Genomic DNA, 56649 nt, shown 5'->3' with positions numbered 1-56649 from the left:
TTGCACAGTAGCTGCACCGGCGGACGACGCCAATGTGAGAGGCGCCGAATACAACGCCGGGCTGGTTGTGCAGAATATGGGAACAATTACGGGTACAAAGACGACCGGAACCGTTCTTTCGGTGCTTACACCAACGAATGATCCGGATAATCTGGAGTTTTCTCATAGCAGTTTGACGGTCTGTTCAAATGAAGGCACGTATATTCCTGCGTGAGAAAGGTGAAAGGGGTGCAATACATGAAAAAGAGGTTGTTTTCTCTTCTCTTAGCGGTATGCATGCTGTTTTGTGTTTCGTCGGTGGCTTTTGCATATGATTATTCGATCGACGGAAGTTACCAGGTCGAGTACCGGATCAACGATAATGGCTATAAAACTTTGGAATATTTATGGGTCCCTTGCGGTCAGACGGTTACAGTGGAATACAAGTGGACAACTTCCCCGGCTTATCCATATGAATACGCCTGGGTGCTCCATGTGAATGGAGTGAAAATTCCTTCGCGTGGACTCAATCAATATGGCTGGCTGTATGCTTCCCCAAGCCTGGAAGAGGCGACGGGTATAGAAGGATTGACAGGGTTTGACATTGTGCCCGCACAATATGCGGTCATCCGGAATGGAAAGCCGAACCCGCTGAGCGTGGATTACACGGCCCCGGCTACGGGAAACGGCTCCACTACCAAGTATTTTTCGCTCAGGCAGCTATCTTCGACGTTTTCTGTGTATTTTGAAGACGAGGATGGGAACCGTATAGAGAGCCTATCCTGTTCGTATCGCCCCATCTCCTATGGGGAGTTTACCCTTGATGCGGATGACGTGCAGGCATACTTGGCAGAAAACGGTTATGAGCTTGTCCCGCCGGAGCAGTCCTATACCGTAAATTATGGGGTGGATGCTTCCGGGAATGACGTATTTGAACCTTCCGAGGTGGTATTTATCGTGCGGCCCATCCAGGAAGAGCCGGAGCCAGCCGAGTTGCAGGTGAATTTTGTGGACCAAGAAGGAACTCTTGTAGAAGAGCTGTCCTACACCTATACCACTGAAGAAGAAAAAACCATGACTTTCAATGCGGAAAGTATGTATGAATATTTGGCGGAAAAAGGTTATCTCCTCTGGCCGATGGATCAGGCAGCCACGGTGAGCTATACCAGTGCAGATGGATTCTCTCCTTCTGAGGTGACATTCAAAGTGATGCAGGTATCGAGCAAGACCTTTTCTTGATAAATCGATCCCCTGGCTTTAGCCGGTAAGGGCTATAATTTGTGAACGAATAGAATTAAGGATACCCTTCTCTAAAATGGTTTGTTAGAGAAGGGTATTTTTTATGTCGCTCTTTTTCGTTCGGCAGTTGTTTCCGCCTTTGTAATATGTTATAATAAAAATGCATAAATTTTATCGTTTAACATTCAAAAACATTGTATAGGATGAAACAGGAGGAACGTTCTATGAAGGTACGCGATGTAGTAAAAATTTTAAAGGCGGATATCCTGGTAGAGGGCGACCTCGATTTGGAGGTCCGCACGGCGTGCGGCAGCGATATGATGAGCGACGTGCTGGCCTTTGTCAAGGATCAATCCGTACTGCTCACGGGCCTGACGAACCCACAGGTTGTGCGCACTGCGGAGATGATGGACATGCATTGCATCATCTTTGTCCGCGGGAAGGAGATTGACGCCACTGTCCTAGAGTTGGCAAAAGAGAAGGGGATCACCGTGCTGAAAACCCCTTACCGTATGTTTACCGCATGCGGGCTGCTCTATACCAATGGCCTGTCAGGGGGAAGTGAAGTCGGATGAGTGCCCTAACATTTGATTATGTGGTGCCAGGCGACGATTTCACCCAGGCTGGCGCGGCTTCCAGCGATGTAAAACGGAAGCTAAAACAGATTGGCTGCAATGCGGATGTCATCCGCCGTGTAGCGATCGCGATGTATGAAGGGGAAATCAATATGGTCATCCACGCGGGCGGCGGCACGGCGCATGTGGAAATTGACCCGGATAAAATTTATGTGGTTCTCGAAGATCATGGCCCAGGCATCCAGGACTTGAGCAAAGCGATGAAGGAAGGGTGGTCCACAGCGCCGGACAATGTACGTTCCTTGGGTTTTGGCGCAGGGATGGGCCTTCCAAATATCAAAAAATATTCCGATATCCTAGACATAGATACCAAAGTGGGAGAGGGGACAGCCCTTTACATAACTGTATTTACCGATAGGAACCGGGTGGGCGGTGATTAAACGATGGAGAAATTCTTCCATTCGGTCATTTTGGATAAAGAGAAATGCATGGGATGCACCAATTGCATCAAACGCTGCCCGACGGAGGCGATCCGGGTGCGCGATGGAAAGGCGCAGATTATCTCAGAGCGTTGCATCGATTGCGGCGAGTGTATCCGCGTTTGCCCACATCATGCAAAACGGGCGCGGTTTGACCATCTCTCCGAGTTGGACAACTACTCCTATAAGATCGCTCTTCCGGCGCCGGCTTTGTTCGGGCAGTTTAACAATCTGGACGACATCGACATCGTCCTCACCGGGCTCAAGAAGATGGGGTTCGATGAGGTGTATGAGGTTGCGCGCAGTGCGGAGCTGGTTTCCGATGCCACGCGCAAGTTGATGCAGCAGGGGCATCTGGAGCGGCCCATCATCAGCTCGGCGTGTCCGGCGGTGGTCCGTTTGATCCGCGTGCGGTTCCCGGAACTCTGTTCGCATGTGCTGCCGCTGAATTCCCCCATGGAGACGGCGGCCCGCTTTGTGAAAAAGGAGGCGAGGAAGAAGACCGGCTTGCCCTTGGAAAAGATCGGCGCGTTTTTTATCACGCCCTGTCCAGCCAAGGTGACGGACACAAAATGCCCGATCAGCACCAAGACGTCCTATGTGGACGGTGCAATTGCGATCAGCGAGATTTTCCCCGCCTTGGTGGAGAAAATGGAGAAAGCGGAGACAGTTGAGCCGTTGATGCAGTGCGGTGTGATCGGCGTCGGCTGGGCGTCCAGCGGCGGCGAGGCGGCGGCGCTGCTCAATGACAAATATCTGGCGGCGGACGGTGTGGACAATGTCATCCGCGTGTTGGAAGAGTTGGAGGACGAGCGCATCAAGGAGCTGGACTTCATCGAATTAAACGCCTGCGCGGGCGGGTGCGTTGGAGGGGTGCTCTGCGTGGAAAATGCCTATGTCGCCAAGGCACGGCTACAGCGGCTGCGCCGGTATCTCCCCGTTTCGCAGAACCATTTGGAAGAGGGGATTCCCCCTTGTATGCAATGGCAGGATAATTTGGAATTTGCGCCCGTGCTCAAGCTTTCCGACGATATGGGCGAAGCCCTGCGCATGATGGCCGATATCGACAAAATCTGTGAGAAACTGCCGGGGCTGGATTGCGGCTCCTGCGGCGCGCCAACCTGCCGCGCATTTGCGGAGGATGTGGTCCGCGGATCTGCGAAGGAAAATGAGTGTATCTTTATTCTGCGCGAGGAAATTAAACAGGTCGCCCAAGCGCTCTCCTCTATGGGAGGTTTTGTGCCAGGGCATCATAAGGAGGCCGATTCCGATGAACGTTGAGCAAGTTTGCAAGCAATTGGAGCTGCATGTACTGGTGGGGGAGGACCTCTCCCGCGAGGTGACTGGAGGCTATACGGGCGATCTGCTCAGTTGGGTCATGGCGCGCTTGCCGGCGGATGCAGTATGGTTTACCGTGATGGGCAATGTCAATGCAATCGCCGTGGCGTCCCTGGCAGACGCTGCCTGCATTGTCCTGACGGACAATGCGTCGTTGGACGAGGAGGCGCGCGTCAAGGCGCAGCAGCAGGATATTCTGGTTCTCGGCAGCGAAAAGAATAGCTACGAGCTCGGCGCGCAGCTGGCGGAATTGCTGAAAAAATGAAGTTCTTCTACGACTTTCACCTGCATTCCTGCCTTTCGCCCTGCGGGGACGATGATATGACGCCCTACAATTTGGTCAATATGGCAAAACTGTTGGGATACGATATCATTGCGCTGACGGATCATAACTCCTGCCGGAACGCCGCCTCTGCGGTCAGAGCGGGGGAGCAGGCGGGCCTTGTGGTGATCCCTGGCATGGAGCTGTGCACGCAGGAGGAAGCGCATGTCGTGTGTCTGTTCCCGGACGTCCCGTCCGCAGAGGCGTTTGAAGAATTTGTGCGGGAAAAAAGCCTGGGAATCCCCAATCGGCCCGAGATCTTTGGTCATCAACTGGTGATGGACGATCAAGACCGCATCCTTGGGGAAGAGGAGCGTTTGCTCATCAACGCCACGCAAATCGGGGTGGATCACGTCCTGCGCGAGGCGAGGCGGTTTGGCGGGACAGCTTTCCCGGCGCACGTGGATAAGCCGGCATATAGCGTAATCGCTTCCTTAGGGGCGATTCCCCCGGAGGCGGGGTTTCGTACGGCAGAGATCAGCTTTTCCGGGGACCCGGAGAAGCTTCTGCAAACGAATCCGGAACTGTCGGGCCTGTTCATCCTGCGAAATTCCGACGCTCATTACCTGGAACACATGCGGGACCCCGGCCCGGTGCTGGAGCTGCCGGAAGCATCTGCTGAGGCGGTGATCCAGCTTTTAAATGGACAAAATTCATAATTTTACATAATTATATGAATAATTATTGAACATGATTGTTTCGAGTATATTTCATGGAGAAATTACAAAAAAATTGTAGATTTTCTACAAACAGTATGCTATAATAAATCATAATGCATTTGAGGCGAAATGTTCGAAATATTACGAAACATTTTGCTGCATTTGGAAATCACAGGGAGGAACAAGAATGCAAAAAAAAATAAGCAATTTGCCTTTTCAAGGGACTCCGGAGCAGGAAAAGAAGCTGCACGAAGTAATTGAAAAGCACAAAGATGACAAAGGCGCGATCATGCCGGTTTTGCAGGAGGCCCAGGAGATTTATGGCTATCTGCCGGTGGAAGTGCAAACCATGGTGGCGGAAGGCCTCAACAAGCCGTTGGAGGAAGTCTTTGGCGTGGCGACCTTCTATTCGCAGTTCTCGCTCACCCCAAAGGGGAGATATAATATCTCTATCTGCCTGGGGACGGCCTGTTATGTAAAGGGCGCAGCTGCAGTCCTGGATAAGGTGAGTTCTGCCCTTGGCATCCAGCCCGAAGAATGTACCCCGGATGGGAAGTTTTCTTTGACCGCTTGCCGCTGCATCGGCGCTTGCGGTTTGGCGCCGGTTATGACCATCAATGATGATGTGTATGGCCGTTTGGTGCCGGAAGAGGTCGACGGGATCTTGGCAAAGTACAACGACTAAGATGCGGGAACTCTCTTTAAATGTGATGGACATCGCGCAGAATTCCATTTCGGCGGGCGCATCCTGTATCACGGTGGACGTCTGTGAGGACGCCGCATTGGACCGTTTGACGATCCGGATTGTGGACAACGGCCGCGGAATGACCGCGGAACAGGTTGCCCGTGTAATAGACCCCTTTTTCACCACGCGCACCACGCGCAAGGTGGGCTTAGGAATCCCGCTCTTTAAAATGGAGGCGGAGATGACGGGCGGCGGGCTGCGGATCGACTCCGAGCCAGGAAAAGGGACGACGGTAACGGCGGAGTTTGTGCCTTCCCATGTGGATTTTATCCCTTTGGGGGACATCAACGAGACGATCCTATTATTGATTACATGCAATACAGACCGGGATTTTGTCTTTCATCACAGGATTGATGACCGTGAATTTACTTTGGATACCCGTGAGTTGCGCGGGATTTTGGGCGAGGAAGTGGAGCTGAACGTGCCAGATGTTGTGGCATGGATGCGGGACTTTCTCAAGGAACAAACAGAAAGCATCAAAGGGGAGAAAATATAGTATGAAGTCATTAGCGGAACTTCAGGCAATCCGAGATAAAGCCCGCGGCAAGGTTACGCTGCGGGAAGGACAGGACGACGCGATCCGCGTATTGGTCGGCATGGCCACCTGCGGCATCGCTGCGGGCGCACGCCCGGTCCTCACCACCATCGTGGACGAGGTGGCGAAAAGAGGCCTCCAGAACGTCATGGTTACCCAGACGGGATGCATCGGCATCTGCCAGTTTGAGCCGGTTGTCGAGGTTGTGGAACCCGGCAAGGACAAGATCACCTATGTGAAGATGACGCCGGAAAAGGCGGTCCGCATGGTGAACGACCACCTGGTCAACGGCAACGTCGTCACGGAGTTTACCATCGGCGCGAATTCAAAATAAGGAGGCTGTAAAATGTATCGTTCGAATGTACTGGTTTGCGGCGGTACGGGTTGTACCTCCTCGAACAGTGAGCTGATTATCCAGCGTCTGAAAGAGGAAATTGCCGCGAAAGGCCTCGAGCAGGAGGTCAATGTCATCCGTACGGGCTGCTTCGGCCTCTGTGCCTTGGGCCCGATTATGATTGTATATCCAGAGGGCGCGTTCTATAGCATGGTCAAGCCGGACGATGTGCCGGAGATCGTGGAGGAGCATCTGCTCAAGGGCAGAATTGTCAAGCGCCTTCTTTATCAAGAGACCGTGGTGGAGAATTCCAACTCCGTCAAGTCTTTGAACCATACGCCTTTCTATGAAAAACAGCACCGCGTTGCGCTGCGCAACTGCGGCGTTATCAATCCCGAGGACATCGACGAGTACATAGCGGTCGACGGCTATCAGGCGTTGGGCAAGGTTCTCACGGAAATGACCCCACAGGACGTCATCGATGTAATCACCAAGTCCGGCCTGCGCGGCCGCGGCGGCGCAGGTTTCCCGACCGGCCGGAAGTGGCTCTTTGCCGCACAGAACCAGGCGGATCAGAAATATGTGTGCTGCAACGCGGATGAAGGTGACCCAGGCGCGTTCATGGACCGTTCCATCTTGGAAGGCGACCCGCATGCAGTTCTGGAAGCCATGGCCATCGCCGGCTATGCGATCGGCGCGTCCCAGGGATATATTTATGTCCGTGCCGAATACCCAATTGCGGTAAAGCGCTTACAGATTGCCATCGACCAGGCCAGAGAGTACGGCCTGCTCGGTAAACATATCTTTGATACCGATTTCAATTTTGATATTGAACTCCGCCTTGGCGCCGGTGCGTTCGTCTGCGGCGAAGAGACGGCTTTGATGACCTCCATCGAGGGCAAGCGCGGCGAGCCGCGTCCGCGTCCTCCGTTCCCAGCACTCAAGGGCCTGTTTGGAAAGCCGACCATCCTGAACAACGTTGAAACGTATGCCAATGTCGCCCAAATCATCCTGAAGGGCGCGGACTGGTTCGCCTCTATGGGTACGGAAAAGAGCAAGGGCACCAAGGTGTTCGCTCTGGGCGGCAAGATCAAGCACACCGGCCTAGTGGAAGTCCCCATGGGCACCACCCTGCGTGAAATCGTCGAGGAGATCGGCGGCGGCGTGCCGGACGGCCATACCTTTAAGGCAGCCCAGACCGGCGGCCCTTCCGGCGGCTGTATCCCGGCCTCCCAGATGGATGTACCGATCGATTACGACAACCTGATCGCCATCGGCTCCATGATGGGTTCCGGCGGCCTGATTGTCATGGACGACACCACCTGTATGGTGGACATCGCGAAGTTCTTCCTGGAATTCACCGTGGATGAATCCTGTGGAAAGTGTACCCCGTGCCGCGTTGGTACGCGCCGCCTGTTGGAAATCCTCAATAAGATCACCAGCGGCAACGGCACCCTGGAGGACATCGACCGTTTGGAAGAGCTCTGCAATTATCTGAAAGAAAATTCGCTCTGCGCTTTGGGCCAGACGGCGCCGAACCCGGTGCTCTCCACCCTGCATTATTTCCGCGATGAGTACATCGCGCACGTCACGGAGAAACGCTGCCCGGCGGGCGCATGTAAGGCGTTGACGAATTACTATATCCTCGAAGACAAGTGCAAAGGCTGTACGCTTTGCGCACGCAACTGCCCGGTCGGGGCGATCAGCGGTACCGTGAAGAAGCCGCATGTGATCGATACGAGCAAATGCATCAAGTGCGGCGCTTGCATGGAGAAGTGCAAGTTCAACGCGATTGTGAAGAGATAAGAAAGGAGTGTGCCATCAATGGATATGGTCAATATAAAAATCAACGGCATGCCCCTCTCGGTGCCGAAGGATTCTACGATTTTGGAGGCTGCACGGTATGCGGGCATCAACATCCCCACACTGTGCTTCCTGAAGGATATCAACGAAATTGGCGCTTGCCGTATGTGCGTTGTAGAAGTGAAGGGCGCCCGTTCTTTGGTTGCGGCCTGCGTTTATCCGGTCAACGAGGGGATGGAAGTTTTCACCAATACACCGAAGGTGCAGGAATCCCGCAAGCTCACGCTGGAGCTGCTGCTCTCCGTGCACGACCGCAAGTGCCTCACCTGCAAGCGCAGCGGAAGCTGCGAGCTGCAGTCCCTCTGCTATGAGCTGGGCGTGGACGACGCCGAGCACTTTGACGGTGCAAAACCGGAAGCCCAGAAGGATGAATCCACGGAGTATTTGGTCCGCGACAATGGAAAGTGCATCCTCTGCCGCCGCTGCGTGGCCGCCTGCGCCAACCAGCATGTGGCTGTGATCGGACCGAACGGCCGCGGGTTCGATACCCACATTGGCTGTATGTTTGAACGTCCGCTGAACGAAGTGGCCTGCGTTTCCTGTGGCCAGTGCATTGTGAGCTGCCCGACGGGAGCCCTCACAGAGCGCGACCAGTGCGACGAGGTCCTTGCAGCGATCAACGATCCGGAGAAATATGTCGTGGTACAGACCGCTCCGGCCATCCGTGCAACTTTGGGCGAATGCTTCGGCATGCCGGTCGGCACCAATGTCAAGGGCAAGATGGTTGCCGCCCTGCGCCGCCTGGGCTTTGATAAGGTGTTTGACACCGACTTCGGCGCCGACCTCACCATCATGGAAGAGGCCACAGAATTCCTTGACCGTGTGAAGAACGGCGGCGTGCTGCCGATGATCACCTCCTGCTCGCCCGGCTGGATCAAGTTCTGCGAGCATTATTTCCCGGACCTGCTGCCGAATGTGTCCACCTGTAAGTCCCCGCAGCAGATGACCGGCGCGATGATTAAGACTTGGTTTGCAGAGAAGAACGGCCTTGACCCGAAGAACATCGTCGTGGTCAGCGTCATGCCCTGCATTGCAAAGAAATTTGAGATCAAGCGCGACGACCAGGATGCCGCAGGCGAGGGTATCCCGGATACGGATATCTCCATCACCACGCGCGAGCTGTCCCGCCTGATCAACCGTGCGCATCTGGACTTTGTCAACCTGCCCGATGAGGAGTTCGACGACGCGATGGGTATTTCTACCGGCGCGGCCGCGATCTTTGGCGCGACGGGCGGCGTTATGGAGGCGGCGCTCAGAACCGCAGCGGACGTTCTGGAGGGCAAGAGCCTGGACAACATCGATTACACCGAGGTGCGCGGTACCGAGGGCATCAAGGAAGCCGTCTATCATGTCGGCGGCATGGATGTCAAGGTGGCGGCGGTCAGCGGCCTGAGCAACGCCAACGAGGTGCTTGAGAAGGTCCGCAAGGGTGAAGCCGATTATCACTTTATTGAGATCATGTGCTGCCCGGGCGGTTGTGTCAATGGCGGCGGCCAGCCGATCCAGTCCGCAACGGTCCGCAGCTTCACAGACCTCAAGGGCCTGCGTGCAAAGGCGCTCTACGAAGAGGACAAGAACCTCCCGCTGCGCAAGAGCCACGAGAGCCCGCTGATCAAACTGGTGTACGACGAGTATTTGGGCGAGCCCGGCAGCCACAAGGCACACGAGCTTCTGCACACCAGCTACGTTGCCAGAAAGAGATTCTAATCGTTTTATAAATAAGATTGGTCGATACAAGGCCCGGACAGTGCTTCTGTCCGGGCCTTTTTATGAGGATTCCAAAGAGGGCCAGAAGGATTCTGTCTTCTTTAGAATCCATCTGGCCGATCCGCCACACAAAAATAGATGAAAAATCGCCGGAGCGTCGGTCGTTTTTCGAGCGAAAGGCTTCCTTTACTTTTTTTGGCGGAATCGGTATAATAGAACCAACAAAAATTCCATCCAGGAGGTGCGCTTTGGAAAAGCTTTTACTGCGGCACGCAAGGATTCTCGACCCGTCCTCTGACTTGGACCAGATCGGGGATCTTTTGCTGGTAGACGGTTCTTTACAGCAGGTTGGCGGGACGGTCGAAGCATCGGACGCGCAGGTGATCGACGCAAGCGGGATGGTTGCAGCCCCCGGACTGGTGGATATGCATGTCCATCTGCGCGACCCGGGTTTTACCGAAAAGGAGGACATCCTCACCGGCTGTCGTGCAGCGGCGGCGGGCGGTGTGACCAGCTTGCTCTGTATGCCCAATACGAAGCCGGCCATCGATACCCCGGAGACGGTGCGCTACATTTTGGACAAGGCTTCCCAAGCGGATGCGCATGTCTATGTGGCGGCTGCCATTACAAAAGGATTGCAAAGCGAGGAATTGGACGACCTTGCGGCCCTGCGGGAGGCAGGCGCGGTTGCATTGAGCGACGATGGGCGCCCGGTTGTCCATTCCCGCTTGATGGCCCGTGCAATGCAGGCGGCGCCGGAGCTGGGAATGCGGGTGGTATCCCATTGTGAGGACCTTGACCTCTCCAAGGGCGGCCTGATGAACGAAGGGGCGGTTTCGCGCGAACTGGGCGTGCCAGGTGTGCCCAACGCGGCCGAGGACTGCGGAACGGCGCGGGACATTGCTCTGGCGGAAGCGTATCAGGTCCCGATCCATATCTGTCATGTGAGTTCTCGCACGTCGGTGGCCATGATTCGGGATGCAAAGCGCCGGGGCGTGCAGGTGACGGCGGAGACAGCACCGCATTATTTTAGCCTGACCGACGCCCTGCTGCGGGCGCGGGACGCGGATTTCCGGATGAGCCCGCCCTTGCGCACGGAGGCGGACCGCTTGGCGGTGATCGAAGGGCTTCGGGATGGGACCATCGATGCGATTGCAACCGACCACGCCCCACACACGCCGCAGGAAAAGGCGGATTTTTCCAAAGCGCCGAATGGGAGCATCGGGATGGAGACCTCCCTCGCTGCCGGGATCACCTACCTGGTCAAGCCCGGCCTGCTGACGCTTCGGGAACTGCTTCGGTTGATGAGCACAGCGCCGGCCAAGATCTTGAAGATTCCGGCGGGAACATTGGAGACCAGTAGGCCGGCGGATCTGGTGCTGTTTGACCCGGAGGAGCAGTGGACGGTGGACCCGGAGAAGCTGCACGGGAAGAGCCGCAATGCGGTCTTTAAGGGGCGGCTTTTGACAGGGCGCGTGAAGTTGACCATCTGCGGCGGCAAAATTGTCTATCGCGATGGCGAATGAGGAAGAAAAACGATCAGAGAAAATAGAAGGGTGGAAAAGAACATGGCATTTGACCGACTGATAGAGCGGATTGCAACCTTGCAGAACCCGACTGTGGCGGGATTGGACCCAAAACTCGACTATATCCCCTCCTATATCAAGGAGGAAGCCTTTGCGAAATATGGAAAGAATTTGGAAGGCGCAGCGGCAGCGATCCTGGAATTCAATAAGGGATTGATCGATGCGCTGTGTGAGATTGTCCCCGCAGTGAAGCCCCAGTGCGCCTATTATGAGATGTACGGCTGGCAGGGGGTCAAAACGCTGCACGATACCATTGCCTATGCGAGCGAAAAAGGGATGTTCGTGATTACGGACGGCAAGCGCAACGACATCGGCACAACGATGGAAGCTTATGCGGCAGCGCACCTCGGCACGGTCCTGGTGGAAGACGAGCTCTGCGTCCCGTTTGGCGGGGATGCACTGACGGTGAACGGCTATCTGGGTTCGGACGGCATCAAGCCGCTCCTCTCCATCTGCAAGGCGGAGGATAAGGGCATCTTTGTGTTGGTCAAGACCTCAAACCCCTCCTCTGGCGAGCTGCAAAATCGTGTTTTGGACGACCAGAAGACGCTCTATGCCACGATGGGGGCGCTCTGCGAGCAGTGGGGCGAAGAACTCCCCGGCAAGTATGGCTATTCGGGCGTTGGCGCGGTCGTCGGTGCGACGTACCCGGAGCAGCTGCGTGAGCTGCGCTCGGCCCTGCCGCACACCTTCTTCCTGGTGCCCGGCTATGGGGCGCAGGGCGGCGGCGCCAAGGATGTGGCCCCGGCCTTTGACGCCAACGGCCGCGGTGCAATCGTGAACGCCTCCCGCTCCATCCTCTGTGCATGGCAGAAGCAGCATGCGCCGGAACACGATTATGCAAAGGCGGCCGCGGCAGAAGCGGTGCGCATGCGCGACGAAATCGTAGGGGAGATTGGAACGATCAAATGATGAAATACGATGTAAAGGATTGCAAGCTTCTGCAAAAGCGTGAGCTTGCAAAGGATATTTTTGACTTCGTTGTGGAAGCGCCGGACTTTGCAGCGGCTGCGCAGGCGGGCCAGTTTGCGCATATCTATGTGCCGGGCAAGACGCTGCGCCGCCCGATTTCGATCTGCGGCGTAGATCGTGCGGCTGGGACATTGCGCTTCGTGTTCCAGATCCGCGGCGAAGGGACCCGCATTTTGGCAGGACTGGAAGAGGGGGCAACCCTCGACATCCTGGCGCCGCTCGGGCACGGCTTTGTCTTGGGGGATTGTTCCCGCAAGGCGGTATTTGTGGGCGGCGGAATCGGCGTCCCGCCGCTTTTGGAGGCGTCGAAAGCATTTGGAAAGAATGCGACCGCTGTGCTCGGCTTCCGCAACCGGGACGCTGTGATTTTGGAAGAGGATTTCCGTGCCAACGGCTGTGAAGTGCGCATAGCCACCGACGACGGCAGCATGGGGCACCACGGCCTGGTGACGGATTGCCTGAAGGACCTCGATTTTGATGTCCTTTTTGCCTGCGGGCCGACGCCCATGTTGAAGGCGGTCTCTGCGGTTGCAAAAGAGCGCGGTGTAGAATGCCAGATCTCCTTGGAGGAACGCATGGCCTGCGGCATCGGCGCGTGCCTGGGATGCGCCTGCAAGCTGCTCGCAGATGGACGGGAATATTTTGGGCATGTCTGCAAAGACGGCCCGGTGTTCCCCTATCAGAATGTTGTTTTGGATTGAGGAGGCGGGAACATGGCTGATTTACAGGTAAAGATCGCAGGGGTTGCGTTTGAAAACCCACTGATTGCCGCCTCCGGCACCTTCGGCTTTGGCCGGGAATACCAGGAATTTTATCCGCTCTCCACATTGGGGGGGATTTCCTGCAAGGGCATTACCCTTCAGGAGCGTCCAGGTAACCCGCCGCCCCGCATTGCGGAAACGCCCTCCGGGATGTTGAACTCGGTGGGCCTGCAAAATCCGGGTGTCGATCACTTTATTGAAGAGGACCTTCCCTGGCTGAAACAGCAGGGGACGGTCGTCATTGCGAATATCGCGGGGAACACGCAGCAGGATTACTGCCGTATGGCGGAAAAGCTCTCGGAGAGCGACGTCGATATGGTGGAATTGAATATTTCCTGTCCCAATGTCAAGCACGGCGGCGTTGCCTTCGGGACCTCCTGCGCAAGTGTGGAAGAGATCACGGTGGCTGTGCGCAAGTATTGCCGCAAACCGCTGATTGTCAAGCTGTCCCCCAATGTTGCCGATATCGGGGAAATCGCGGCCGCGGCGGAAGCAGGCGGCGCAGACGCGATCTCCCTCATCAATACGTTGACAGGTATGCGGATTGACATCCGCACTCGCCGGCCGATTCTCCGCAATAACACGGGCGGGCTTTCCGGACCGGCGGTATTCCCAGTCGCTGTGCGCATGGTGTGGCAGGCGGCGCAGCGCGTCAAGGTTCCGGTCATCGGGTTGGGCGGTATCAGCACTTGGCAGGACGCCGTGGAGATGTTGCTGGCCGGTGCGTCGGCCCTGCAGATCGGCACTGCTTTGTTTACAGACCCGTATGCGCCCATCAAGATCTTGGACGGCCTGAACCGCTATTTGGATGAGAACCACATTGCTTCTGTGACTGAGCTGACGGGCGCCGTGTGTGCCTATTGAGTTAATCCCATTTGGAAGGTTGTGTTCGCATGGAAACACTTCATTCATCAAGTTATAACGCCATTCCCCAAAAGCCGGAAGGGGCCACCCGCATTTTGTTGGTGCGCCACTGCGAAGCGGAGGGCAATACGAACGGGCGGTTCCAGGGCAGCTCCGACTGCGGGATCTCCGGCAATGGGGAAAAGCAGTTGGAACTCTTAGCCCTGCGCCTCCGGAATATACGGATTGACGCCATGTATTCCAGCCCGCTCAAGCGCGCTTGGTTGACCGCGGAGGCGGTCAACCGCTATCATCATCTTCCGATTCATGCGGAGAAGCGCTTGCAGGAAATCGACGGCGGCGATTATGAGGGGCTCCTGTGGGCGGATCTGCCCAAGGTCGCGCCGGAGCAGGACGCCAATTGGTATACCGCGCCGCAGAATTTTTGCGCGCCCCATGGGGAGAGCATGCGCCAGGTCTATGACCGCGTATGGGAAGCGGTGCGTGCCATTGTGCGCGAAAATCCGGGAAAGACGGTCTGTGTGGCGTCCCACGGCTGTGCCATCCGGAACATCCTCTGCCATGCGATGAACAAACCGTTGGAGCAGTTGAACGATGTGGATTGGTGCGACAACACAGCCGTCAGCGTGATCGACTTCGATCAACAGGGGAACCCCCACCTCGCCGTATGGAATGATGCCTCCCACTTGACGCCCGAGGTCTCCGTATTTGCCAAACAGACCTGGTGGCGGCGGGAGAATCGGGAGCGTAGACGATGAGAATTTTAGCAGTTGATCTGGGAAAAGCGCGCACGGGCTTGGCCGTGTGCGATGAGGGGGAGCTTTTGGCTTCCCCAGCCGGTGTGATTCAGGAATACAACCGGGAACGCCTTGCGGCTGCCGTTGCCGCAAAAGCCGGGGAATATCGTGTGGGCGAAATTGTTGTAGGGCTTCCGCGCAATATGGACGGCAGCGAGGGCGAAAGCGCCCAAAGCGCGCGCGTATTTGCCGAACAGCTGCGCGCTTTGATCGATGTGCCGGTGCATATGCAGGACGAGCGCGGGACAACCATCACAGCGCACGGATATCTGAACGACACGGATACGCGGGGAAAGAAGCGGAAGGCTGTGGTCGATGCGGTGGCGGCAACGATCATTTTAGAGGATTATCTGATGTACCGCCGGAATCGGAAGCATTTGTCCAACAACTGAATCGCGTAACAACCATGGGGACAGATACGGTTTCCATGGTTGTTTCTTTATTACTGAAATTTACGTTTGTTTTTTATACAATCTATAGAATTTTTGCAGAAAGCAAGAGGATAAACTTGACAAGTATTATCAACTTTGCTACGCTAAGTACGAATAGAGTCAAAAGAGGTGAGTGTGCTGCTGATTACACGGGAAGCGGATTATGCGCTGCGCATCATGCGTGCATTGGCAGGTGGAGAGCAGCGGACAGCGGCGGACATTTGCCAGCAGGAACAAATTCCGGATCAATTTGTGTATAAGATCGCAAAAAAACTGGAAAAGGCCGGTTTTATCAAGATTGTCCGTGGTGCAGAGGGCGGTTGCCGTCTGGCGGTGGATCTGCGTACGGTAAGCGTCTATGATCTGATGGAGGCTTTGGACACGGACCGGTTGGTCAATGCATGCATGCAGCCGGGATATCGCTGTAATTGGCAGGAGGCACATATAGAACCCTGCGGGTTTCACCGCCGTTTTGAAGAAATCCAAGAGAGAATGGATGCCCTTTTGCGCAGTTATAGCATCGATTGGCTTTTGTATGGGCGATGTTTATAGCGTGAGCGTTACATCCCATAGAGTGAGGATCACTTGCTAGATTTTGTAGCTACAGTATTCGGTTTTAGCCATCTTTTGCATATACGTTTAAGACCTTCAAGTCTTATTATCCTTTTATACCGGAGAAATCCTGAAGAAAGAAAGCGGATGTATAAACCAAACAGAGAGGGCCGTTGCGAATAGGCAACGGCCCTCTCTGTTTGAAATTCGGCTAATTCCGTCCCTTTCCGATATAAAAGATAGCAATTGCGCCAGGGCCGGTGTGCGAGCCAATGATAGGCCCGATGTTATTTGTCACAATACGTTTGATATGATACCGGCTTTTGATCTCCTTTTTGAGGTAGGCGGCATCGTCCGGGCAGTCACCGTGGACAATGAAGACCACTTGATCCCCTGTATCCCGGAAGGTTTTCTCCATATGCTCTAAGAGGATGTGAAGTGATTGCTTACGTCCGCGGACTTTTTCCATAGGGACCAGCTTTCCGTCTTCCGTAATACGCAAGATAGGCTTGATTCCTAACATAGTCCCTACCAACGCGGCTGTACCGGAGAGCCGGCCGCCCCGCTTGAGGAAGTGGAGGTCGTCCACGGTGAACCATCCAGAGACGAGCAAGCGCTCGTTTTGTACCCACTGGTACAGCTCTTGGATGGTCATCCCTTCCCGTTGCTTTTGCACAGCCGCATACACCAACAGGCCCGTGCCGAGCGTAGCGGTCAAAGAGTCCGCCACAAGGAGGGTTTGCTCCGGATATTTTTTGCACAATTCTTCCGCGACCATCACAGAATTGTGATAGGTGCCGGAGAGCGCAGAGGAAAAACCAATATAGAGGACGTCCACACCGTTTCGTAGATAGGATTCGAAGACGTCGGTGAATTCTGCTTGGTTGATTTGGTTGGTAGTGGACATATCCCCGTTGCGCAGGCGGTCAAAGAAATCTTTGGCGGTGTATTCACGCTCGTCCGGATAGTGGGTATAGCTTTCTTCTCCAAAATTAAAAGACATGGGAATCACATGAACGCCCAATTCCTCCACCAGTTTTACAGGAAGGTCCGCACATGCATCCGTTATAATTTGGTATTGGCTCATTGAATCGCTTCCTTTCCATAGATGTACCTAGTCTTTGCTCTTCCCTAGGAAGAATAGGGCAACCGTCCCCGGCCCTGCATGGGATCCGATCACAGGCCCGATATAGTTGATATAGACCTTTGGTACAGAAAAGCGCGCTTTCACTTGCTTGGCCACATATTCGGCGTCCTCTGGGGCATTTCCATGGCTGATAAAAATCGCCTGGTTTTCCGGATGCTCCACGGCTTTCTCCATATGGTTGACAAGCGCATCCAGCGCATTTTTGCGCCCACGGACCTTTTCCACAGGGATCAAGTGGCCATCATTGTCAACATGTAAGACCGGTTTGATCCCTAGCATAGTTCCAAACAGGGCTGCTGCGCCGGAAACACGCCCGCCGCGCTTGAGGAAATTCAGATCGTCCACCGTGAACCAATGCGCCAAACGGTTGCGGTTTGCCTCTACCCAGGAGGCCAGTTCGTCGATCCCCATGCCCCCCCGTTGCTTTTGTACCGCATGGTAGACCAGCAGCCCCTCGCCCATAGAAGCAGCGAGGGAATCTAACACAAGAATACGGCGGCCGGGATATTTTTCAGAGAGTTCCTGCGCAGCAAGGCGCGAATTGTTATAGGTCCCCGATAGACCGGAAGAGAAACCAATATAGAGTACATCGGTTCCGGCCTGAAGGTAGCGTTCGAACGTCTCTGTAAAGGTAGTGGCGTTAATTTGGTTGGTGGTAGCAGTTTCTCCGGAGGCCAAACGCTCGTAGAAGGTCCGATTGGATAATGCACGCTCATCCGGGAATTGAAGATAAGACGCACCGCTGAGTGTAATTTCCATGGGGATGATTTCAATGCCTAATTCTTCTGCAAGCGCAGGGGAGAGATCTGTGGTGGAATCCGTGATAATTTGGTAACCGTTCATCCTTATAACTCCTTTGCTTACAACCTCTTTAAAACATAAACAAAGATATCCGGAAAATTGGCAATAGGGCCTTTGGCCGCTATAAAGAAAGGCCCCTGTTTGGAAAACAGGAGCCGCGTCATTTAAAAAATCCCGCCTGGCCGTAATGTGCGAAATAACCTGCCTACGAAAGACAGGTGGGTGCCCGCCCAACGGGTTTCCACTCCCTTCTTCCAGCAAAAGCCGGGAGGTCTGCGGTCTGCCGCCGGAGCAAAGCTCCCGATTTAAAAGTGTAGGGTTATTTATACACAAGTCCACGCACCAGGCAGGGAAAGCTTATTCTTCCGGATCTTCCTCTTCGTAAAGCTCTTCAAAATGCTTTTCGAAGATTTCCGCAAGGCGGTCGAGAAGCTCTTCGTCTTCTACTTCCGCAAGCTGCTGCTCGCCGTCCTCTTCGATCGCCTCAAAAATGTAATAGGTGCCCTCTGAATCCACCTCATCCTGCGGGTCATCAAAGGTAGGAAGCAGAGCATAGAAACATCCTTCGTCATTATCAATCACATCGAGGATTTCAAACTCATGTTCTTCACCCTCGTCATCAATCAAAGTAATCAAATCCGCGCCAAACTCGTCGTTCAATCGGTTCATCTCCTTCGCAGTGTGTTTTTCTGTTACTCATTTTACCTTTATAAGAGCAGTAAGTCAACAGAAACTTTTGGTTATCGAGAAATCCATTTAAAAACTGGCGGTTGAAAGGTAGAGAGGCATTGTATCTTGGCAGAACAGGAAGATTACATAGCCCTATGGACCTTATGTGCAACGGATTAGAAAAAATATCATATAAATTTTAAAAATGTTAGAAAAAAGTATTGACAAACACGAAAAACGCGTTATAATAGAATCAGAAACAGGGGAGAGAAAAAGAAAAACGCAGATGCCTTCACAAAAGGAAACCCATAAGGTAATATCCCAAAAAGGATATTATGAAGATTGGCTTCAGAAGGCATGGAAAGTCTCCAATGTATGATTTCAAGAAAGGGTGTGAGTCCAATGAACAGTGAGCCAATTCAACTGAATAGCGGCTGGTCAGTCGGGCCCATGCCGCTTATTCAATAAAATTTAAAAAACAGCATGTAGCTGTAACTCCTGAGACAATCAGTTGTCTGTCCTAATTTTCTTTTATTTAGCAACCAATTGAGATGCCAGGGGACAACGCGGAAACAAATCGGTTGGAAAATACAGAGGAGTTGAAACGTTGCAAAAACTGGTAAATCCAAGTAAGTAACCATTGGATGGATACAGAGCGACGAGCAGGATGGAGCAAAAGGATCAGTGGTTTAACGGGCACTGCATTGTGATTCCTACAAAGCCTGTGACGCTGGAAATCTGGATGAAAGAACAGAACGAAAGACAGGATGAGGTCTACAAGCAATTTTTCAACAAACTTTAAATTTGCGGAGTGGATAGCCTGTAATGCCGGATTCTGAAAAGACCGGAGCGAAAGCAGGAGAAAACAAAGCAATTAAAGAATTGAAGAAAAATTGCATTTGAGAAAGCCAACAATGCCTGTAAGCTGGATTCCTTTCAAACAGATACAGACCGAAAGCAGGAATGCGGATAGCAATTTCAGTTTGATCGAGAAATTGTTGAAACCATGGAGCTGAGATGCCTGCAATGCTAATTCCTGAAAATGAAGTGCTTACAAGGTTGGTCGCAGAACCAAGAAGAGCGGTAATTTTGAAAGCGATAAGATCCCGTTAGATCGTAAGTTGAAGAAAAAATTAGCGTGTTTTTTCTTGGGGAAGCAATCATTCTGGATGTTCAGAAAAGTGAAAAGCCCGGCCGGGTACTTTTTGCAACACTTGATGAACAAGAATGAATGATTCCAAAGCATCTCGTTTTTATAAAATAAAACGAAAAGGAATGAGTCCAAAGGGCAATTTGGTTTGAGCTACCATTCATTTGAGAAAGGAAACGGTTCGTATTACGCTTCAAAGATCAAAGATGGTGTGCGAAAGCACGGAGCAAATCTTATCGGGAATCGCGTGACCTATAATTTGAAGCCTGTTTTACTCTTCGTAAAAGAGTTGGTTCGAGAGAACAGAGAATAGTAGGTGAGTCCAAAGTATAGTTAAAACACGCATGAAATTCTTTTGAAAGATGAATTGCTTCCAAGGTGATTCCCAAGTGCTAAATACAAAAATCCGAGTCTATCGAGATGGTAGGTAAAGATTTTTAGATAGTAAGAGGATCGAAATTGTTCAATAACTCAATATAGAAGCTCCGGTGATTAAGGTTACCGGAGCTTTTGTTTTTATACCTTCCCATTTTTTCAATTCTCCGGTATAATGGGATATACTTATTTTATGGGCTTGAGAATCCCAATCAAGCGATTCAAGAAAAGGAGGAATTCTTTTGGGTCAGTATGATGTGATCGTCATAGGCGGTGGCCCGGCTGGGTATACAGCGGCGCTTTATTGCGCGAGGGCTGCACTTTCCACTTTGGTTCTGGAGGCGATGGCTCCTGGCGGCCAGATGGGCACGACCGACCAGATCGACAACTATCCAGGGTTTGCCGATGGCATCAACGGCTTTGAACTCGCCATGAATATGCAGAAACAAGCGGAACGCTTTGGGGCCGAGAGCGTCTTTGCCCAGGTTTCTTCTATGGATTTGAAAGGGCCGGAGAAAAAAATTTATACCGAAGAGGGGGATACGTATACGTGCCGTGCGGTGATCCTCGCTTTGGGCGCTTCCCCGAGGGAGTTGGGGCTGCCGGAGGAACGTACTCTCCGTGGACGAGGAGTCTCGTACTGCGCCACCTGTGACGGTATGTTTTACAAAGAAAAAACAGTCGTTGTGGTTGGCGGCGGGGATACCGCTGCTGCGGATACGGTTTTTCTATCTAAGATATGTAAGAAAATTTATTTGGTGCATCGCCGGGATACATTGCGCGCATCGAAGGCATATCTAAAGCCGCTTGAGGCCTGCGAGAATGTAGAATTTGTTTGGGATTCTGTAGTGGAAGCAATTTTGGCGGACGGAAACGTGACCGGGGTTCGTGTGAAAAATAAAAAGACCGGCGAAACACGCGAAATTGCTTGCGATGGTATTTTTGTTGCAGTTGGAAATATCCCCAATACAGCGCTTGTAGCAGACGCGGTGAAGCTTACGCCAAATGGATATATTGATGCAGGAGAGACAACGGAGACGAATTTGCCCGGTGTATTTGCGGCGGGTGACGTCCGTCAAAAAGTTTTGCGGCAGGTGGTTACGGCGGTGGCCGACGGAGCAGTAGCTTCCCATATGGCGGAAGAATATTTGAGCGGAATCTAATCGGAAAACGAGGGGTGTTTGCACCATATAAAGAGAGGTGTGTGTAGATGTCCATTGTTGGCGCCTTTATTGTTCCCCATCCGCCGATTATTCTCCCGGGGGTCGGAAAAGGAGAGGAAAAGGACATTCAAAAAACTATTGATGCCTACCGGAAAGTTGCCCAGTGCATTGCGGACTTCAAGCCGGAGACTATTGTGCTGACTTCTCCGCATTCGGTCATGTATGCCGATTATTTTCACATTTCTCCCGGAGAAAGCGCGTGGGGAGATATGCGCCAATTCGGTGCGCCAGATGTCGAAATCGGTGTGGAGTACGATACAGAATTTGTGCAGGAGCTCTCCAGCCAAGCGAAGGAACAGAACCTGCCTGCGGGGACAATGGGAGAACGCAAAAGGGCGTTGGATCATGGGACGCTGATTCCCCTCTATTTTTTGAATATGTGTTATACCGATTACCGATTGGTGCGCATCGGGCTTTCCGGTTTATCGCCGCTGGATCATTACCGGCTTGGCAAATGTATCGCGCAGGCAGCGGAATCCCTCGACCGGCGTGTGGTGTTTATCGCCAGCGGGGACCTATCCCACCGGTTGAAAGAAGATGGCCCCTATGGATATACACCCGAAGGGCCGGAATTTGATGCACAGGTCACAAATGCGATGATGCGGGGAGATTTTTTGCGTTTCCTAGAATTCGATGAAGCTTTCTGTGAAACGGCGGCGGAGTGTGGGTTGCGTTCGTTTCAGGTGATGGCGGGAGCGCTGGATGGAAAAGCGGTCAAATCGGAACTGCTCTCCTATGAAGGCACCTTTGGCGTTGGATATGGCGTCGCTTCTTTTTGGGTTGCAGGGGAGGACGAAAGCCGCCGCTTTGGGGAGCAATACGAAAAAAGGCAGCGAGCCTTCCTAGACCAGGCAAAGCAGAAGGAAGATGCCTATGTCCGCCTTGCGAGGAAGGCGCTGGAAACATATGTCCGAACGGGAGAACGAATCAAGCGGCCGCTGGAAGCGCCTGCGGAGATGTGTTCACAGGCGGCGGGGGTGTTTGTTTCCCTGAAAAAGGACGGACAACTGCGCGGCTGCATCGGAACCATTGAACCGGAAACGGTGTGTGTTGCGGACGAGATCATCGAAAATGCGATTTCCGCAGGCACACACGATCCACGGTTCCATTCGGTGGCCGAAGAGGAACTGGGCCAACTGCTGTACAGTGTGGATGTGCTTGGAAAGCCAGAACGAGTGGCATCCGTTGCGGAACTGGATGCAAAACGATATGGAGTGATCGTTTCCAAAGGTTGGAAGCGAGGCCTGCTGTTGCCAAATCTGGACGGAGTCAATACGCCGAAACAGCAGATTTCCATTGCCCTCAAGAAAGCGGGAATTCGTCCTTCGGAGGAGTATACGATCGAGCGCTTCGAGGTGACCCGGCACAAATGAAAAAGACATGTGAACTTTGTCCGCACCGCTGTGAGCTCGAAGAAGGGCAAACCGGTTTTTGCAGGGCGCGCCAAAATCGGGATGGGCAGATTATATCCATCAACTATGGAAAGGTCACTGCACTTGCACTGGATCCCATTGAGAAAAAACCGTTGCGGCATTTTTATGCTGGCAAAAATATTCTATCCGTGGGAAGCTTTGGCTGCAACCTGCGGTGCCCGTACTGCCAGAATCATACCATTTCTATGGCGAACGAAGTGCAGGCTGTTTCCTGTTATATCTCTCCGGAAGAACTGGTAGCGTGTGCGTTAGAGCGAATTCCCGATGGCAACATTGGAATCGCTTATACGTACAACGAACCTCTGATTGGCTATGAGTATGTCCGTGATTGTGCAATGCTTGCGAAGGAAAAGCAGCTAAAAAATGTCGTTGTCACCAATGGCTGCATTGCGGAGGAAGCCTTTCAAAAATTGCTCCCTTGGATTGATGCTTGGAACATTGATTTAAAGGGTTTCAAAAATGCTTCTTACGGACAGCTTTGTGGAGACTTGGAAGTTGTAAAGCGGAACATTGTATCAGCGGCGGCCCAGGGGCATGTGGAAATTACGACCTTGATTGTCCCGCAAAGAACCGATACGGAAGAGGAAATCAGAGAGCTTTCCTCGTGGCTTAGCAGTGTGGATTGCAAAATCCCGCTGCATATTACGCGCTTTTTTCCGCAGTATCGTATGCAGGACTGTTTGGCTACACCGGTCTCCACGGTATATCGTCTGGCAGATGTGGCTAGAAAGTATCTGGAGTATGTCTATGAAGGAAACTGTTAAAATGCGCAATTTAAGCATTAAAATGAGAAGCCTCCGGTCTTAGAATCGAAAGATCGGAGGCTTTTTGGATGATCCAAAACCGTTTATACTTACAAATGTAGGAGGAATGTATGGGATTAAGAGTGCTGAAGCCTTGTTTTGAAGATTTTCCCTTTTATCGCATGTAAACGCCGATGGTCTTCCTGTTTAATAGATTGTTTTATGTGGGGGAAGAATGGAGAAGATTCAAAAGAAAACCCCGAAGGGTTTCAGCCCATCGGGGAAATAGACGTCCTGCATCCTTCGACGGTGCTGCCCGTATCGAACACACACCCTTCCACAATATGCCCACATTTATTTCTTATCGAACGAGGGGTTAAAGGCATAGAAGTTTTTCGAATTCAAATTGTCGGTTGCAATGCGCAATCCCTCTCCGAAGCGCTGATAATGGACAATTTCGCGGGCGCGCAGGAACTTAATCGGATCACGGACATCCGGGTCATCCGCATACCGAAGGATGTTATCGTACGTCAAGCGTGCTTTCTGTTCGGCGCTCAAATCTTCGTGGAGATCTGCTAGGACATCCCCTGTCACGGCAAATGTATTGGCGGAGAATGCTTCGCCGCTTGCCGCCTGGGGATAGACGCCCGTCGTGTGGTCGACAAAATACGTATCGAATCCGGCTTTTTTGATCTGTTCGGTGGTCAGGCCGCGCGTTAGCTGATAGACAATGGTGCTGACCATCTCTAAGTGTGCCAGTTCTTCGGTACCTATTGGAGAGTCACAGTGGCACACAAAAAAGAAAACTTGGCCCCACATGAAGGTTACAGGCGAGAGGGGCACGGATATGGGAGATTATAAAATAAGAACCGCTGCCGTGTTTATATCTTCATCTGATACGGAACGGTTCTGTCCCAAAAAGAAACCGGCGGACAGGCAAGGCAATCCATCTTCCCTCATAAACATTTATGAGGGGAGGTCAGATAATGAAGGATAGAGCGATTTTTTTGGAATGTACGGAGAAGATGGAAGATGACAAAAAAACCACACCAGAATTCGATCTGCTGTATCGGAAGGCGGTTTTGCTTTCCCTGAGAGAACGGAACTTTTTGAATGACATGCAAGTGCAACTTTGCCTAGAGAAGCTCGCACATTCCATTGGGTCAGATGAAAACACCCTGTTCCTGGTTGGTCCGGAAGCAGAATGGCAATATGTGGATTCCTATGTGGAGTATCGGACGGTGGCAGAAAAGAACGCCAAGAAGGAAAACCAACGATGAAGGTCGCTGTATATTGCCGTGTTTCAACAGACAAGGACGATCAGATAAACTCCTTTGAGAGCCAGCAGAAATTTTTCCGCGAATATATCGACCGGCAACCGAATTGGGAACTGTATGAAGTTTACGCAGACGAGGGGATCACAGGGACGAGTACGAAAAAGCGGACCGCCTTTAACCGGATGATCCACGACGCCCTTTTGGGCCGTTTTGACTTGGTGATTACCAAGGAGATTTCCCGCTTTGCCCGCAATACACTGGACAGCATCTACTATACCCGGCAGTTGAAGCAGCGGGGGGTGGGGGTTTTCTTTTTAAACGACCAGATCAACACCTTGAAAGAGGAATCGGAATTGCTCCTGGCAATTAAATCCACAATGGCACAAGAGGAGAGCCGTTCCACCAGTTCCCGCGTCAAATGGGGACAGACCCGGCGCATGGAACAGGGCGTGGTGTTTGGCCGCTCGCTGTTGGGATATGATGTGAGGGATGGAAAAATGACCGTCAATCCCCAAGGCGCGGAAATCGTCCGGCTGATTTTCCATAAATACGTCCATGAAGGAAAGGGAACCACCGTCATCGCCCGTGAATTGCGAGAATCGGGTTACAAAACCCTCACGGGCAGTCCCAACTGGCGGAACACCGTCATTCTAAAAATTTTACGAAATGAGAAATACTGCGGAGACCTGAAGCAGAAAAAAACCTTTACTCCAGACTATTTAACCCATCAAAAAAAGTACAACCACGGCGAAGAAACATTTGTATTGATCCAGGATCACCATGAGCCGATCATTGGCCGGGAACTGTGGGAAGAGGCCCAGCGGGAGATTGCCCGCCGAAATCTGAATGGAAACACCGGCGCCGGCCATGGGAACCGCTATCCGCTATCCGGTAAGATTCAGTGCAGTGTATGCGGAAAAAGCTTTGTTTCACGCACTCGGGAGCGGAAAGACGGGAGCAGATATAAGGCGTGGCGGTGCGGCACCGCTGTTGCGGAGGGCAAACGGCATCTGGATCCGGTGGGGCATTTGGCAGGGTGCGATGTAGGGTATCAAATTCGGGATGAAGTGGGGATGGAGATGGTGCGCCGATCGGTGAACATGTTGCAGATCGACAACGATATGGTAATCGATGACATCACCCGAATTGTGTTGGAGGCGATCCAGGATTCTCAAAGCAGCGATCACAGAGCCATCGAGAAATTAGAAAAAGAGCGAACACAACTGAAAGAAAAAAAGAAAGGGGTGCTGGACGCTTTCTTTACAAAGAGCATCTCCGAAGATGATATGAAATTGATGAACGCCGAATACGATCGCCGTATGGCGGAGCTGACCGAAAGAATTGTGGATTCCAAAGAAAAAGAGGGCAGTGGCATTGATAGAACCGTATTGGAACACGATATCCGCCGTAGAATAGGGGAGATCGTAAGCGGGAAAACTGCTTCGGACAGTTTCTATGGCTATCTGCTTGACCATCTTATCGCCTACCCGGGCCGGCGCGTGGAGGTGCATTTGAAAGGATTGCCCACAACATGGACGTATGTATTGGAGAACCCTAAAGGCATCGGATGTTGTACAAAAAATGATTCCTAAATGCTCTGTAAAGAAAGACGGCATCTTTTAATAGAATCAGAAGAAAACGTGTCGCGGGAAAGCCTTACGGGCCTCCTTTGTGCAATTGTGAATAGTTTTATGAAAGCGGAACGTAGATGAAGGGGATAGAAAAGCAATTTGAGACTTATTGGAGAGGACAAAAGATCCCTTATTATCACAAGAAAATGGCGCCGGAAAATTCCAGCGCCATTTTTACCTGTATTTGAAAAACGCTATCCGGCGTTTCATCCACGGTTTAGATTGAAAATCGTCCTGCGGCCAATGCTGTGATAAATCACCGGTTCCTGCTCCATGCGTGCGAGCGCATAGCAGTTGCGCCCGTCGATAATAATCGCTTGGCGCATTTCCTTCGAAAAGAGCGAGACATCCAAATTTTTAATCTCCGGCCATTCGGTGAAAATAAAGCATACATCTGCGCCGTCCAGGGTACTTTCAATGGAGTCACAGTATGTGATGTCGCCCAATGCGCGCTTCTTGAAGTTCTCCATGCCGACGGGGTCCCACGCTTTGACATGCGCCCCGTCGTCCAGCATGATGGGAATATTGACCAGGGAGGGCGCTTCCCGCAGATCGTCGGTGCCAGGCTTGAACGTGAGGCCCAAAACAGCGATCGTCAGCCCTTCCAAACTGTCGAAGTACTTGCGGGCGATCTTGATCGGCTTGAGTTTCTGGTTTTCGTTGACCTCGATGGCTGCCTTGATGGTCTTGATCTCATAATCGTGGAAATTGGCGAGCCAGTGCAGCGCTTTGGTGTCCTTTGGAAAACAACTGCCGCCGTACCCGATACCCGCCTGCAAAAATTTGTTCCCGATGCGGGAATCGTAACCCATCCCGCGCGTGACGTCGTCGATGTCCGCACCCACCAGCTCGCAGAGCAGGGCGATTTCATTGACATAGGAGATTTTCAAGGCCAGAAAATCGTTGGAGGCGTATTTAATCATCTCCGCGCTTTTTCGATTTGTCACGAGAATCGGGGCATCAAATTCTTGATACATGGCTTTCAAAAGCTCGCCGGTTTCCGGTTCCTCCACGCCGATGACAATACGGGAGGCGTGCAAGGTGTCCCGTACTGCGGTCCCCTGGGCCAAAAATTCCGGGTTAGAGGCCACATGGATGTGTATGGATGAGTCGCTTTTGGCATTTAACAGCGCTTCCACCTTGTCGTTTGTCCCGATGGGGACAGTCGATTTTACTACGACAACGCAGTCCCGCGTGACGCTGTGGGCGATCTGCTCCGCAACTGCGTAGACATAAGAGAGATTGGCGCTGCCGTCCTTTTTTTCTGGGGTTCCCACGCCGATGATAATGACGTCCTTATCCGCGTAGGCAGCCTTATAGTCCGTTGTATACGTAAGCCGGTCGCGGTTCTTGTTCATTAGCTCCGAGAGCCCTTCCTCATAGATGGGGGAAACGCCCTGCTGCATCAATGCGACCTTCGCTTCGTCCACATCGACGCATGTGACAAAGTGGCCGTGTTCCGCCAGACAAACGCCGGTCACTAAGCCGACGTAGCCGGTTCCGGCAACTGCTATTTTCATGGTATCCCGCCTTTCAGATTTCCTGTTCCTTCATTACGGCGTTCCATTGCCGCATGGCCTCCCCGTTGTGATACGTTTTGAGGGAGAGCTCTTCCCGCTTTTCCTGAAGCGCTTCACGATGGCGGCAAATCTCCTGCAAGCTATGGACGATCGCCGCTGTGGTGTTCTCGCAGACCCATCCCGCCCGATCGTCCAGGATCATCTCCTGCACGGAGGCCGTCCTTGTGGCGAGGATGGGCACGCCCAAGCATTTTGCCTCGGTAAAAACGAGGGGCGCTGCTTCGTGATAAGAGGGGAGCAAAAAGAGATCCGCCTGTTTCATAAACCGGTAGGGATTTTGCTGCATGCCGTAAAACGTGACCCGTCCGGCAATCCCAAGCTGTGCCGCCCGCTTTTCAAGGGCCTGCCGCTCAGCACCATCACCGACGATATGATACTGGATGGGAATGCCTGCATCCACACAGGCTCGGATAGCATCCAGCGCCCGTTCAATCCCTTTTTCCTTGTTCAGCCGCGCTACGGTGATGACATGGATTTGATCGCGCGGGTAGGCGATGGGGTTTTGGGAGGCCAAAGCCCAGATCTCGTGAAAGCGATGAAAATTTGATACAACAGAAACCCGGTCCCGCAAGTCTGGAAAGGCCTTGACAAATTGTTCCCGGCACCCCTTGGAACAGGCGATGATTTGATCGAATTGTCCATAGAGTTTCCCCGTGGCCGCGGTGCAGCTTCCGTTGTGCAGGACATCGGCATGCACCATCGCAATCTTTTTGGCTGCCCGGATGCGATACAATACGATTTCATTTGTCCCTCCGTAGAACACCCGCGGCGGTTCGCTGTGCATGCAGGAGATGGCGACGTCATAGGGCCCCAGCCGTTTTTGGGCATGGGATAAAATTCGCAGAAGAAGCGAATTGCCAGTGATCCTGCATAGAGCGGCAAAAAGGGAACGGATGCAAAAGAGCAGGCGGTTTTCCCGCCACAGCTCTTTTTGACTCATACCAAGTATACGCAATATTGGGGAGCAGTGCAAGACTTGAATTCCCTTTGAGAGCTGCGCTTTGTATTCGCCGGTATCGCTCATGAGCAGCAGTGTGACCGCATATTGGTCTTTGATGTGGGAGAGCAGGCTCAAAAGGCTTTTTTGAATGCCGCCGCTATGTAGGTTATTGTTGACGAAGATCAGCCGTTTTTTCACATGGGACCCCCTCAGAGTACTTTCCAAGATATTCCTGTATGCCGCCCTTCATGGCATGATATGCCTTCCAAAAAGGGAGACCATCGGTCCGGAAGGAGGGATGCCGGACCAAAAAGGCCAGGCAAAACGGTTTTGCCAACCGCGGGAAAAGATGGGCGAACAGGGCGCCTTTGTCGTGAAAGAATTTTTGCGTATACCCATCGAACCAGGTGGAATCCTGGTGGGAAACTTCGCCTAAAAAGATGGGGCATGCATAAATTTTGAGGCCATGCCGGAGACAGTCGTGCAAAAAGATGCAGTCCTCCCCGGAGCCATACCGGGCGCCACCGCCAAACAGAAGAGAGAAAGCGATGTTGGCGCGGCGGACGCGCTCGGTACGGACCGCGATCCGATAGGTCCCATAGCGGAGCGAGTTGTACCAGCGGACCCGTTTCCATTTCGGGATGATATACTCCTCGCGCGTCTTATTTTTGCAGTGAAAATTAAAAAGGAGGACGTCCGCCTCCGGGTGTTTGGAGAATTCCGTGAGAATTTTTTCCGCATAGTGGTCATCATAGCGGACATCGTCATCCGCAAACAGGCAAATATCCGCATTGGCGCGCATCCAGATGTGGTTCCGGTTTAAACCAACGCCGCGTTCCCGGCAGGAATAAACCTGGACGTCATACCCGTGGAAAGAGAATGTTTCCACCTCGTATCGGCCGCATTGATTTCCGATGATGGCGTCGCTGCGGATTTGCATTTGGCCCAGCAGGCGATGGCCGCTTTGTCCCTGTGTGGCGATGAGAACTTGTAACCGCATGGAAACCTCCTTTATTCTTGCAACAGCCGCCGAAGCTTATGAATGGTGAGCATCAGCGGGCGAAGATATGTTTTCAACCGGTTTGGAAAGGAATCCATTCCCCAGACGCGCAGCTTTTCCAGGAGATAGCCCGAGAGCTGTAGATTCGCCCGGTATTTGTCGAGCAACCCCAGGCCGCGCCGGGTCAACCCAGTTGGCGTTTGGACATAAAAATAGACGGCGTCCATGCTCAACAATACACTCTGCGCCCGGGTATAGACTTCCAGGGAGAAGGCGGCGTCCTCCGCTGTCTTCATGCCGGTGGGGAAGGTCAAGCCGGCGAGCAGTTCACGCGGATACAGGGTGGCCCAGACCGCGTTAAAGCGGATGGACGAGAGAAAGTACGGATAAATTTGCTCTGTAAACGCAGCCTTTGGCAGGAAAACTTCCTCCGTGAACGAGTCGATCGGTTCCTGGATGCGCCCGTCCGGATAGACCAGCTGGTAAGAAAAGCGGACAAGGTCCGCGCCGCTCTCCCGCTGCTTTTGGACAACGCGTTCCACACAATCGCACCCGAGAAAATCGTCTGCATCCACGAAGAGGAGAAAGTCGCCGGCCGCCCGTTGCAGGCCCATGTTCCGGGCAGCAGCTACGCCGCTGTGCGTTTGGCAAAGAAGGTGAATCCGTCCGCGGTACGGTTCCAATACCGATCTGGTCCTGTCGGAGGAACCGTCGTCAATCACAAGAATTTCCAAACAGGGATAGGTTTGCGTCAATAAGCTGTCTAGGCACCGGGCGATGGTGACTTCCCCGTTGTAGACCGGGACGATGATGGATACCTTTTTCAATCCCCTTCCTCCTTTCGAAGAGGTTCTCGACTTGGCAGGAAAGGCTGGGACAACAATGTACCGCCTTTCTGGAGATCAGCCATTTCCGGCGGGGCAAAGCTCATGGCGCACATCATAAAGACATTCAAATACTGCTTATGCGTGTAAAGACTCAGGGACAGAGAAAAGCCCCATACGGCGACCAATCCGCAGGAAAATAGCGGATTCCTGCGAAGATTGCGAAAGAAACACGCCCCCATCAAAGCGGCGTACAAGAACAGGCCGATCAACCCTTGATCGAACAAGGTTTGAATCCATTGGTTGTGCGCATAGGTATTTTGGAATCCGGCGGCCGTCATGTGCGGGATGGTTGAGCAGATGCCGAAACCATGTATCAGGGAAGAGGCGTCGGAACACACCTGGGTGAGCAGATAGGACCAGATGGGGAACCGTCCGCTGCCTTGATCCTCCCAGATTTGCGCGGGACTATAGCGCTGCCGTACAGCCTCGGGGAGAAGGGGCAACACGATAAAAAGAATGACCAGCGCGACCAGAAGCAATAGCAACAGTGCGGAGAGTCTTGCCTTTGGACTGCGTATAGCGAGAAAAATAAACGCCAACACTCCGGCCAAGATCGCGGCGAGCCCACCGCGGGAGCCGGTGCGGAGAATGGCATAGAACACCAGAATCAAATAGGGAACGGTTAAAAACCGGAATTTGGTTTTCCGGGTCAACGATTCCAAAGCAAACAGCATGGGAAAGATGAAGTACATACAGAAAAAATTTGGGTCCTCTTCGGAGCCAAGTACCACGATGACAGTCCGGCCGCCGTCGATGGTTTTCTCGCTGAACAGGCAAAGGAGCATACAAATCAACCCCACCAACAGCCAGATCCGGGAGAAGAGACGGCGTTCTGCCTGGTTGTAAACGCGGCACGTCGCCAACAGGGTGACAAGCAGTGCAAGCGAAACGTCTTTGACGACGGTGGCACTCTCCGGTCCCCGGTAGAAGAGAAGGGTTCCCGCCATAAACAGGAGCTGCAATGTGTAGAACAGGTGCACACTGTTCAGGCATATTTTGCGGCTTTGGGGCAGAAGCCGGTACAGCGCCAGAAAACCGGCGATGGGAAATGTAACGGCCTTCAAAGCGGACATGCCGGGAAGCAGCGTGATAAAGGTGAGTGGAAGGCAGAGATAATAAAGGCCGACCAGCCAAGCGTCTGCATGAATGGTCTCAGCCTCCTTTTGAACGTCTTTTCCCGTTTGGTAGAGAGGTTCCATTTGCATGTTCAGGCCATTCCTCCTTTTTCGCCGGTTGCTCGGGATTTGTTGGATTTGTAGCGGTTCCTTGAATCGTAGAAGACCTGCCGCAGGGCGCGAAAGGAATCGGTCCGGCAGAATAGGAGAAAATTGCTTCCCAGGGAAAAGCCAGCGGCAAGGAATCCCTTGAGCACAAAGTCAGCGATTGCAACGCCGGTGGCGATCCAGCTACAAAGCCCATAGGCACAGCCGGTCAATGCCAGGGTGAGCGCCAGATAGAGTCCCAATTGCAGAAAGAGTTTTCTGCATGGCCTGTGAAGGAAACGGCGATAGAACAAAAGAATTTTTAGGACAAACTGGATGGCATATGTACAGGTCGTCCCGATCAAAATGCCCAACATACCGATTTCCTTTCCCAGAACGAAGGAGACCACCAAATTGACAGTAGAACCGGCGATCGAGATGTATTTGTCCCGCTTGAATAGACCGGAGGCGCTGAGCATGTTCCAGACAGGGATGCGCATGGTCGCCAAGAAAAAGTTGAGTACACAGACGCATACTACAGGGAAATCCAGCACCATCTCATTGCCGAATACAAGCGTGATGAATGGGTCCAGAAGGCAAAGGAGGCAGGTGCAGCAAAACGACGCAATCCCATACATCAGAAACAGCAACCGCCGCAGCACAACATCCACATGTGCTTTTGACCCGGTGGCCAGCAAATTCCCGATGCTGCCGCTCATCGCCGCGGAGAGCTGGTTGACCACATTGGTCAGCGTATTGAGAACAATGGTGTAGTTGGAATAGAGCCCCACCTGGATGGTGCCTACCAGTGCGGAGATCAGAAGGTTATCTGTTGAGCTGGTGATGGTCCACGAGAGCTTCCCAATAAACAGGTCGCGCACATTGCGGAAAATCTTTTTCCGGCGTTCTCTAGGAAGCTGCGCGCGGGAGCGAAGAAGTTCGGGATACAGCCGGTCCACCCGCCGCGAAAGAGCGAGGTTATTCAAAATGCCGGTGATCAAAAGGAAGAACAGGTAACAAAGCAGTTCACGGGTTAGAAGCAGCACGGCAATGCCGCCAATCACGGAAACGATCCGAAAGACCAGATCTACAATGGTAATGACATATTGCTTTTGATCGGCGGAAAGAAGGGACCGCTTGTACGAGAAGAGATAGGACGACGCGGTCTGCGCCAAAAAGAGCAGAAACACCGCCGTCACATAGGAGTGGCTGTAGTGTACGCCTTTCACCAGATACGGAAGAAACGGAACCAGCAACAGGCCCGCGCCTGTCATCACCAAGGCGATGCCCCGGTAGACGTTCCGATAGAACCGCATCAAGCGGCAGATTTCTTCCCAATCCCCGTTGGCCAGCGGTGTGTACATGTGGTAGATGATCACAGAACCGACGCCCATCTCTGTAAGAGAGAGCAGGGAAAGGACGTTGGTCAACAGGCCGTTGAGCCCAACGCCGCTGACGCCGATGGTCTGAAGCATCACTCTGCGGGACAAAAGCCCCAACACGCAGAGGACGGCCTGCTGCAAGATTCCCCAGAGCGCATTCCGAATGGTCGCTTGTGTCCGCATGCTGTCCCTCCGTGTTCAGTCGTTTCGGTGTTTCCAGGTGAAATACCACATCCGCAGATAAAGCCTTCCATACTGCTTTTTACACATATACCGGTAAACAGCGGAGGTTTCGCCGAAATCCCGGGTGGGAAGATCGTCCAGAAAGGCCTGCACGATTTCTTTCATCCGGGCGTATCGCTGCCAGTGCGAGCGTTTTCCATGGGGGTTAAAGAGAAACCAAATGCTCTGGAAGGTTTTATAGTAGTAATCCTGGAAGAGTTTTTCGCGTACACGCTGGTTTTCTGGGTTCCAACCGAGTACCAGCTCGATGATCCGGCGGGAAGAGCGCTGGATGATTGGAAAGTAATCATACGTCACCTTTTGAAAAAGCCGCGCGTGGTCGTTGGCGAAATAGCGGTATAAAATATCGGGGATGAAATAGACGTCCTTCATGACGGCGGCATATTCCGCAAGAAAGACTTCATCCTGATTGCGGCGAAGGTCGGGAAACCGCACGCCGTGCTTCCGCACCGTTTCCGCGCGGAACAGTTTAAAGCATGCGGATTGAAAGATCCCCTGTTCCCCGAACATGAACATGTGCGGGTAAAAATCGTTGCGCACCTGTTCACCAGTTCGGTAGAGGTGGTCCGCCTTTGGGATCACGCGTTGGTTTTTGTTGTGGTCGTCCACGGCGAATCCGCCGACCACCAGATCGGCGCCGGTTTCCTCCGCTGCTTTTACAAGCAGGGAAATCGCGTTTGGAACAAGATAATCGTCTATATCGAAAAAGTGGAAATAATCGCCCCGGGCCAAATCCATTCCCAAATTGCGGGCGGGGCCTGCTCCACGGTTGGCGGTGTGATAAACGCGGATGCGGTTGTCCCGGCCCGCTTCGCGTTCGCAGGCCGCGCCGCTGCCGTCGGTCGAACCATCGTCGATCAAAATCAGCTCGATGTTTGGATAGGTCTGCTCCTTCAGGCATTGGACGCCGGAAGCGACAAACGCCTCCATGTTGTAGACAGGGACGATGATGCTCACCTGTTTCGTTGAAACCGCCTCCGTAAAAACCGGTCCTTCAAAAGGTCCTTCCGATGCATGACGCCGCCGTATACCCGAAGGACCCAGGGGTGCCGGTAGGCAAAGTTTAGAAGGGCAAACCGCCTTTTCCGCGCGCAGTTTAAGAGGAATTGCCGTTCGAGCCAGTAGTCGTCCAAGTTCAGATGTGCAAGGCTATAGGCGAAGAGTGGCTTTTTTAAAAGTGCTTGAAAGGCTGCCCGGCGTTGGCGCAAAGGCAGGGGATTGTCCGGATGGAAGATATGGAGCCGCATGGCGTCCAACAGAATTCCAATCACGCGGTAGCGGTAAAAGGCATCCAAAACATCCGCCTTTCCCGGGAAGAAGGCATCGATATGCGCGAGATTACGCTGCATCAGGAGTTCCATTCCGGGAAGGAAGTCGGGGTGATACCGGTTGCAGATGGAGTTCGGATGCGTCCGGTAGTAATACATCACTGTGGGAATATATGCGGCGGACCGGCAGGCGTGGTAAACCAGGGTGTTGAATAGGACGTCCTGGGATTTCTGCTGGCGCTCCGGAAACCACAACTGCTGTTCCAACAAAAAATCCCGCCGGTAGGCCTTTGCCCAAACAGAGGTATGGCGCACCTGCTGGAGGCGTGTGTCTGGCAACTGGCAAGGGACGCCGGACACGCAGGAGATGCAATAGGTTTCCAATACCTTTGGGGAAAGGTCCACGATGCGATTTTCCCCGCGGGGAACGGGTTGGGGCTTCCCGTGTTCGTACCCAGCGTAGCGGAAGAAGATAACGTCATAAAAGTGCTCTGGCAAAGACCGTGCGACCTCCGAAAACCAATCCGGCAGTTCGTCGTCTCCATCGACAAAGAACACCCACCGGCCCGCAGCTTCCCGGAGAATGGTATTGCGCACTTCGCAAATGCCCCGGTTTTCCGGAAAATGGATGGCGCGGACAAATGGGCTTTGCCCCGCGTATGCATCGCAGACCTCTCCGGACCCGTCACTGGAACCGTCGTCCACCAGGAGAATTTCGATTTCCTCCGACGCCTGCTTGCACACGCTGCCGAGGCAGGCGCACAGATATTCCCGGACGTTGTAGACGGCAACGCCTATGCTGACCAGCGGCCCCATGGATTTCCCTCCTTTGGCCGGACTTAAAAACCAATACCCTGCAATTGTTGGAAAGATCTCTACAGAAGCGCACGGATGGCAGAAACGGTGCGGGAACAGTGGTCGGTGCGGCGGGGTGGAAAGAACCCTTTGGCGCGCGCTCGATAGAGGGCGGGAACCCGCATGTTGTCCGCCAAGCGCTCCTTGATAAATTGCAGGACTTCATCGGGATTTCGGCAGACCGGGCCAAATCCGTCCTCCTCGAGATCGAAATAACCGCGCTGGTAATGGGTGGCGAAAAAATACGCCTCATCGAAGGCGTAATAGGCGAGCGGCTTTCCCAGGTAGGCAAAGTCGAAGAAGATGCTGGAATAATCCGTGATAAGGAGTTTGGATTCCAGCAGGAGCTGTTGGACATTCTGTGTGTTTGTAGCTTGGATTTTTATGCGGGGATGGACGCTGGAAAAGCAAGCGGCAAAGCGCTGCATTTCCGGATGAAGCTGGACGAGCAGCGTATAGTGATACTGCTCCAGCAATTCAGCCATCTGTGGATGCCGCAGGAGGGAATCGAAAAAATGGAAGTACGCGCTGGCTTGAAAGGCCTCCCGGCTGCAATCCCGCAGGGCAGCGCGCCAGGTGGGGAGGATGAGAATCTGCCGCTTCTCCGTGTGTTCCTGAAATAGATGGTCGTAGCGGCACAGGCCGATCGGCTGCACAACGCCCTGGGGATGCCCGTAGTGGTCTAAAATCGCTTGATATTCCCGCCCCGCGCTGCAAACAAACAGGTTCACGCGGATACGGGGATAGTACAGCGTTGGAATGTGGTTGAAAAGGATTCCGTGTTGAAGGAACACTTTGCGGCCGGGCACCAGCCTGTGGGAATCCAGCATTGTAAACAGATACATATGGGGAGAATAGCCCATGATGTGGGTACTGATTTTTACCTTTGCGCAGGCAAATGCCAGATAATGCGAAAAGCTGCCCGGCTCGATTGCCTTTCCCAACCGAATAATGTTTCCATAGTCCGGGCATTCACGGCCGATCAGATAGGCGGCATGGATCTCCGGATGCTTCTGCCGGACAAATTGAAAGAGAAAAAATGCGTTGTCCTGGGCGTCATATCCGCGCTCTGCGAAGAGCCAGAGATTCCTGTATGCGGGTGTATGACGGGCAAATATTCCAATGAGCAGCGCTAAGGCGTATCGGAGAAGCATCCCGGCATAGCGGATGTAGCGGCAGAATCGTTTCATAGGGTCCCTCATTTCGCGATGGGAGGGCCGGGGAATTCCGGCGGAGAATGTACGGGGTTCTCCAATGCTCTTTGGAGCGGTTTCCCTTCAAAGAGGACTTTGACTGTCAAAATGATCAACTTAATATCCTGCCACAGGGAAAAATGCTTGATATACCAAAGATCGTAAGCTGTTTTTTCGGAAATCTCGGTGTAGTAGTGGCCATACACCTGCGCCGTACCGGTAAGCCCAGCCCGCACGAGAAAGCGCTGTTCATACTGATCGACCTCCGCCTTGTATTTTTCCACAAACATGGGGCGTTCGGGCCGCGGGCCAACCAGGGACATGTCCCCTTTTAAAACATTGAGCAGTTGTGGGAGCTCGTCCAAATGTGTGTTTCGCAGAACCTTCCCAACCCTGGTAATGCGGGGATCGTCCGCGCTTGCGAGGACGCCGCCTGTAATGGCTTCCGCATGGTGGATCATTGTGCGGAATTTGTAGATGCGGAATACCTTTTCATTCCGCGTGACCCGTTCCTGGCTATAAAAAGCCGGTCCCGGAGAATCGAGACGGACAATGATACTGCACAGGAATAGAAGTGGAGCGCAAAGAATCAGCCCCACGGTTGAACATAGGATATCCGCCAGGCGCTTCAGAACAGCGGATACAAGGGATGGACAAAAAGAACCGGATTGGATCGGTTTCGGATGTCCGGCAGTCCTATGCAAGGTGCTGTGTTTGCAGGATGTATGTTGTATCTGTGGCTGTAAAATGCCAGCCTTCTTTGCAGGGAAATACACCCAATCACCTTCTATTCCAGGTTCGTGAAATCGCGATAAAATTTAATGGGAAGGAAAACAGCCTCCTTCCCTAAATTTTACCAATGTAGCAACAAGAAGGGAGAAAAAAGTCGGAATCTTTCACATAACCTTTTGGATAAGTTATTTTATCGATGGAAGAAGACATATCGGCAATATTTTTGATGCGCAGAGCGCCATTGTGACCCTTCTGTACCTATATCGGTCAATATGGCTTTCAGCTCCGGATAGGGCATGCTGTATCTCTGGCTCAAATAGCGCAGAGAGGCGCCCAGCTCGCCATGCGGCCCACCGCATCGCGGTTGGAGATGGTTTTTACTCTGTTCGATAGTGGACCGTCAAGTGGTTTTGTTCTGCATCGTATACAATGCGGTCGAATATGGCGTGCAGCACACGGTTTTTGGCTTCGTTCGGGAGTTGGCCATCCCGCAGCAATGCACCCATGTTCACGGCGGATGGGGCTTCCTGTAAGGGATGGCAGCGATGCACTTCCGCAGAAAGGGCGGTGAGGTGCGCCTGTAACCGCGCCTTTTCGCATTGGTATTCCTCTAGGGACTCGGCTCCAGCTTCATAGGCATCCCGGAGACGCTCCAACTTTTTCCGTTCCTGTTCAAGTTGCAATTGAAATGGATTTGAAGAATCCGCGCGGGGGCAGGGGTTCCTTTCGAAAGCATGTGGGGGGAGGTCGGCTTCCAGGATGCATAAGATCCATTCTTCCATTTTCCGCATGGAAATGTAGTGGGAGACAGAACAATGCCCGTGGGCATAGGCGCTGCATTGCAGGGCGTCGCGGGAGGTTTTGACCAACGGTGCGCCGCAGGTGGAGCAAAATACAAGGCCACGCAGGGGATAAGCTGTTTGAGGAGCACGCTCGTTCCGCCTGCATCCTTTTTGGTTCAATTGCCGCTGGGATTCCTCCCATAGAGAGGGATCCACTAGGGCTTGGTGCATCCCATCCGAGAGGACTGGCCCGGCGGGGGGCGATTGCTTCGTCCCCGGATGGAGGTTCCAGCGGATTTTCCCCAGATAGACGGGGTTGTGCAAGAGATAGGCGACTGCGCGCGTTTCCCAGCGTTGCCCGCGTGCGGTGGGAATCCCCATGGCGTTGAGCCGGCGGGCGATTTCGTTGCACGGAACCCCCTGCGCGCATAGGCGGAACATCCACTGAACAATGGGGGCGGTAGTGGGATCGAGTATGTATTGTTTTTCCTGCATCCGATAGCCGAAAGGGGGTGGGGTGACCGGTTCCCCGCGGCTCACCTTTTCCAGCATGCCGCGCTTGACCTCTTCCGCCAGATTGATGCTGTAATATTCGTCCATCGCTTCGATCACCGCTTCCAGCAGCAGGGAGAGCTTGTCGTCGCCCAGCTGTTCGGTCACGGAAACGACGTCGATGCCCAGCTGCTTGCGCAGCATGGTTTTGTAGACAATGCTATCCCGGCGGCTGCGCGCAAAACGGCTGAATTTCCAGAGGATGATGCAATCGAAGGGCTTAGGTTTCTGCTTGGCAATTCCGATCATCCGCATAAAGGCGGGGCGCTTTTTGGCTTCCTTTCCGCTGATTCCCTCCTCTTCCCGGAAAATATATGCTTCTGGCAAGAGAAAATCGTGCTTTTGGGCATAATCCCGGATAACTTTGAGTTGGCTGTCCGGGCTGTATTCCAGTTGGCCGTCCGTGGATACGCGGATGTAAGCTGCTGCGGTTCTCATGGCGATTCCTCCTACCACATGTGTAGAGAGCGGACAGGCTCATTATGCGGAATAGGACGAACCACCGCGTGAATATAAAAAACAGGGGGATTGCTCATGAATGTTCGCGATGAATTTACCGTGGATGTTTATTTTGGAGAAGAGCGGCGCAACTCTTACCGGTTCCGCAGGAAGAAAGCGCCGAAGGGGAGGGAACAGTTTGTAGAGACCGGGCGGAAAGCCTGGATGGAGATGGAGCGTCAGCCGGCTGAGAACGAGATCCTGTTCCGGGCGCTGGAAAGGGTTCTATCCGGCCTATCCATCAAAGAAGGGGAAGCGCCGCAGGATTGAATGCGGCAGCTCCCCCTTTTTGTTTATCCGTTCTGTAGGAGTTCTACATACTGTTGCAAGTCGTCCACCGAGCGGATCTCTTCGGAACGCAGGCTGATGGCATCCTGCATATCGGGCGGCAACGACAGAAAATATTGTAAAACGTCCGGCGCCTCCTCGAAGAGATCGTCTAAGCTGTTTGCCATATTTCGCCTCCTTTGTCATTCCTCTTCTTGGCAGTGCATGGCGAATTCATGCAGGTCGTCAAAACTCAAGATATGATCCGCCTTGTACCCCAAAGCCTGCTTCACATCGTAGGGCAGAAGCGAGTAATACTGATTGGCTTCGTAGTCCTTGGAAAGAAGCTGATACAAATCGGTATATTCCTCCAACGAACCAGCGCCTCCTTTCCGCGTTTGCGCGCTCAACATCGGCTGCATTGCGCGAACTGCTCTTCCACCTGTTTCCAATTGATCAGGGAAAACCAACGGTCCACGTATTCCGGACGGCGGTTCTGATATTGCAAATAATAGGCGTGCTCCCAGACGTCGACGGGCAGAAGGGGGCACATGTGCAGGGTCAGCGGCGTATCCTGGTTGGCGGTTTTCAGGACGTGCAGCCGCCCTTGCCCATCCATTGCAAGCCATGCCCAACCGGACCCAAACTGGGTGACAGCGGCGTTTTTCATCTTTTCTTTCCAGGCGTCATAGGAGCCAAAATAGCAGTCGATCGCTTCTGCCAATTTCCCGGAAGGGTGGGTGTTTTTTTCCGGCCCCATACTGCGGAAATACAGTTGATGATTGTACACGCCGCCTGCGTTGTTTCGCACCGCAACCCGGATTGCTTCCGGCAGGGCGTCGCCCTGCTTTAGTAGCTTTTCGAGGCTCCAGCTGTGGTAGGCCGGGTAGTCGGCCAGCGCCTTGTTCAGGTTATCGACATAAGCTTGCAGGTGCTTATCATGGTGGAAATGCAGGGTTTCCGCGTCGATTTCCGGCTCCAACGCGCGGTAGTCGTATGGCAAAGGCTCTGTTGAAAAGGGATACTGTTGACTCATAGAGCGGTCATCCTCTCGTTATAGCTATTTTTGCAATCATATGTTGCAAAAGACCGTCTCATGCGAAATCGCCTTTTCGAGCTCAGTCGTCGCCGCGCGTATACTTGTCCACTGCATCGCAGAGGCTTTCAAACGAATTTACGCCTCCTGCGCGGTCTCGCAGGCACTCCTGCACATACTCCGGCAGGGTGTCGAAATACTGGCGGGCTTCCCCGTCGCTTTCCAGTAAGCTATATAGATCCGGGTATTTGTTTTGCATTTCATTCACCTCCGGGGATAGTTTTCCCCAAAAGCGGCAATCATGCATCGCAAAAAGCGATTTGGTCCACCGTATTGTGTGATGATGATTTTTGCAAGTGCAGGATTGGGATTTTTGATTTTAACGGGATATTGCAGTCGCTTCTCATAGACCCACATTATTCATCATCCTCCATTCCTGTTTCCCATGGCCAGGGTCCGGTGATCCAAGCCCAGCGGCTGGTATTGGAGCTGGTTTCGTGCAGAGGGCCATAGGTAGCTTCGTATTGTTTTGTGAGTTCATCCGCTTTTTTGCGGGCCTCCTCCAATTTCCGGGCGGCGTCGCAGTTGTTTGGATGGGAGTCCAGGAACAGGTGCAGTTCCCACATGGAGAATCGCAGCGAAGAAATTTTGCGCATCAACATTTCTTGTTCGTTCATCTGGGTTCTCCCCTCCTTCCATAGAACGGCTTATTCAGTTCTGGGAAAATGGTGCCGTTGTCAAAACCCTGTTCGGGGGTATAGATGTTGCTGAACTGTTGATATGGGACGTAAGCCATGGCTGGCACGGTTACCGCAGGCAGTGGCGTTGGCTGTGCGAGATCACACATCTGTTCATTCATATCATTCGCCATAGTAACTCTCCTTTCGCATCAAGATATCGCATCCCGCGTAAGAAGGCGTGGGAGTGTGGAGCTTATCCATGTGCATACTATGCAGGGAGACGGGAGCGGGTGCTCTTCCACTGGACACTTTTCACTTGTATATTTTTGAAAACTGTTATAGAATAAGAAGGACTTGCCCTAGGGGGCATAAACGGCGCCCGGTTGTAGGCGTTTCAAAATGGAGGACGATCCCATGGGGGACAAAATTGTAAGAGTCTTGAAAAAAAATCTGGTGGCGATCATCACCATCGTGATTTCGATGGGGGTTCTGCTCTATTTCCTATTTACAACGGACGGTATTACCGCACTGGGACATCTTGTTTCCAGCATGCGCTGGGAATGGCTCCTGATTACGCTGGGAGCGATGGTTGGCGGCTGGCTGTTGGAAACCTATGTGTTGGGGGTCTTTTGTAAACATTTATACCCTAAGTGGAAATTTTCACAGTCGTTCCACATTGCGATGACCGGCCTGCTCTATAGTGCCTTGACGCCTTTTGCTACAGGCGGGCAGCCGATGCAGATGTACTCCATGAGTAAGATGGGGATGGATACAGGAAAAGCCGGCTCCATTGTCGCAATGAAAACGTTGGTATATCAAGCGCTTATGGTGGTCTATGCCATGGTGATGGTGATTTTCCGTCTGGGATATTTTCAAAGGAAAATCAGCAATTTTTCTTTTGTCACGGTGATCGGCCTGGTGACAAACGGCGTCTTTATTCTTGGCGTCACGCTGTTTATGTTGAGCGAAAAATCGACCGACCGCTTCCTGCGGTTTTTATTGCGGAATCTGTACCGGTTCCGTTTGTGCCGCCATCCCGTCGCCGTATATAAGAAGATCCACGGGCAGATGAAGATGTTCCATGATAGTGCAAAAATCATGGGGACATCTGTCAAAGTCTATGTGAAAACGATCTTTTTTACAATCGTCCAAATCACATTGGCGGGTTTGATCCCTTATTTTATCTATCGATGCTTTAATTTGCCTCTGAACCCAGATGCAACGGTATTCACAATGTTAGCAGCGCAGACCTTTGTAACCATGGTGTCTGCTTTTGTCCCATTGCCGGGTTCCTCTGGCGGAGCGGAAGGAAGCTTTTACCTGTTTTTCGGGCCCTTTTTCGGTGCAACGATCATTCCAGCCATCCTTCTGTGGCGCTTAGTGACCTATTATGCAAATATTCTGTTCGGCTGCCTAACAAATGTGGTAGGACGGGCATTGGGTATTGAGGGCAAAAAAACGTAAAATTCACAATTTGTTTCCAGGCGAAGGCTTGCAGGAACTTGTACGGGTGATTATACTGAAAAGAGGAAACAATTGGACGATGGTAAAGGGAGTGTTTGAATGAATGTTCTAAAAAGGTTTGCCAAGCGCTGCGTGGCGCTGGCCTTATGTGCATGTTGCTTGGGCGGGGCTGTCGTAGCAAACGTGCCAGTGACGGCACAGGCGGCGGTGTCCGTTTCCGCGTCCACCCCTGTGATCCGTTTGGATACAGCCAGCTGCGAACTGAATACAACCGCACAGAAGTATTATCTGGCGGTGACGGTCACGCCGGACCGTGGCACGCCTCCGGACGCGGTATCCTCCAATCCGGACGTCGCGGTTGGAAAGTATGTGAAGAAAGCCGGCGGCCGGTATCTGTATGAAATCAGCGGTTTGAAGGATGGTTTGGCGACCATCTATCTGCGCTATGCCAATGTGGAAAATATGATGTCCGTGAAAGTAGGGGATGAGACCGGCACCATCGACGTGCGGATCCCAGAGGGTTCTACCCTGCGGGAAACCGCACAGGCGTTGGAACGCGCGGGCGTGTGTAGCATGAAGGACGTCTTTGATGCGGCAAACAGCAATGCGTTTGACAGCTATTCGTTTATTGCATCCATCCCGAACGCGGACAGCCGGTATTATAAGTTGGAAGGATATCTCTATCCGGATACATACAACTTCTGGAAGGGACAGAATGTCCAGAGTGTCCTGAAGACGATGTTGAACAATTATCAAACAAAGACGGCCAATATCAATTGGCAGAATGCGGCCGGCCTCACAAAGGAGCAGGTGATGACCCTGGCTTCTATTGTGCAGCGCGAAAGCACCGCAACGGACCGCGCCAACGTTGTCTCTGTGTTTGTCAACCGTTTGAAATCCGGCAATACGGTCAATGTCTATCGCTTGCAGGCGGATTCCACCATGTATTATCCATACCGGGCGCAGGGCAATGTACCCAGTCAGTTGCCTGGTTTCCAAAGCACCTATAACACCTATAACATCACGGGATTGCCGGCTGGACCAATTTGCAGCCCAAGCGTTGAATCCATCCAGGCAGCTTTGAACCCAGCTAGCACCAATTATTATTACTTCTGCCATTCTGCGGCGGGAAATTCCTATTTTGCAGAAACACTGGAGCAGCACAATGCCAATCTAGTGGCGGCAGGGCTCCGCAGCGCTACATAAATCGAAGAAATCCAATGTTTATCAACTGCCCTGAAGATTGCGTTTCTTCAGGGCAGTTTTCGCTGGGGGAATACTGGCACAAATCAAAAAGTACTGTTGGAACGGAAGCCAAAAGCTCCCGCAAATTTTGCCAGTAGCAGTTGACATTTGGCGAAGGTTAGGCTATAATGAAAAAGCTATAGCGAAGGCGCTGTGGGGATCGCCCTGCGGCGCTTTTTGTTGTTATACAGAGGGCGCGCCTGTGATTCCTTGCATGTCCATTTGCAGGCGCTGGTAGAATCGCTTGAAATAAAATAGGGAGTGACTTTTGATGAGCATTCGGAAGATCCCGGAAATTTTTGGCAGCATGGTGTTCAATGAGAGCGTTATGAAGGAGAGGCTGCCGAAGGATACGTATAAGGCCCTGAAACGGACCCGGGAACAGGGGGAACCCCTTGACCCGCAGGTAGCAAACATTGTCGCCAACGCGATGAAAGAATGGGCTGTTGAAAAGGGCGTGACCCATTTTACGCACTGGTTCCAGCCGATGACCGGAATCACTGCGGAAAAGCACGACAGTTTCATCTATCCGGTGGAAAACGGCAAAGTCATCATGGAATTTTCGGGCAAAGAGCTCATCAAGGGAGAGCCGGATGCTTCCAGTTTTCCCTCCGGCGGCCTGCGTGCAACCTTTGAGGCACGCGGCTATACGGCGTGGGACCCAACCTCTGATGCATTTATCAAGGACGGCACGCTCTGCATCCCGACCGCTTTCTGCTCGTATGGGGGCGAGGCGCTGGATAAAAAGACACCACTTTTGCGCTCCATGGATGCACTGAATAAGCAGGTGATGCGCATTCTACATCTGTTTGGGACACCGGCCAATCGCGTCAATACCACGGTCGGGCCGGAACAGGAGTATTTCCTGATCGATGAGGCGATGTATAAAAAGCGCAAGGATCTGGTCTATACCGGCCGTACCCTGTTTGGCGCAAAGCCGCCGAAGGGCCAGGAACTGGAGGATCACTACTTCGGTGTGATCAAGCCCCGCGTGTCCGCCTATATGAAGGATCTGGATGAAGAATTGTGGAAGCTGGGCATTTTGGCGAAGACTAAACATAATGAGGCGGCGCCGGCCCAGCACGAATTGGCGCCGATCTTTACCACGGGAAACGTCGCCACGGACGGCAACCAGCTGACCATGGAAATTATGAAGAAGGTCGCCTCCAAGCACGGGCTGTACTGCCTGCTGCACGAAAAGCCGTTTGCAGGCGTCAATGGAAGCGGCAAACACAACAACTGGAGCATCTGCACGGATACGGGCATCAACTTATTGGAGCCGGGAGAATCCCCGGAAGAAAACGCCCAGTTCTTGTTGTTCCTGACGGCGATCTTGGAAGCGGTTGACAAACACCAGGACCTGCTGCGTTTGTCCGTTGCGAGCGCGGGCAATGACCACCGCCTCGGTTCCAGCGAAGCGCCTCCGGCGATTATCTCTGTATTCCTAGGGGATGAACTGACTGGAATTTTGGAGTCCATTGAAAACAAGAGCGAATACGACCAAAAAGATGCGGCGGAAATGAACATTGGCGTCGACGTACTGCCGAAGTTTCCGAAGGATGCGACGGACCGCAACCGGACATCCCCGTTTGCGTTTACGGGCAATAAATTTGAATTCCGTATGTTAGGCTCCACGGTTTCGATTGCGTGCCCCAATATGATTTTAAATACGATTGTGGCGGACACCTTGTGCCGTTATGCCGACCGGTTGGAAAAGGCGGAGGATTTTAACAAGGAACTAAATCACATTATCCGCCATTCCTACCGTGATCACAAGCGCATCGTGTTTAATGGGAACAACTATGCGCCAGAGTGGGTGGAAGAGGCCAAACGGCGCGGCCTTTTGAATTTGGAATCGGCAGCGGATGCATTGCCCTATTATAAGCATCCCGAGAATATTGAACTGTTTGAAAAATACGGGGTGCTTTCTGGGACGGAGATTGTTTCGCGCTGTGAGATCCAATTGGAGAACTACTGCAAACAGATCCATATCGAGGCGCTCACCATGGTGGATATGATTAAAAAGGATATTCTCCCGGCCGCCTGCGCGTATATGAAAGATATCAGCAAAGAAGCGATCAATAAGAAGCAGCTTTGTGCGGACATTTCCTGCGAGCTGGAGGAAACCCTGCTCAAGAAGCTCTCCCAATTGACCGCAGACCTCTATAAAGAGATGGAGGCGCTGGAAGCAGCGGTTGCCGGGGCAGAGGATATGCAGGATGTCGAACAGTGCGCAAAATATTACCGTAACCCGGTGCTGATGCAGATGGAAAAGACGCGTGCCATTGCGGATGAGATCGAATGCAACGTTGGAGAGAAATATTGGCCGTATCCCACCTATGGAGATCTGTTGTTCAGCGTCCGGTAAGCCAGAAAAATTAAAAATCGAACTGCGTTCGCATACGAATCTGTAAAATGGTTTTCATAAGTTGCAAACAAAAATCCCCGCTGTCAAAAAGACAGCGGGGATTTTTTATGCTAGGAGACATTTTTTGCCTCCACAAATTTTAAAGTGCGACCAGGCCTGTAAGCCGAGTTCTGTCGTGAACAGCCATCTATCTTGGCTGGGCGTTGCCGCGCCAGCTCGATGCCACCTCCACAGGACGCGCCGGGCCGGCGCATATGTCCCTCCACGGTGTTGCTCCGAATAGGGTTTGCAGAGCCGCGCAGTCTCCTGCGCGCTGGTGAGCTCTTACCTCGCCTTTCCACCCTTGCCGCAAAAGCGGCGGTATATCTCTGTTGCACTTTCCCTAGGGTCGCCCCCGGCGGCCGTTAGCCGTTATTCTTGCCCTTTGGAGCTCGGACTTTCCTCGGGTGGACCCTTTCGGGTATCACCCGCAGCTGTTCAGCCTGCTCGCAGGCATTATTCTAGCTGATTTTCCCTCAGATGTCAACCAGAAATCCGTCAGCGCTGGCTTAACGCAGTGTTCTCTTCAATCATGCGGTTTTTAATGTCCCAGAGCGCCGGAGATAGGTCAACATAATATTGATGCGGGTTTTCAAAGCGGGTGACTTCCTCCCAGAGGGTGTCCACCTGTTCGGCACAGTAACGTTTGATCTCTTCCAGCGTGCGCTCCTCGGCGATGCACTGGCCGTGTTCGAAGATCTTTTTGCGCAGCTTCACGGCGCGGAAATTGGTGACCATTTTGCGCTTCCAGATGTGCTCCGGGTCAAAAATTTCGTACGGCTGGGAATCGTCGATGACTTCGTCGTGTAGCGTTACGACGTCGGCAATCGCCTTGCCAGTGTCGCGGTCAAACAAACGCCACAGCCCCTTGAAGCACGGCGTGGTGATCTTTGCAACGTTTTCGCTGATCTTGATCTTGGGGATAATGTTGCCATTGGCGTCCTCGACGCCGGCCAGCTTATAAACGCCGCCGAAAACCGGTTCGGAACCGGAGGTGATCAGGCGCTCGCCGACGCCGAAACTGTCAACTTTCGCACCTTGCATCAGCATGTCGCGTATAATGTATTCATCAAGGGAATTGGAGGCGCAGATTTTGCAATCGGGGAACCCCGCCTCGTCCAGCATTTTACGGGCTTTACGGGACAGATACGTGATGTCGCCGCTGTCGATCCGGATGCCGGCGGGACGGTAACCACGCGGGAGCAGCTCTTCCTGAAACACCTTGATGGCGTTTGGCACGCCGGATTTCAGGACATTGAAGGTATCCACCAACAGGGTACAATTGGAGGGGTATTCGCGGGCATATGCGCGGAAGGCGTCCAATTCGCTGTCAAACAGCTGGACCCAGCTGTGGGCCATGGTGCCCAGGGCAGGGACGCCGAAATCCGGGGCGCAAATGGTGCAGGCGGTGCCGCAGCAACCCCCAATGTAAGCGGCCCGCGCACCGTAGATGGCGCCGTCGGCTCCCTGTGCGCGGCGGGACCCGAATTCCATGACGGCGCGGCCTTGTGCGGCGCGGACAATCCGGTTTGCTTTCGTGGCGATCATACTCTGATGGTTGATGGTGAGCAACAGCATGGTTTCGATCAGCTGTGCCTGGATCACCGGGCCGCGCACGGTGACAATCGGCTCGCCGGGGAAAATAGGGGTGCCTTCCGGGATCGCCCAAACGTCGCAGGCGAACTGGAAATTCCGCAGGTACTCCAAGAATTCCTTCTGGAACATGTGCGTGGATTCCAGATAGGCGATGTCGTCGTCCGTAAACTCCAGGTCTTTAATATAGTCAATCAACTGTTGTACGCCGGCCATGATAGCAAAGCCGCCATCGTCTGGGATATGTCGGAAAAACATGTCAAAATATACAACGGTGTCCCGGTAGCCATTGGAAAAATAGCCATTGGACATGGTGATTTCATAGAAATCGGTCAGCATTGTGAGATTTCGCGAGGGCTTTTTCTGATTTGTCATGGTAACATCTCCACAAATAAAGTCCCGAGCTGGTTTGCCTTTCGCAAGGGCGTTTTGTCCCGGTTGGTAAAACAGCACGCACGGATGTGATTCCGGCGTTTAACGGATAGGATTATTATAGCAAGGTTCGAGCAAAAGCACAAATATGTTTTTCTTCTCTTGTTGGCCAGAAATTGGAAGCAAAAAATATGCCGAAGAAGCTAAAAATATGTAATATTTTTGTTGCGTTTTCTACAAATAGATACTATAATAGAAATATCGAGTGGATTTGTGTGGGTTTAGTTGTTCAATGAATCGCTTTATCCAAAATTCACATCGTTTTGTTGGTGATATTGGTAAAAAATTCATGCATGTAGGGAGTGAATGTAAGGTGAGATTACGCAAGCAAGCATTGGGGACCCGCAATCTTGTTGGGGCGCGTGTCGAAATGGCCCGGAAAAGCCAGGGGATGAAGCAGAAAGAGCTGTTGGCTCAGCTTCAGGTGAACGGAGTCGATATGAACGCGTCCGGATTGTCCAAGCTGGAAGGGCAGATCCGTTATGTAACGGATTATGAGCTTTCAGCCCTAGCGAACATCCTAAATGTATCTGTGGATTGGCTGCTGGGAAGAGAAAAATAAGAATGAAAACAACGAGCGTCCCGCGAAAGGAAAGCTCATGGCGCGCCGTTCCTCCCGTGGAGGAAAACGGCCGGATGAGTAGGGCTGTACCCAACTACGGCACTTTCCGCTCGCGGGGCGCTCTTTTTGCGCCTATTTGCGCGTAATAGAAATACATCCTTCCCCCATATATTTGAAGAGGAAATGGGGGGACTTCCATGTTAGATCGGAATTTTCTAGCAAAAGGAAGAGCATATGCCGTCTTTTTTCTGGCATATACAGGGATTTTCTGGTTGTTCACAGCCACATTGCGGTATACATTTCCCTTCTTGGCAGGATTCGCTTTAGCTTGGTTCTTACAACCAGTTGTCCGCTTCCTGAAACAGAAGTTGCCCCTCTCCGAAGGATGTGCCGCCGCGGTGACCACAGCGGCTTTGTATGTGCTGCTGATCGGCGCGCTGTTCCTATTGGGCATGTGGCTGGTGGGGGAAATCAACAATTTGCTCCACACCATCCGGGATGCGGACCTTGGCCGTCTGACAGAGCCTTTGAACCGCCTTTTCCTACAGGCGGGGGAGTTCCTCAACCATATTGATCAGGATTTTATCCAGGAGAATCAGCGGCAATTGCTCAACCTTGCACAGGCCGCTGCCTCTGTGCTCACCAGTGCTTTGACGGCAGCATTGGGCTTTTTGACCTCGCTTCCAGCGGTGCTTGCGATGTTCTTGGTAATGGTGGTGTCCACCTATTTTTTTTCAAAAGACATGGAAAAAATTCGGAAGCGTTTGTCCAACCTGCTCTCTGCGCGGGGAAAGGGAATTCTCCGCGAGGCATCCCGACATGGGGCGCACATTGGCGGCCAGTATTTGACCTCTTACCTGTTGTTGTATTGTCTCACGTTTTTGGAGACGTTATGCATCTTCTTTGCCACTGGGGCGCCTTATCCATTAGTGCTCAGCATTGTTGCAGGATTTGCGGACTTATTGCCGGTATTGGGGCCGGGAGCGGTCTATTTGCCGTTGGCACTCCTGTTTTTTGCACAGGGAAGCCCGCTGAAGGGGATTTTTTTGGTGGCGGGCTGGCTGGTTGTGAGTGGGGTGCGGCAAATTGTGGAGCCGAAACTCCTGGCAGCTTCCACACAGATTCATCCTTTGGCTATGTTGGCAACGCTGTATTTTGCTTTGGCGGCCAATAGCTTCCTGCTGCTTGTATATTTGGTGTGCCTGCTGTTGCTCATGCAGGCGCTGCGCAAAGCCAAGCTCCTTCCAACCTGGTTCCCATGTGATTGACAGGGGAATGTTTGTATGTTATAGTTATACTGTATTAATACACATAATACAGAAAGGACGGTGAACGATGTGCTGTTTTCGCTGGACTATCGGAGCCGGCTCCCGATTTATGAGCAGCTGTATCAAAACATAACGCGGATGGCCGCGCTCGGCGCACTTGCAAAAAATGAGCAAATCCCCTCTGTACGTGCGCTGGCCCAGGAGCTGGGGGTAAATCCCAACACGGTGCAGAAGGCCTACCAGCTTTTGGAACGCGATGGGATCATCTATTCCGTCCCGGGAAAGGGATCGTTTATTGCAGAAGCCGCCAATGCGCTTTCCCAGCAAAGGGAACAGGCCGTTGAAAAGCTGCGGGATGCGGCGGGGCGGGCCTTGGACTGCGGCCTTTCCCTGGAAGAAGCACAAAACTGTGTAAAAGAGGTTTATGAGGGCGGACGTCCTGCTGTGAATCAACAAGAGGGGAGTGACGGACATGATTGAAGCCAATCAATTGACGAAGCGCTTTGGCATACTCACTGCGCTCGATCAGATTTCGTTCCAGATCCAATCCGGCTCCATTTTTGGGCTGGTAGGAAGCAACGGCGCTGGAAAATCGACTTTTCTGCGGACGTTGGCCGGAATCTATCAGCCGGATGGGGGCAGCGTTACGCTGGACGGGGAGGCCCCGTTTGAAAACCCTGGGGTGAAGTCCCGGATTTTCTTCATCCCGGACTATCCGTATTTTTTCCCGCAGGCATCTCTGGACAGCATGGCGGCATTTTATAGCCGTTTGTACCCCACCTGGAGCCGGGAGCGCTATGAAGCCTGCTGTGCGATGTTCCCGCTGGACCGGAAGATGCGGATTGGCAATATGTCGAAGGGCATGCAGCGCCAGGCGGCGCTGATCTGTGCAATTGCGGCGCAGCCAGAGTTGCTATTAATGGATGAAATCTTCGATGGCCTAGACCCGGTGATGCGCCAGCTTTTGAAGCGGATTGTCGGCAGCGAAGTGGCCGACCGCGGGATGACCGTGGTGATTGCCTCGCACAACCTGCGGGAGTTGGAGGATTTCTGCGACCATGTGGGGCTGTTCCACAAGGGAGGTGTACTCTTTGAGCGCGAGCTGGATGAACTGAAACTGGGAATCAATAAGGTGCAGGCCGTCTTCCAGCCACTTCCAGGCCCAGAGGCCTTCCAGGGGCTTGACATCCTAAAGACCGAGGTGCGCGGTTCCCTGGTGAGCTTTGTCGCACGCGGGACGAAGGAAGACATTCTGGAGCAGATCAACGCCCTGCATCCCGTGTTTGCGGAAGTGTTGCCGCTTACATTGGAAGAGGTATTTATCAGTGAAATGGAGGTGGCAGGCTATGATATTGAAAACATCCTCAACTAGTTGGAAGCGCGAGTTGCGCGAGACATATCTCTGGTCGTTAAAGCGCAACCGGGGAATGATGGCTCTATTCGCAGCATTGCTGTTTCTAGCTTTTCCGGTCTTGTTATTATTTGGCTTGGCCAACGCAAACATCCGCATGGATCCGATGACACTCGAGGTATATGGGGTTTCCGCACAATATGCGAGCGTGTTTGGGGACATGACGGGATTTGCAATGACCCTGAGCGTTCCCACATTATGCGCCCTGTTTACCCTTCTGTTCGCTGTCCAGCTGTTCCGCTATATGCACATGAAGCGGAGCGTAGACCTGTTCCATTCGCTTCCAGTTCGCCGGTCGGCGATGCTTCTGGGGCGCATCCTTGCCGGGTTGACCGCGCTGTATATCCCTTTGGCGCTCAATGTGGGAATTGCGTCTTTGATCGCCCTATGCTTTAACATAGAAAATAAGGGAGGGCAGATCGGCGATCTGTTCGTGCAGATGCTCGGCCTGATGCTGGTTCTGGCGGCTGCCTTTTTGTTCTGTGTGTTGATGGCCGTCTGTACGGGCACCACGCTCGATATGGTCCTTTCCGTGATTGGCGTCAATATCGCATACCCTATCCTGGTTTATTCCTCCGTGTATTTGGTCAGCTGCCTGCTTCCGGGGTTCAACATGACGGTGAATCTGGACAATACGCTGTTGGTGGCCTTGGCCCCCTTCGTCGGTATTTTCCTCCACGCATCGGATGTTCCAACTTTTTTTGTTTGGTGGGCCATTTTGGCCGTCTTTTTGCTCCTCTCAAGCGTCTATTTATATAGAAGGCGGAAAAGCGAGTCTGCGGAGAATACCTTTGCATTCCAGATACCCAAGGGCTTGATCCGTTTCCTGATTACAGCGGTAGGTGGTTTCGGGCTGGGTTTTATCCTGTTTTGGTACAATTCCAGCACGGCCAACTTCCTGATCGGACTGCTGTTGGGTTCCCTTGCAGCGCATGTCGTGGTGGAGGCGATCTATTCCCGTGGGTTCTCCCGTATGAAACGGAGCTTTGCAGGGTATGCTGTATTTTTGGGAGCGTTCATTGTCTTTTATGGCGTGGTGGCCACCGGCGCGTTTGGATATGTCGACCGTATTCCTGCCATAGAGGACATTGAAAGCGTTTCCTTTGAAGACAATACGTACTATCAGGAATTCGGTTCCGACCATTTCGACATACAGGGAGAGCAATATGAAAATCTTGCTTCTGTGAAGCCTGAGATCTGTCAGGTGGAAAATGTGGAAAAAGTTTTAGAGTTCCACCGGTCTGTGGTCGAATTCCAAAAGCAGGCGGGGTTCCCGTTCCGCATGAGCCAGGGCGGCGGGATACAGTATCAAATCGTATACCACTTGAAGGATGGGAGCACTTTCCAAAGGGAGTACCAGTGGAGCCCATTCAATACGCCAAATGCCGAAGAGAATTCGCAGCGTCTGCAACAGCTCAGTTCGGACATTGTGAATTCGGAGGAGTATAAGACGAGTGGAAACCTGTTGTTCTATCTGGAACCGGGTGATATCAGCCAAATTGAGATCGAAAACTATGATGAGCAATCCGACATGGCCGCAAAGACATATCGTTTGAACGACGCACAGAAGCAGGCGCTCCTCGAAGCTTTGCGCCAGGACACCTTGGATCTTGATATTACGAACCGCGAGGATTTCAGCGGGCGGGTAGCCTGCCTATATCTACGATGCGGAGATGAGAACGGGCTGTTCCAACCGGCGGAAGGCAGCAAGCTTAAGAATTTGGTGGGGGATTATACGGGAAAAATCCAGGTGTCTATCAGCCCGTATACCCTTACGGAGAACCAAAAAGATCTTGCGGTGGTACAGCTCCTGGAGGAACAAGGTTGGACCGCAGAAGAAAGCTGACAGGAATTTGTAAGAATTTTTTCTGGTTTTTTGAAAGAAAAGCTCTGTATCATGTGTATTACAGATAGAGGCTTCTAAGTTACTTAGGATTCTACTTTTACGGGATCAGAACTTGGCGGTTTTGGTGGAGCCCGTGAAAACAAATGATTAATGGAAGGGAGGAACGCCCCGGGCATGAGCAGCGGGGACGGCGACAGATGAAAAAATGGATGGCGATGGCTTTTATAACGCTGTTTTGTGTTGCGGTACTGTGTGGATGTGGAGAACAGGAACCCTCCGCAGTGGTGTATCGCGGCGGAGCAGCAGCCCCTCTGACGACGTTGACCGCGGAAGCCCCTTTGAATATGCTCGATCAAATGCTCGGGTCGGCTCAACCGGCGAAAGAACCCCCATTCCTACCCGCAAATTCCGATTATGAAGTGCGCCTCCAGCCCCAAGAAAATGGAGAGACACAGAATATTCAGATTTGGCTACAGCAAAATCAGGTATATTTGCGTAATGGAAGCGGGGAACTGATGGTGTCCACAAAAGTGGATGCCCCGGCGATCAACAATCTTTTTGAGAGCGGGCAGGCAAATGTGTAAACGGCTGTGCATCGCGATCAGTAAAGGAGGCGGGGAAGGAATATTCCGGTTATGAATCAAACAGAAAGCGGCGCCGATGTCGAAAAGGACATGGACGCCGCTCTGTTCATTTTAATTAAGAAACGGGCGAATGCAGCCGTGCATTTGCCCGTTTCTCCATGTATACAGATTTATAAAGTACGGATTACTTCAGATTGGAAACGACTTCTTTTGCATATGCGCGCATCGCGTCGAAGTCCTCTTCGGTGGGCATAAAGCAAACCCGCAAGCCATCGCCAATAAACTTGAATTTGAGGTGTTCCATGCGGGACTTGATCATCGGAACCGCTTCGCCGCTCCAGCCATAGGAACCAAATGCGCCGACGGGCTTTTGTTTGGTATTGATGGCGTCCACAGAGGCCAGAACGTCCCAAACCACCTTCGGAGCATCGCGGTTGATGGTGCAGGAACCGACCAGCAAGGCGTCCGCTTCATTGGCCAGTGCGGCTGCCTCCGACAAAGGCGTGAACACAACGTTCATCAGGCGGACATCCAGATCGGGGTTCTTTTTGAGTTCATCATAAGCAGCCTGTGCCAGCTTGGTGGTGCAGCCGTATGCCGAAGCGTGGAGGATTCCAACAACCTTCTTTCCAGACGGCGCAGCGGGCGTGCTCCACTCGCGGTAGAGGCCCTGGATGCGGGAGATGCCCTCCACCAGGCAGGGACCGTGGCTGGGGCAGACCATTTCGACCGGCAGATCCTTGATCTTGTCCAGGCCGGCGAGCACATAGGGCTTAAACGGCCCAAAAATGCAGGCATAGTAGTAGTTCACTTCGCCGAGATACTGCTCCGGATAGTGGATATTGCTGTCCAGCATGGTGGGCTCGCAGAAATGTGCGCCGAGGAAGTCGCAGGTGAACAGAACCTTCTGCTGCGGCATCCAAGTGAACATGGAATCCGGCCAATGCAGCAGCGGCGCAACAATGAATTCCAGCTCTTGGCCACCGATGTCCAGTTTATCTCCGTGTTTGGCTACAATGCAGGGGAAGTCGTGGTTTGCGATCGCGCGCAGGTATTTCTGAGCAGCGGTCGTGCAGACAACCGTGATATTCGGGTTCTTTTCCAAAAGCTTTGCCACAGAACCAGAGTGATCCGGCTCGGTGTGGTTCATGATCAGATAGTCAATTTTCGAGATGTCTACAACACTCTGGATGTTGTCCAGATATTCGTCAAAGAAATTAGCTTCAACGGTCTCCACCAGGACGTTCTTCTCGCCTGTGATCAGATACGCGTTGTAGCTTGTGCCATAGCGCGCTTCCATTACAATGTCAAACACACGCAGCGACGGATTTAAAACACCAACAGAATAAAGATTTTCTTTCAACTTAATTGCGCTCATTGTTACCATTCCTTTCCAGATGAAACATAGAGAAGCCCACCCACACGGTCGCTAGAACAGGGAGTGGAAGCTTCGTCCCGCCGGAAGGAGAAAACACTCCTTCCAACGCAGTCCAAAGCTTCTTTTGTCCCTTTCGCCACACTTATGGGCAGGCAAAATGCATCGCTCTTTGGTTCGCTTCCTCCAGCTACCGTTAGTCCTGGGGTTCAAACATATCCTTTCCTACACCACAGAGGGGGCATACCCAATCCTCCGGGATATCCTCAAAAGCAGTGCCGGGTTGGATGCCGCTGTCCGGATCGCCAACAGCGGGGTCATATACATAACCACATGCAGTGCAAACATATTTTTTCATTTTGCAAGACTCCTTACTATAAATAAATTTTGCTTTGATCATTTTATTATCGTTCGCTTTGTACCCGCTTTTATGCAGGTGTACCCCTCATCCGTCAAAAAATGGGCTTTTTTGGAAGGGATCATCTACAGTATAATCAAACCCCACAGGAAAGTCAATAGGAATGATTATCAAATTTGAAATCTTCCAAGTAATCCTTTAAGTTGCAGGGAAATGCCATCCCTTCGTATAACAGTTTGACGCACTTTTCAGCGAAGCGTAAATCTGAAGAGATAAAGCCGCAAGCTCTTTCAAACTTACATGAAGTGATCTCGATGCAATATCCATCTTCTGCATTTCCCAAGAGATCATAATGCAAACTGGTATTGGGCAGATCGATGTCTCCAATATGCTTCGTCAATGTTTCACATCCTCCTTTTTTCTAAAAAATTTATCAGTGATATAAATTCACCAAAGTTACTGTTATTATGATAGAGGAAAAGAGAAAATAAAGCAATAGGAGAAAAATGAAATATTCAACAAAACAATTGTTTACGCAATATCTTTGCAGATTTGCTATATAGGATGATATATCTTGTGTCGAATGGAAGAGGAAAAGGTAGAATTTACGTTTAAAAGGAAACGGTTTTGCAAAAAAAAGACCGCATATTGTATATATTTTTCATAAATATAAAAACAATCTGTATAAACAAGTCTACTAAAAGTATTTTTTCGAATATTTATGCTGCCAAGCCTGGCTTCCTTTGTAAAGCAATACCGAACATAAAATTCCAAGTATTGCGCCGAAGATCACATCGGTCGGGTAGTGGACGAACAGAAA

61 protein-coding genes, 2 other RNA genes and 1 pseudogene (2 of these 64 only partly in view) are annotated in these 56649 nt (G+C 52.4%); 34 read left to right on the top strand and 30 right to left on the bottom strand.

Features of this window, described 5'->3' with window-relative positions; genetic code table 11:
• The 19 genes from I2E77_RS04700 to I2E77_RS04610 form a co-directional block, all read left to right on the top strand.
• On the top strand, window positions 1–214 hold the end of the coding sequence (locus tag I2E77_RS04700) for a TasA family protein (protein ID WP_195450707.1). It extends 1709 nt beyond the left edge of the window; only the last 214 of its 1923 coding nucleotides appear in the window; its start codon lies off the left edge, out of view; its stop codon occupies window positions 212–214.
• A 23-nt stretch (window positions 215–237) separates the two neighbouring features.
• The gene (locus tag I2E77_RS04695) at window positions 238–1218 is read left to right on the top strand and encodes a hypothetical protein (protein ID WP_195450706.1); all 981 of its coding nucleotides are present in this window, start codon (window positions 238–240) and stop codon (window positions 1216–1218) included.
• Window positions 1219–1442: 224 nt separating this feature from the next.
• Complete coding sequence (locus I2E77_RS04690) at window positions 1443–1793, top strand: DRTGG domain-containing protein (protein WP_087230791.1); 351 nt, start codon at window positions 1443–1445, stop codon at window positions 1791–1793.
• A complete protein-coding gene (locus tag I2E77_RS04685; protein ID WP_087230793.1) occupies window positions 1790–2233 on the top strand; it encodes an ATP-binding protein in 444 nt (147 codons plus the stop codon). The genes I2E77_RS04690 and I2E77_RS04685 overlap by 4 nt, the downstream gene beginning before the upstream one ends.
• Window positions 2234–2236: 3 nt before the next feature.
• Complete coding sequence (locus I2E77_RS04680) at window positions 2237–3553, top strand: [Fe-Fe] hydrogenase large subunit C-terminal domain-containing protein (RefSeq protein WP_195450705.1); 1317 nt, start codon at window positions 2237–2239, stop codon at window positions 3551–3553.
• On the top strand, window positions 3543–3875 hold the full coding sequence (locus I2E77_RS04675; RefSeq protein ID WP_191362629.1) for a hypothetical protein: 333 nt from the start codon (window positions 3543–3545) through the stop codon (window positions 3873–3875). The genes I2E77_RS04680 and I2E77_RS04675 overlap by 11 nt, the downstream gene beginning before the upstream one ends.
• Window positions 3872–4591 carry a PHP domain-containing protein gene (locus I2E77_RS04670; RefSeq protein ID WP_191521007.1) on the top strand — a complete coding sequence of 240 codons (720 nt, stop codon included), beginning with the start codon at window positions 3872–3874 and terminating at the stop codon, window positions 4589–4591. The genes I2E77_RS04675 and I2E77_RS04670 overlap by 4 nt, the downstream gene beginning before the upstream one ends.
• Before the next feature lie 187 nt (window positions 4592–4778).
• Entirely contained in the window at window positions 4779–5276 is a 498-nt protein-coding gene (locus I2E77_RS04665; RefSeq protein WP_087230803.1) for an NADH-quinone oxidoreductase subunit NuoE family protein, read from the top strand.
• Between the two features lie 25 nt (window positions 5277–5301).
• Entirely contained in the window at window positions 5302–5832 is a 531-nt protein-coding gene (locus tag I2E77_RS04660) for an ATP-binding protein (protein WP_243252531.1), read from the top strand.
• A 1-nt stretch (window position 5833) separates the two neighbouring features.
• Entirely contained in the window at window positions 5834–6205 is a 372-nt protein-coding gene (locus tag I2E77_RS04655) for a (2Fe-2S) ferredoxin domain-containing protein (RefSeq protein ID WP_087230809.1), read from the top strand.
• Window positions 6206–6217: 12 nt separating this feature from the next.
• Window positions 6218–8011, top strand: coding sequence for an NADH-quinone oxidoreductase subunit NuoF (gene nuoF, locus I2E77_RS04650; protein WP_087230810.1), 1794 nt, complete (start codon window positions 6218–6220; stop codon window positions 8009–8011).
• An 18-nt stretch (window positions 8012–8029) separates the two neighbouring features.
• Window positions 8030–9775 carry an NADH-dependent [FeFe] hydrogenase, group A6 gene (locus I2E77_RS04645; protein WP_087230812.1) on the top strand — a complete coding sequence of 582 codons (1746 nt, stop codon included), beginning with the start codon at window positions 8030–8032 and terminating at the stop codon, window positions 9773–9775.
• A 248-nt stretch (window positions 9776–10023) separates the two neighbouring features.
• Window positions 10024–11301: a dihydroorotase gene (locus I2E77_RS04640; protein WP_243252524.1), complete on the top strand. Its 1278-nt coding sequence runs from the start codon at window positions 10024–10026 to the stop codon at window positions 11299–11301.
• Window positions 11302–11343: 42 nt separating this feature from the next.
• Window positions 11344–12273 carry an orotidine-5'-phosphate decarboxylase gene (gene pyrF, locus I2E77_RS04635; RefSeq protein WP_087230818.1) on the top strand — a complete coding sequence of 310 codons (930 nt, stop codon included), beginning with the start codon at window positions 11344–11346 and terminating at the stop codon, window positions 12271–12273.
• On the top strand, window positions 12270–13034 hold the full coding sequence (locus I2E77_RS04630; protein WP_330608906.1) for a dihydroorotate dehydrogenase electron transfer subunit: 765 nt from the start codon (window positions 12270–12272) through the stop codon (window positions 13032–13034). The genes pyrF and I2E77_RS04630 overlap by 4 nt, the downstream gene beginning before the upstream one ends.
• Window positions 13035–13046: 12 nt before the next feature.
• On the top strand, window positions 13047–13958 hold the full coding sequence (locus I2E77_RS04625; protein ID WP_191521005.1) for a dihydroorotate dehydrogenase: 912 nt from the start codon (window positions 13047–13049) through the stop codon (window positions 13956–13958).
• Window positions 13959–13987: 29 nt separating this feature from the next.
• Complete coding sequence (locus I2E77_RS04620) at window positions 13988–14716, top strand: histidine phosphatase family protein (protein WP_087230823.1); 729 nt, start codon at window positions 13988–13990, stop codon at window positions 14714–14716.
• Window positions 14713–15147, top strand: a complete 435-nt coding sequence (gene ruvX, locus I2E77_RS04615; RefSeq protein ID WP_195450703.1) for a Holliday junction resolvase RuvX — start codon at window positions 14713–14715, stop codon at window positions 15145–15147. Before I2E77_RS04620 ends, ruvX begins: the two co-directional genes overlap by 4 nt.
• A gap of 174 nt (window positions 15148–15321) precedes the next feature.
• Window positions 15322–15738: an RrF2 family transcriptional regulator gene (locus tag I2E77_RS04610; protein WP_237966408.1), complete on the top strand. Its 417-nt coding sequence runs from the start codon at window positions 15322–15324 to the stop codon at window positions 15736–15738.
• Between the two features lie 211 nt (window positions 15739–15949).
• On the opposite strand, the gene I2E77_RS04605 is transcribed toward I2E77_RS04610, so the two are convergent.
• The 4 genes from I2E77_RS04605 to I2E77_RS04590 all read right to left on the bottom strand — a co-directional run bounded on the left by I2E77_RS04605 (window position 15950) and on the right by I2E77_RS04590 (window position 18346).
• The gene (locus tag I2E77_RS04605; protein ID WP_195450702.1) at window positions 15950–16825 is read right to left on the bottom strand and encodes a DegV family protein; all 876 of its coding nucleotides are present in this window, start codon (window positions 16823–16825) and stop codon (window positions 15950–15952) included.
• 27 nt (window positions 16826–16852) lie between these two features.
• Complete coding sequence (locus I2E77_RS04600; RefSeq protein ID WP_195450701.1) at window positions 16853–17728, bottom strand: DegV family protein; 876 nt, start codon at window positions 17726–17728, stop codon at window positions 16853–16855.
• 125 nt (window positions 17729–17853) lie between these two features.
• Window positions 17854–18042, bottom strand: a non-coding RNA gene (gene ssrS, locus I2E77_RS04595) — 6S RNA.
• Window position 18043: 1 nt separating this feature from the next.
• Window positions 18044–18346: a DUF1292 domain-containing protein gene (locus I2E77_RS04590; protein WP_054324595.1), complete on the bottom strand. Its 303-nt coding sequence runs from the start codon at window positions 18344–18346 to the stop codon at window positions 18044–18046.
• 1776 nt (window positions 18347–20122) lie between these two features.
• Here I2E77_RS04590 and trxB point away from each other — a divergent pair.
• Genes trxB through amrS form a run of 3 tightly spaced genes read left to right on the top strand, consistent with a single transcriptional unit; the run spans window position 20123 to window position 23300 of the window.
• Window positions 20123–21043 (top strand): thioredoxin-disulfide reductase, encoded by a 921-nt coding sequence (gene trxB, locus I2E77_RS04585; protein ID WP_207738185.1) that lies wholly within the window; start codon window positions 20123–20125, stop codon window positions 21041–21043.
• A 47-nt stretch (window positions 21044–21090) separates the two neighbouring features.
• Window positions 21091–22476, top strand: coding sequence for an AmmeMemoRadiSam system protein A (gene amrA, locus I2E77_RS04580; RefSeq protein WP_195450700.1), 1386 nt, complete (start codon window positions 21091–21093; stop codon window positions 22474–22476).
• A complete protein-coding gene (amrS, locus tag I2E77_RS04575; protein ID WP_195450699.1) occupies window positions 22473–23300 on the top strand; it encodes an AmmeMemoRadiSam system radical SAM enzyme in 828 nt (275 codons plus the stop codon). Before amrA ends, amrS begins: the two co-directional genes overlap by 4 nt.
• Window positions 23301–23633: 333 nt before the next feature.
• Here amrS and I2E77_RS04570 read toward each other — a convergent pair whose 3' ends face one another.
• Window positions 23634–24098 carry a manganese catalase family protein gene (locus I2E77_RS04570; protein ID WP_087230843.1) on the bottom strand — a complete coding sequence of 155 codons (465 nt, stop codon included), beginning with the start codon at window positions 24096–24098 and terminating at the stop codon, window positions 23634–23636.
• A 167-nt stretch (window positions 24099–24265) separates the two neighbouring features.
• Here I2E77_RS04570 and I2E77_RS04565 point away from each other — a divergent pair, with 167 nt between their 5' ends.
• Together I2E77_RS04565 and I2E77_RS04560 are read left to right on the top strand one after the other, a co-directional pair.
• The gene (locus tag I2E77_RS04565) at window positions 24266–24559 is read left to right on the top strand and encodes a hypothetical protein (RefSeq protein WP_195450698.1); all 294 of its coding nucleotides are present in this window, start codon (window positions 24266–24268) and stop codon (window positions 24557–24559) included.
• Window positions 24556–26148: a recombinase family protein gene (locus I2E77_RS04560; protein WP_243252523.1), complete on the top strand. Its 1593-nt coding sequence runs from the start codon at window positions 24556–24558 to the stop codon at window positions 26146–26148. The genes I2E77_RS04565 and I2E77_RS04560 overlap by 4 nt, the downstream gene beginning before the upstream one ends.
• Window positions 26149–26393: 245 nt before the next feature.
• Here the strand turns inward: I2E77_RS04560 and I2E77_RS04555 are convergent, their stop codons facing one another.
• The 12 genes and pseudogenes from I2E77_RS04555 to I2E77_RS04500 all read right to left on the bottom strand — a co-directional run bounded on the left by I2E77_RS04555 (window position 26394) and on the right by I2E77_RS04500 (window position 39241).
• Window positions 26394–27707, bottom strand: a complete 1314-nt coding sequence (locus I2E77_RS04555; RefSeq protein WP_195450696.1) for a UDP-glucose dehydrogenase family protein — start codon at window positions 27705–27707, stop codon at window positions 26394–26396.
• Between the two features lie 13 nt (window positions 27708–27720).
• On the bottom strand, window positions 27721–28905 hold the full coding sequence (locus I2E77_RS14150; RefSeq protein WP_195450695.1) for a glycosyltransferase: 1185 nt from the start codon (window positions 28903–28905) through the stop codon (window positions 27721–27723).
• The gene (locus I2E77_RS04545) at window positions 28874–29707 is read right to left on the bottom strand and encodes a glycosyltransferase family A protein (protein ID WP_195450694.1); all 834 of its coding nucleotides are present in this window, start codon (window positions 29705–29707) and stop codon (window positions 28874–28876) included. The genes I2E77_RS14150 and I2E77_RS04545 overlap by 32 nt, the downstream gene beginning before the upstream one ends.
• 11 nt (window positions 29708–29718) lie before the next feature.
• Window positions 29719–30534, bottom strand: coding sequence for a glycosyltransferase family 2 protein (locus I2E77_RS04540; RefSeq protein ID WP_195450693.1), 816 nt, complete (start codon window positions 30532–30534; stop codon window positions 29719–29721).
• Window positions 30531–31799, bottom strand: a complete 1269-nt coding sequence (locus tag I2E77_RS04535; RefSeq protein WP_195450692.1) for an O-antigen ligase family protein — start codon at window positions 31797–31799, stop codon at window positions 30531–30533. Before I2E77_RS04535 ends, I2E77_RS04540 begins: the two co-directional genes overlap by 4 nt.
• 2 nt (window positions 31800–31801) lie before the next feature.
• Window positions 31802–33361: a lipopolysaccharide biosynthesis protein gene (locus I2E77_RS04530; protein ID WP_195450691.1), complete on the bottom strand. Its 1560-nt coding sequence runs from the start codon at window positions 33359–33361 to the stop codon at window positions 31802–31804.
• 15 nt (window positions 33362–33376) lie between these two features.
• Window positions 33377–34378, bottom strand: coding sequence for a glycosyltransferase family 2 protein (locus tag I2E77_RS04525; protein ID WP_195450690.1), 1002 nt, complete (start codon window positions 34376–34378; stop codon window positions 33377–33379).
• A complete protein-coding gene (locus I2E77_RS04520) occupies window positions 34375–35505 on the bottom strand; it encodes a glycosyltransferase family 2 protein (protein ID WP_195450689.1) in 1131 nt (376 codons plus the stop codon). The genes I2E77_RS04525 and I2E77_RS04520 overlap by 4 nt, the downstream gene beginning before the upstream one ends.
• 59 nt (window positions 35506–35564) lie before the next feature.
• On the bottom strand, window positions 35565–36734 hold the full coding sequence (locus I2E77_RS04515) for a CDP-glycerol glycerophosphotransferase family protein (RefSeq protein WP_195450688.1): 1170 nt from the start codon (window positions 36732–36734) through the stop codon (window positions 35565–35567).
• Window positions 36735–36742: 8 nt separating this feature from the next.
• Window positions 36743–37513, bottom strand: coding sequence for a sugar transferase (locus tag I2E77_RS04510; protein ID WP_195450687.1), 771 nt, complete (start codon window positions 37511–37513; stop codon window positions 36743–36745).
• A 206-nt stretch (window positions 37514–37719) separates the two neighbouring features.
• Window positions 37720–37860 (bottom strand): annotated as a pseudogene (locus I2E77_RS13760) (manganese catalase family protein); the annotation flags it as partial.
• Window positions 37847–39241: a recombinase family protein gene (locus I2E77_RS04500; protein WP_195450686.1), complete on the bottom strand. Its 1395-nt coding sequence runs from the start codon at window positions 39239–39241 to the stop codon at window positions 37847–37849. The pseudogene I2E77_RS13760 and the gene I2E77_RS04500, both read right to left, overlap by 14 nt.
• Window positions 39242–39337: 96 nt before the next feature.
• On the opposite strand from I2E77_RS04500, the gene I2E77_RS04495 reads away from it, so the two are divergent.
• Window positions 39338–39571, top strand: coding sequence for a hypothetical protein (locus I2E77_RS04495; protein WP_191362608.1), 234 nt, complete (start codon window positions 39338–39340; stop codon window positions 39569–39571).
• 23 nt (window positions 39572–39594) lie between these two features.
• Here I2E77_RS04495 and I2E77_RS04490 read toward each other — a convergent pair whose 3' ends face one another.
• The 7 genes from I2E77_RS04490 to I2E77_RS04460 all read right to left on the bottom strand — a co-directional run bounded on the left by I2E77_RS04490 (window position 39595) and on the right by I2E77_RS04460 (window position 41475).
• On the bottom strand, window positions 39595–39756 hold the full coding sequence (locus I2E77_RS04490) for a hypothetical protein (RefSeq protein ID WP_172749557.1): 162 nt from the start codon (window positions 39754–39756) through the stop codon (window positions 39595–39597).
• A gap of 15 nt (window positions 39757–39771) precedes the next feature.
• The gene (locus tag I2E77_RS04485; protein ID WP_172749558.1) at window positions 39772–39942 is read right to left on the bottom strand and encodes a hypothetical protein; all 171 of its coding nucleotides are present in this window, start codon (window positions 39940–39942) and stop codon (window positions 39772–39774) included.
• A 32-nt stretch (window positions 39943–39974) separates the two neighbouring features.
• A complete protein-coding gene (locus I2E77_RS04480; RefSeq protein WP_087230882.1) occupies window positions 39975–40604 on the bottom strand; it encodes a superoxide dismutase in 630 nt (209 codons plus the stop codon).
• Between the two features lie 82 nt (window positions 40605–40686).
• Window positions 40687–40863, bottom strand: a complete 177-nt coding sequence (locus tag I2E77_RS04475) for a hypothetical protein (RefSeq protein WP_172749560.1) — start codon at window positions 40861–40863, stop codon at window positions 40687–40689.
• A 5-nt stretch (window positions 40864–40868) separates the two neighbouring features.
• Window positions 40869–41021 carry a manganese catalase family protein gene (locus tag I2E77_RS14250; RefSeq protein WP_087230885.1) on the bottom strand — a complete coding sequence of 51 codons (153 nt, stop codon included), beginning with the start codon at window positions 41019–41021 and terminating at the stop codon, window positions 40869–40871.
• Window positions 41021–41281, bottom strand: coding sequence for a spore coat protein CotJB (locus I2E77_RS04465; protein WP_191362607.1), 261 nt, complete (start codon window positions 41279–41281; stop codon window positions 41021–41023). Before I2E77_RS04465 ends, I2E77_RS14250 begins: the two co-directional genes overlap by 1 nt.
• Complete coding sequence (locus I2E77_RS04460; protein ID WP_237966420.1) at window positions 41278–41475, bottom strand: spore coat associated protein CotJA; 198 nt, start codon at window positions 41473–41475, stop codon at window positions 41278–41280. The genes I2E77_RS04465 and I2E77_RS04460 overlap by 4 nt, the downstream gene beginning before the upstream one ends.
• 223 nt (window positions 41476–41698) lie before the next feature.
• On the opposite strand from I2E77_RS04460, the gene I2E77_RS04455 reads away from it, so the two are divergent.
• From I2E77_RS04455 to I2E77_RS04445, 3 genes are all read left to right on the top strand, one after another.
• Complete coding sequence (locus I2E77_RS04455) at window positions 41699–42748, top strand: lysylphosphatidylglycerol synthase transmembrane domain-containing protein (protein ID WP_191362606.1); 1050 nt, start codon at window positions 41699–41701, stop codon at window positions 42746–42748.
• Window positions 42749–42847: 99 nt separating this feature from the next.
• Complete coding sequence (gene mltG / locus I2E77_RS04450; protein ID WP_191520992.1) at window positions 42848–43954, top strand: endolytic transglycosylase MltG; 1107 nt, start codon at window positions 42848–42850, stop codon at window positions 43952–43954.
• A 316-nt stretch (window positions 43955–44270) separates the two neighbouring features.
• A complete protein-coding gene (locus I2E77_RS04445; protein WP_191362634.1) occupies window positions 44271–46361 on the top strand; it encodes a glutamine synthetase III family protein in 2091 nt (696 codons plus the stop codon).
• Window positions 46362–46504: 143 nt separating this feature from the next.
• Here the strand turns inward: I2E77_RS04445 and rnpB are convergent.
• An RNA gene (gene rnpB, locus I2E77_RS04440) (RNase P RNA component class A) lies at window positions 46505–46850 on the bottom strand.
• 48 nt (window positions 46851–46898) lie between these two features.
• Entirely contained in the window at window positions 46899–48368 is a 1470-nt protein-coding gene (locus I2E77_RS04435) for a nicotinate phosphoribosyltransferase (protein ID WP_237966421.1), read from the bottom strand.
• 289 nt (window positions 48369–48657) lie between these two features.
• On the opposite strand from I2E77_RS04435, the gene I2E77_RS04430 reads away from it, so the two are divergent.
• From I2E77_RS04430 to I2E77_RS04405, 6 genes are all read left to right on the top strand, one after another.
• Window positions 48658–48987, top strand: a complete 330-nt coding sequence (locus I2E77_RS04430; RefSeq protein ID WP_242969625.1) for a helix-turn-helix domain-containing protein — start codon at window positions 48658–48660, stop codon at window positions 48985–48987.
• Between the two features lie 197 nt (window positions 48988–49184).
• Window positions 49185–50255: an AI-2E family transporter gene (locus I2E77_RS04425; RefSeq protein WP_195450685.1), complete on the top strand. Its 1071-nt coding sequence runs from the start codon at window positions 49185–49187 to the stop codon at window positions 50253–50255.
• A gap of 69 nt (window positions 50256–50324) precedes the next feature.
• Window positions 50325–50735, top strand: coding sequence for a GntR family transcriptional regulator (locus I2E77_RS04420; RefSeq protein WP_237966423.1), 411 nt, complete (start codon window positions 50325–50327; stop codon window positions 50733–50735).
• The gene (locus I2E77_RS04415; protein WP_087230903.1) at window positions 50728–51627 is read left to right on the top strand and encodes an ABC transporter ATP-binding protein; all 900 of its coding nucleotides are present in this window, start codon (window positions 50728–50730) and stop codon (window positions 51625–51627) included. The genes I2E77_RS04420 and I2E77_RS04415 overlap by 8 nt, the downstream gene beginning before the upstream one ends.
• Before the next feature lie 145 nt (window positions 51628–51772).
• A complete protein-coding gene (locus tag I2E77_RS04410) occupies window positions 51773–53512 on the top strand; it encodes a hypothetical protein (RefSeq protein ID WP_195450684.1) in 1740 nt (579 codons plus the stop codon).
• 197 nt (window positions 53513–53709) lie between these two features.
• Complete coding sequence (locus tag I2E77_RS04405) at window positions 53710–54096, top strand: hypothetical protein (protein ID WP_087230908.1); 387 nt, start codon at window positions 53710–53712, stop codon at window positions 54094–54096.
• A gap of 184 nt (window positions 54097–54280) precedes the next feature.
• On the opposite strand, the gene I2E77_RS04400 is transcribed toward I2E77_RS04405, so the two are convergent.
• The 4 genes from I2E77_RS04400 to I2E77_RS04385 form a co-directional block, all read right to left on the bottom strand.
• Window positions 54281–55474: an FprA family A-type flavoprotein gene (locus I2E77_RS04400; RefSeq protein WP_087230911.1), complete on the bottom strand. Its 1194-nt coding sequence runs from the start codon at window positions 55472–55474 to the stop codon at window positions 54281–54283.
• A 193-nt stretch (window positions 55475–55667) separates the two neighbouring features.
• Window positions 55668–55829: a rubredoxin gene (gene rd / locus I2E77_RS04395; RefSeq protein ID WP_087230914.1), complete on the bottom strand. Its 162-nt coding sequence runs from the start codon at window positions 55827–55829 to the stop codon at window positions 55668–55670.
• A 154-nt stretch (window positions 55830–55983) separates the two neighbouring features.
• Window positions 55984–56229, bottom strand: a complete 246-nt coding sequence (locus I2E77_RS04390) for a hypothetical protein (RefSeq protein WP_087230917.1) — start codon at window positions 56227–56229, stop codon at window positions 55984–55986.
• A gap of 297 nt (window positions 56230–56526) precedes the next feature.
• A protein-coding gene (locus tag I2E77_RS04385; RefSeq protein WP_243252522.1) for a phosphatase PAP2 family protein crosses the window boundary here: on the bottom strand, window positions 56527–56649 show its 3' portion. The gene runs 408 nt beyond the window's last position; 123 of the gene's 531 nt are visible here — the last part of the coding sequence; its start codon lies off the right edge, out of view — the gene reads right to left on this strand; the stop codon is at window positions 56527–56529.

The sequence above is a fragment of the Anaeromassilibacillus sp. 1001302B_160321_C8 genome (genome assembly GCF_015554745.1).
In the GTDB taxonomy this organism is placed as follows: domain Bacteria; phylum Bacillota; class Clostridia; order Oscillospirales; family Acutalibacteraceae; genus Anaeromassilibacillus; species Anaeromassilibacillus stercoravium.
This window is presented reverse-complemented; position numbering and strand designations above follow the sequence as displayed.

Coding starts and splice junctions, on each gene's coding strand:
- I2E77_RS04695 (WP_195450706.1), top strand. CDS start 238: ATGAAAAAGAGGTTGTTTTCTCTTCTCTTAGCGGTATGCATGCTGTTT.
- I2E77_RS04690 (WP_087230791.1), top strand. CDS start 1,443: ATGAAGGTACGCGATGTAGTAAAAATTTTAAAGGCGGATATCCTGGTA.
- I2E77_RS04685 (WP_087230793.1), top strand. CDS start 1,790: ATGAGTGCCCTAACATTTGATTATGTGGTGCCAGGCGACGATTTCACC.
- I2E77_RS04680 (WP_195450705.1), top strand. CDS start 2,237: ATGGAGAAATTCTTCCATTCGGTCATTTTGGATAAAGAGAAATGCATG.
- I2E77_RS04675 (WP_191362629.1), top strand. CDS start 3,543: ATGAACGTTGAGCAAGTTTGCAAGCAATTGGAGCTGCATGTACTGGTG.
- I2E77_RS04670 (WP_191521007.1), top strand. CDS start 3,872: ATGAAGTTCTTCTACGACTTTCACCTGCATTCCTGCCTTTCGCCCTGC.
- I2E77_RS04665 (WP_087230803.1), top strand. CDS start 4,779: ATGCAAAAAAAAATAAGCAATTTGCCTTTTCAAGGGACTCCGGAGCAG.
- I2E77_RS04660 (WP_243252531.1), top strand. CDS start 5,302: ATGGACATCGCGCAGAATTCCATTTCGGCGGGCGCATCCTGTATCACG.
- I2E77_RS04655 (WP_087230809.1), top strand. CDS start 5,834: ATGAAGTCATTAGCGGAACTTCAGGCAATCCGAGATAAAGCCCGCGGC.
- nuoF (WP_087230810.1), top strand. CDS start 6,218: ATGTATCGTTCGAATGTACTGGTTTGCGGCGGTACGGGTTGTACCTCC.
- I2E77_RS04645 (WP_087230812.1), top strand. CDS start 8,030: ATGGATATGGTCAATATAAAAATCAACGGCATGCCCCTCTCGGTGCCG.
- pyrF (WP_087230818.1), top strand. CDS start 11,344: ATGGCATTTGACCGACTGATAGAGCGGATTGCAACCTTGCAGAACCCG.
- I2E77_RS04630 (WP_330608906.1), top strand. CDS start 12,270: ATGATGAAATACGATGTAAAGGATTGCAAGCTTCTGCAAAAGCGTGAG.
- I2E77_RS04625 (WP_191521005.1), top strand. CDS start 13,047: ATGGCTGATTTACAGGTAAAGATCGCAGGGGTTGCGTTTGAAAACCCA.
- I2E77_RS04620 (WP_087230823.1), top strand. CDS start 13,988: ATGGAAACACTTCATTCATCAAGTTATAACGCCATTCCCCAAAAGCCG.
- ruvX (WP_195450703.1), top strand. CDS start 14,713: ATGAGAATTTTAGCAGTTGATCTGGGAAAAGCGCGCACGGGCTTGGCC.
- I2E77_RS04605 (WP_195450702.1), bottom strand. CDS start 16,825: ATGAGCCAATACCAAATTATAACGGATGCATGTGCGGACCTTCCTGTA.
- I2E77_RS04600 (WP_195450701.1), bottom strand. CDS start 17,728: ATGAACGGTTACCAAATTATCACGGATTCCACCACAGATCTCTCCCCT.
- amrA (WP_195450700.1), top strand. CDS start 21,091: ATGTCCATTGTTGGCGCCTTTATTGTTCCCCATCCGCCGATTATTCTC.
- amrS (WP_195450699.1), top strand. CDS start 22,473: ATGAAAAAGACATGTGAACTTTGTCCGCACCGCTGTGAGCTCGAAGAA.
- I2E77_RS04570 (WP_087230843.1), bottom strand. CDS start 24,098: ATGTGGGGCCAAGTTTTCTTTTTTGTGTGCCACTGTGACTCTCCAATA.
- I2E77_RS04565 (WP_195450698.1), top strand. CDS start 24,266: ATGAAGGATAGAGCGATTTTTTTGGAATGTACGGAGAAGATGGAAGAT.
- I2E77_RS04560 (WP_243252523.1), top strand. CDS start 24,556: ATGAAGGTCGCTGTATATTGCCGTGTTTCAACAGACAAGGACGATCAG.
- I2E77_RS04555 (WP_195450696.1), bottom strand. CDS start 27,707: ATGAAAATAGCAGTTGCCGGAACCGGCTACGTCGGCTTAGTGACCGGC.
- I2E77_RS04545 (WP_195450694.1), bottom strand. CDS start 29,707: ATGCGGTTACAAGTTCTCATCGCCACACAGGGACAAAGCGGCCATCGC.
- I2E77_RS04535 (WP_195450692.1), bottom strand. CDS start 31,799: ATGCAAATGGAACCTCTCTACCAAACGGGAAAAGACGTTCAAAAGGAG.
- I2E77_RS04530 (WP_195450691.1), bottom strand. CDS start 33,361: ATGCGGACACAAGCGACCATTCGGAATGCGCTCTGGGGAATCTTGCAG.
- I2E77_RS04520 (WP_195450689.1), bottom strand. CDS start 35,505: ATGGGGCCGCTGGTCAGCATAGGCGTTGCCGTCTACAACGTCCGGGAA.
- I2E77_RS04515 (WP_195450688.1), bottom strand. CDS start 36,734: ATGAAACGATTCTGCCGCTACATCCGCTATGCCGGGATGCTTCTCCGA.
- I2E77_RS04500 (WP_195450686.1), bottom strand. CDS start 39,241: ATGAGAACCGCAGCAGCTTACATCCGCGTATCCACGGACGGCCAACTG.
- I2E77_RS04495 (WP_191362608.1), top strand. CDS start 39,338: ATGAATGTTCGCGATGAATTTACCGTGGATGTTTATTTTGGAGAAGAG.
- I2E77_RS04490 (WP_172749557.1), bottom strand. CDS start 39,756: ATGGCAAACAGCTTAGACGATCTCTTCGAGGAGGCGCCGGACGTTTTA.
- I2E77_RS04480 (WP_087230882.1), bottom strand. CDS start 40,604: ATGAGTCAACAGTATCCCTTTTCAACAGAGCCTTTGCCATACGACTAC.
- I2E77_RS04475 (WP_172749560.1), bottom strand. CDS start 40,863: ATGCAAAACAAATACCCGGATCTATATAGCTTACTGGAAAGCGACGGG.
- I2E77_RS14250 (WP_087230885.1), bottom strand. CDS start 41,021: ATGTGGGTCTATGAGAAGCGACTGCAATATCCCGTTAAAATCAAAAAT.
- I2E77_RS04465 (WP_191362607.1), bottom strand. CDS start 41,281: ATGAACGAACAAGAAATGTTGATGCGCAAAATTTCTTCGCTGCGATTC.
- I2E77_RS04460 (WP_237966420.1), bottom strand. CDS start 41,475: ATGGCGAATGATATGAATGAACAGATGTGTGATCTCGCACAGCCAACG.
- I2E77_RS04455 (WP_191362606.1), top strand. CDS start 41,699: ATGGGGGACAAAATTGTAAGAGTCTTGAAAAAAAATCTGGTGGCGATC.
- mltG (WP_191520992.1), top strand. CDS start 42,848: ATGAATGTTCTAAAAAGGTTTGCCAAGCGCTGCGTGGCGCTGGCCTTA.
- I2E77_RS04435 (WP_237966421.1), bottom strand. CDS start 48,368: ATGACAAATCAGAAAAAGCCCTCGCGAAATCTCACAATGCTGACCGAT.
- I2E77_RS04430 (WP_242969625.1), top strand. CDS start 48,658: ATGAATCGCTTTATCCAAAATTCACATCGTTTTGTTGGTGATATTGGT.
- I2E77_RS04425 (WP_195450685.1), top strand. CDS start 49,185: ATGTTAGATCGGAATTTTCTAGCAAAAGGAAGAGCATATGCCGTCTTT.
- I2E77_RS04415 (WP_087230903.1), top strand. CDS start 50,728: ATGATTGAAGCCAATCAATTGACGAAGCGCTTTGGCATACTCACTGCG.
- I2E77_RS04410 (WP_195450684.1), top strand. CDS start 51,773: ATGACACTCGAGGTATATGGGGTTTCCGCACAATATGCGAGCGTGTTT.
- I2E77_RS04405 (WP_087230908.1), top strand. CDS start 53,710: ATGAAAAAATGGATGGCGATGGCTTTTATAACGCTGTTTTGTGTTGCG.
- I2E77_RS04400 (WP_087230911.1), bottom strand. CDS start 55,474: ATGAGCGCAATTAAGTTGAAAGAAAATCTTTATTCTGTTGGTGTTTTA.
- rd (WP_087230914.1), bottom strand. CDS start 55,829: ATGAAAAAATATGTTTGCACTGCATGTGGTTATGTATATGACCCCGCT.